The organism is Streptomyces sp. NPDC087300 (genome assembly GCF_044744425.1).
Taxonomy (GTDB): domain Bacteria; phylum Actinomycetota; class Actinomycetes; order Streptomycetales; family Streptomycetaceae; genus Streptomyces.
The window spans coordinates 54,509-109,949 of sequence record NZ_JBIUYI010000012.1 but is presented as its reverse complement, the minus strand read 5'-3'; the positions used below and the strand labels follow the sequence as shown (position 1 = coordinate 109,949).

Genomic DNA, 55,441 nt, shown 5'->3' with positions numbered 1-55,441 from the left:
CGACGTTCGTCATGTGCTCGACTTCGTCGTCGACGTCCTTGGGGGACCCGGGCACCGGGTCGCTGTCGGCGAGCGGATGCCAGTCCGTGGGGCGCACCATGATGTTCCCTACTTCCCCTTGGCCTTCTCGCGCTTCGCCTTCTGAGCCGATTCCGCCAGGTCCTTGTCCGCCTTCTCGAAGGTCTTCCTGGTCGTCTCGACCCAGCCGCCGATCTTGTCGATCTCCTCGACGAGGCCCTTGCGGTGCCGGTCCCAGTTGTCGACGAACGTCGACATCGCCTTGGCCATGCGCGGCGCCCCCACCACGGCCCTGAGCTCCTTCTTCCAGTCGTCGATACCCTCGAACTCGCCCTTGATGCCGTGGAGTTGCTTCTCCGTGGTCTTGAGCAGCGTGATGTCGACCGACAGGTCCGGTGTGCCCACCCGCGTTCCCCCTTCTCGCTTCGTTCTCGTTCTTAGCCGGACGCGGGGCGGTCGAGCCGGAATCGCCCGCACAATTGATGGATCACGTACGGAGTCGCTTGCAGGAGCGCCGCGAGAACGCCCATGAGCACCGCCGTCCACGCGGCGGCGGGGTGGTCGTCCAGGAGCCGGACCCCGTACACGACGGAGAAGCAGGAGCCGACGGCCATGACCGCCGTGGACGAGACGCCCACGAGGGTGCCGGGGAAGCGGGACACCGCCCGCGCCTCCTTCCCGGACGCGGGGAGCATGCGCAGGCCGAGCGCCGGACCCTTGGGCCAGCCGCCGCCCCGCCCCGTGAGCGCACGTTCGCTCGCCGAGAGGGCGAGGGCGCTTTGCAGCGACGCCCATCCCTCGCCGCCGCCTTCGCCGCCGAACCACTGGAGCCAGGGCAGTACGGCCCTGATCTGACGGTCACGGCCGCGCAGTTCCACCCCCACGGGCGCACCGGACCGGTCGCGTACGAGAACCAGCGCGGTCACGGCGTGCGGCCCCCGGCGGGCGAACCGGTGCTCCTGCCCGGAGATGTCCTTGAGGACCAGGTCGTGACGCTCGACGCGGATCTCGGTGTCGCGGCGGAACCTGACCGTGGCGCCCGCGTCCGGGGCCGGTCGCGGGGTGATCGTGGTCGCCGGGCCGCCGGGGGCGGAGCGCCGCAGCCGCAGGCGGGTCCAGGCGCGCAGCGCGAGGCGGGCCGTCGGGGCGGTCAGGGCCGCGCCCGCCGACACCAGGGCGAGCCACGGCGCGGTGTCGTCGGAGAACAGGAGCACGGTGAAGGTGCCGAGCCAGAGGAACGCGGCGCCGCCGCGCGTCAGCCAGTACCAGGCGGGGAAGACGCTGCCCGGCGCCAGGGAAACGGCGTGGCGGCGGGTCCCCCGGTCGACGAGCGGGTCGTCCGCGTCCCGCACGGTGTGCAGGGGGATGCCCGCGGCCGCCAGCAGGCCCGCCACGCCGGTACGGCTCAGGAGCTGCTCCCCTTGTACGTAGCGCCGCGGCAGTTGATCGGCCTCGGGCAGCCAGTCGTCGAGACGCAGGCGGGCGAGCAACAGGCCCGCACTGTCCTGGAGTTGGAGCTCGCCCCAGGTGCCGGGGAGCGGCGGTCCCATGCGCTCCGCGTCCGGTCCCGCCACGTCGACGAACACGGCCCTGCTGATGCCGTCGTCCCCGACCGGGAGCCGCCGCTCGCCGGAGCGGGTGCGCAGCACCAGCTCGCCGCCGTCGGCGTAGAGCCGTGCGCGACGGCTCAGTTCGACGCCGGGGCCCGGCTGGGCGCGGGGTCTGAGGGCGGGCTCGGGCGGGGCGTCGGTGGTGGTGCCGTCCGGCGCGGGACGCGGCACGGCGCGGGGCGCGGCTCGCCTCACGGCATCGGCCGTGTCGTCGTCCATACCGGCCCCCGCGTTCATACCGGCCCCCGCCCGTAGTTCTACTACACCTATGTAGAGCGAAGCTATCATCGCGAGCGCGAACGGCTCGGGCGGCGAGGTCCGCCCGGCATCGGCCACATCCGTCACGCCCGTCGCGTCACGACACGATGACAGTCCGTCGAGATGGCACGACATATCCCGTTATCAATCCTGGCGGAACTGTCAACCCCCCGGTTAACGTCACTCCGTTGGAGACACCCCTCGCCCCATCGGGAGCCGACCGTGAATCGCCGCACCACGCGCACCATGCCTGTCGCCACCGCGCTCGCCGCGACCGCAGCCCTGCTCCTGACGGCCTGCGGCGGCTCGGACGGTGACAAGTCCAAGGACAGCGACAAGATCGCCGGGGCCGAACAGGGCGCGGACAAGCCGAAGAAGTCCGCGGCCCCGTCGTCCAACGACGAGAAGCCGGACGGCGTGGACCTCTCCCTGCCCGCGGATCTGAAGCTCGTCTTCGACTGGGACAAGCCGAAGGACAAGGAAGAAGCCGCGGCGCTGGACGACGCGCGGCACTACGTGCGGTCCATCTACAAGGGCGTCGCCGAGCAGTCGGCGAAGGACCCGGCCGTGGCCGCGTACGCGACCGACGAGGGCCTCAGCTACGCCCGCACCCAGATCCAGAGCCGGGTCGACGCGGGGCTCACCTCGACGGGCACCCGGCGCCACTACCAGGAGCAGACGCGCAAGGCGCCCAACGGCAACGCCGTCGAGGTGTCGTTCTGTGTGGACTCCAGCAAGTTCTTTTCGAAGGAAGTGAAGACCGGGAAGATCCGCAAGGGGAACTCCTCGGGACCGGCTTCGTACGACCACTTCAAGATCGTGATGAACAAGTTCCCGGGGAAGGACGACCTGTGGCGCGCATCGCTCGTGTTCGTGACAGAGAAGGCAAAGCAGTGCGCGTGAGACCACGGGCCGGCGCTGTCTGCCTCACGCTCGCGATAGCCGTCGGCGCCCTCATGACCGGCGGGACCGCCCACGCCGACGAGGACATCGGCAACGGCAAGGGCTCGGCGAAGACGGACGGCGGCAAGGACGGCGGCAACGGCATCTACGCCACAGCCAAGATCCAGTACTCCGGCGCCGTCGCCAAGGGCGGCAGTAAGGGAAACGTCACCTCGGCCGACGTCACCTGGAACCCGCCGCCCTGCTGGTACGCCCCGTACCTCGGCGCCAAGGACTTCAAGAAGAAGATGTCCGGGGAGCTCAAGGACGCCATGGGCAAGCCGGGCATGACCGGGCACGCCGGTTCCGCGCTCGCCCAGACGCGGCAGCACTACGAGGACGACTACGGCTGGGCGAACACCCCGGGCTACAAGGACTACAACGTCGACAAGGACGGCAAGGGGATGTTCTGGGCCGGGGTGGAGAACCCGGACGAGCCCGACTACCTCAAGCGGACCTCGTGCAGCGACCTGCCCTTCTGGGTCGACAACGGCGAGCCCGCGCCGGCGCAGTACGAAGAGGCCATCACGCCGAAGATGCTCTCCAAACTCGCCTACCAGCACATGCAGTTGCCCGACACGAAGGTGTCACTCGCGCCCGACGGCACCACCAAGGTGAACCTGCCCACGTGGGCCTGGCTGGACAAGGCCGCCTTCGACGACGTCAAGGCGACGGCCGCGGTCGACGTGCCCGGGTTCCACATCGAGGCGACGACGACCGCGACGCCCAAGTCCCTCACGCTCGAACCGGGCACCGGTGACGCGACCCTGATCCCCGCGAGCGGCGAGTGCCCCATCGTCGACGGCAAGATCGGCGAGCCGTACGCCAAGGGCAAGTCCAAGGAGACACCGCCCTGCGGCATCGTCTACAACCGCTCCTCCAAGGGCGGCACGTTCCCCCTCAAGGCCGCTCTCACCTGGGAGATCAGCTGGACGGGCACCAACCAGAACGCGGCCCAGCCCATGCCCGACGGGACCATCGAGGTCACGCAGGACATCGCGGTGGAGGAAGTGCAGTCGATCAACCGGTAGTGGGGCAGGGCTGGTTCGGATACCGGCCCTGGGCGCGCCCAGGCGTACGACGGGTTCCGCGGGAGCACCGCGGGAACCTGTCGAAAGTAAGGGCGCACCCACCACTATCGTCACTAGTGGGCCCCCACGCCCCATGGATATTTTCGTCCGGATTCCAGTCGAGGCGGGGGGCCGAGATAGTGGGTGACAGACTCAGAGCGGATCTGGACCTCATCAAGGACTGCTCGGATGCGTTGTACGGCATCCATCGCGAGTTCAAGGAGCACGGAGACCCTTCCGACGGATACGAGAAGGCCCTCGGCAGCGAGAAACTCCGCGACATCTTCGACGACTTCTCCGGCACGTGGAAGAAGACGCGCAAGAAGCTGATGAAGGACATCGAGAACCTCGCCACGTACACGGCCGAGGCCGCCAAGACGTACGACGAGGTGGACCACGCCCTCGCCGAAGCCCTCAGGGACGCCAAGAAGAGCGCCAAGAAGGGGAAGAAGTGAGCGCGCGGCCGGCCGACTGGACCCCGCTGTTCGACTCGGACCCGATACCGGGCGATCCACACGAAGTGGCCGCGCTCGGCAAGAAGTTGCGCCGGATGGCCGACGAGATCGACAAGCAGGCCAGGAACATCGAGGCGCTCGCCTCCGTCGAGAACTGGGACAGCGAGGCGGGGCGCGCCTTCCACGAGACGGCGGGCGACACCTCCAAGCGGCTGCGCGACGCGTACGACCGCTACGACGAGGCGGCCGTCGCGATCGGCACCAAGGTCGACGAGGGCGGCGGCGCGTCCAAGGAGTACGCCAGCGAGCTGAACCGCGCGCAGCGCATGGCCGACAAGGCCCTGGAGGAGTTCCGGGCCATGGAGCCCGAACACAAAGCCACCCAGGCGGCGTTGGCGAAGACCGACGGGACCGTGCCGTCCTCGGCGGAGGACAGCGTCGAGCGTTCGAAGCAGCGCAAGAAGCTCGACGACAGTACGCGGGTGATGTCCGGACACCGCCAGAAGATCATGCAGGCCCAGGAAATCCGCGACGACGCGGCGAGCGCCGCCGCCAAGAAGATCAAGCGGATCATCCATCACGACGGGGTCCGCGACCCCGGCGGATTCATGAACTGGCTCGCGGACCACGCCGACTGGTTCACCGCGGCGGCCACGGTCCTCGCGGTGGTGGCCCTGGTGGCGGCGGTGGTCCTGACGGGCGGCATCGCCGCGATCATCGTGGGCCTGGCCGCCGCGCTGAGCGCCACGGCGCTGACGGGCCGGCTGTACGACGTCTTCGCCAGGGGCGGGAAGTTCGACTGGGTGAAGATCACCGTCGACGTCCTCGGCATCATCCCCGGCGTCGGCCTGCTCAAGGGCCTCGCGGTGGGCGCCAAGGGCGTCACCCGGCTCGCCGCGGCCAAGGAGGTCGCCTGGGGCATGTTCACCAACGGCATCGCGGTGAAGAGCATCAACAAGGGCGTGGGCCTGGCGTCGAAGCTGCTGAGCGGGAAACTGGCGTCGAAGGTGCCGGGCCTGAGCAACATCGGTTCCAAGCTCCCGGGCGCGGGCTTCCTGCCGGAGAACGTGACGCGCTTCATCAAGGGCGCCGCGCTGGCGAACCTCGGCGTGCAGTCGGCGGTCAAGCTGAACCGGACGCTGCCCGACCAGAGCGACCAGGCGCCCAAGCACGTCACCCCCGACCCCGGTCCGGGGCCGAGCCCGAAACCGAGTCCGAGTACGCCACCGTCCACTCCGGACCGCCCGTCGCCCTCCCCGCGGCCGAGTCCGACGTCCGCGCCGTTCCACGGCGCGCTCGCACCCGCAGGGTAAGGAGGAGCCATGCCAGGCCCCACGTCGCGCCGTGACTTCGAGGCGCTCCAGAACGGTCAGTTCGTCGACGACGGCGGCCAGGCACACGACCTGGTCCCCGGCTCCGTCATCGCCTCCGTCCCGGCCGCGAGGGAGGCCGCCGAGAGGTACGGGCGGGAGGTGCGGTTCGACTTCCTCGACGACCGTGCCGTACTCGCGATGCTGTACCGCCGCAGTGAGGACACGGGGAAGGCGGGCGTGCTCGGCTGTCTCTTCGCCCTGCCGCTGTTCGTCTTCGGGGCGGGCGCTTGGCCGTTCTGGGACCTGGTCGCCGTCGAGAAGCCGCGCTCGTTCCAGATCGCGTTCCTGGTCGCGGACGCCGTGATCGTCGTCGGTCTGCTCGTCGCGCTCTACCTGCTGCGGCGGCGCAGCCTGCTGGACGTGACCAACCGCAACATGCGGTGCCGTGCGCGGCTCTACCGCAAGATCGCCGTGATCGCGCGCAACGGCGGGGCCGACGTCCCGTCGCTCTACCCGCACTACGGCATGTACATCACCTCGCGGAAGTTCTTCCCCGAGGCGCCCGAACACCCCGTCCCGGCCCTCCCGGAAGGCAACAGCCTCACGTGACCGCCCCCACCGAACTGCCGGACCGCCTCGAATTCGTCCCCACCGGGCCCGCGCCCGGCGCGAACACGGCCACGGTCCGCTCCGACACCATCCACGTCCGCTGGGTGATGCCGGAGATCTTCCACGACATCCCGCTGCACGAGGAGGACGAGGACGAGGTGGTGCGGCTCCTGGAGGAGCTGGCCGAGAAGGCACTGCCCGGGGCCGAGCCCGAGGACTGCCTCAAACTGGCGGTCGTCATCGCGCTCGGCATGGACGATCTCCTCGCCGACGGGGCCGAGTTCGCGGCCGTCTGCGTGGCGGCGATCGGCGAGGACCCGTGCAGCGCCACCGTCTTCGCCTCCCTCACCGACAGCCCCGAGACGCAGGACGGCGACACCATCGCGGCGATCGCCTCCGGCCTGCGCAGGCTGGGTGGCGCAGAGGTCACCGAGATCCAGCTCCCGTGCGGACCCGCCGTCTCCTGCATCGGCACCCGTGAGGACCGGATCAGCGGCCAACTGACGGAATCGGGAGCCGACTTGCCGGTCCCCACGTCGTACGTCCGCGTCTACCTGCCGCTGCCGAACATGAGCACCGTCGTGATGGAGATGAGCACGCCCACACCGGTCGGCTGGGACACGTTCTGCACGGTCTTCGGGAACGTGGTGAGCAGCATCCGCCTGTTCCACGCGGACGGCAGCCCGCTGATCATCGAGCCGGAGTGACCGGAGGGAAACGGGTGGGCGACCGCCGGGGAGTCACTGAGGTTCCGCCGGGGCTCCCGTGGCCAACCCCACACGCCGCGCCCGGCGTACCGCCTCACGCACCGCGATAGCGCCTGCAACGCGCAATGCACCACCAGGATTCCGCGCTTTTCCAGGTACATGGGCCATTGACCGTTGCACTCTTCGCCGAACGATACCGCGACAGTACGTCTGGATAAGGCGACTTGCACCGCTTTGGGCGGTGGCGCGGGCGTCAATCCCGCGGATACCGTCGGTCCGTTGCAGACCCTCTTTCCCCCTACCGGGAGTCGACCGTGAAACGCCACACCCTGCCCACCGCTGCCGCATTCGCCGCGGCCGCCGCTCTCTTCCTGACCGGTTGCGGCAGCGGATCCGACTCGGACGACAAGATCGCGGGGGCGGAGCAGGGGGAGTCCTCGGGCCAGGAGAGCCCGGAGGCGTCGCCCAGTTCGTCGGCCGAGGTGTCCGATTTCGGGCTGCCCGACGACCTCAAGGTCGAGATCTCTCCGGACAAGACGGGGAACAAGGGAAAGGACGCGGTCCTGGCCGCCCAGGCCGACGTACTGATGGCGCGTCAGCGGCTCTTCGTGGACCTGGACCCCGGGTCCAGGTACCTCGACGTCTATTTCTCCGGCGAGGCCCAGGCGTTCTACAAGGCGCAGATCGCAGCCGCCAAGAAGCGCGGAAAGACCATTTCCGGTACGTACCGCTATTACGACCGGAAGGTGACGCGGCACACCTCCGACATCGCGCTCGTCTCGTACTGCGAGGACCAGACCAAGGCCGTCCCCAAGGACGTCAAGACGAAGAAGGTCCGGCCCGCGCATCCCACGCCGGAGGACTACACGCGCTACGAGACGGTCCTCAAGAAGTCGCCGGGTGGCGTCTGGCAGTTGGACAGGCTCAGCGGCCGTTCCAACGCGTCGGAGTGCAAGTGATGCCGTCCCTGACGCGCGCTGCCGCTGTTTCCTGCGCCGCTGCCCTGCTGTGCGTCCTCTCGGCCCGGTCGGCGTTCGCCGGTGACGGTCTCGGCAAGCTCCCCGGCGGCAGTGCCGAGCAGGGCGGCGGGGCCGGCAACGGCGCGGTCTCCGCCCAGGTCCAGTACTCCACCAACTTCAAGGAGCCGAAGAGGGGCGGGTCGAGCTACATCGAGCCCACCGACGCCTCCTGGACGCCCCCGCTGTGCTGGACGCAGCCGAAGTTCAGCGCCGAGCAGTACAAGAAGGACAAGCAGAAGACCTCCCCCATCGACCCCGAGTCGGGGAAGCCCCTGCCCGGCTGGGACAAGGGGGTCGACTTCCACGAGGGCGACGAGGGTGCCTGGTGGTACCGCACGTACGCCGTCGACCAGTTGACCTCCGGGAAGGTGAAGCCGGGCGACCTCGACCACTGCGCCACCATCCCGGGCATCAAGTGGGTGGACAAGGAGGACCCGCGGCCCCCGGACGCCATCTCGCCGGAGGCCCTGGCCGGCCTCGCGTACGCCCAGACGAAGCTGCCCGCTCCCCCGGTCACGCTCCGCCCCGCCGCCGACCACCAGATCGTGAACCTGGCCACGCACGTGAAGTTCGACGCGCCACTCGAACCGGTGTGGGTCACCGCGCGGTTCAACCACCTCGGCGTCGACCTCGCCGCCACCACCGTCGCCCGCCCCGTCGCCCTCCGCGTCGACGCGGGTACCGGGTTCGCCGACCCCCAGACCTGCACGTACGACCTGACGAATGCCAAGTCCGGGTACCAGCTGGACACGTCGAAGGACCGCTGCAACATCACGTACCGGAAGTCGTCCGGTGACGGCGCCTACCAGCTCCAGGCGCGCGTCACCTGGAAGGTGACCTGGACGGACTCCGCGGACCCCGAAGGGCCCGCGCGGCAGCCCGCGCTCCCCGACGGCCTGTCCACGTTCGAACAGGACGTCGCCGTCAAGGAGATCCAGTCCATCAACCGGTGAGACACCGGACGACAGGTGAGACAACGGGACGACAGGTGAGACACCCGGGCCGGCCGGCACGCATCGCGCAGGCGTACCGCCGGCCGGCCCGGAGCCTCAGTCCACCCAGCCCAGCGACCCCGCCATCGCCTCGCAGAGCCGTTCCATCGGCCCCACCATCCCGGTGAGCGGCGCCGCGAAGGCCAGCATCAAGTAGCCCGTGCCGCCCGGCATATGGACGTGGAAGTCCAGACTCGCGGGCCCCAGGACACGTACGGCGGGGCCCGCGGGGAGGTCCACCACCGTGATCTCGCGCCGCGAAGGGCCCTCCTCCGGCTGCCTCAGTTCGAGCAGTTCCGCGTACGCCGAAGGGTCCGCGGGGGTCCTGCCCAGCGGCACCAGCGAGACCAGGAGCGAGGCGGGCATGCCGCCGTCGTCCGAGGTCGTCAGGAGGTAGAACTCCATGGCGCCGCGGGTGCGCCCCGTCTCCGCGGTGTTGCGCAGGGTCGACCAGACCTTGCGCGTGAGGTCCGCGGAGACGCCGCGCCCCGCCGCCTGCCGGTCCACGAAGGTCTTGAGCTGGCCGCGCCACCGGTCCTGGGTGAGATCGATGCGGAACCAGTCCCGGGGGACGAGCAGGCGGTAGTCCCTGGGGACCGCCGCCCGGGGCTGCGGCTCGGGCGGCGGTGCGTGCTGCGGCGCGGGCTGCGGTGCCTCGTCGGTGCTCGGCATGTCCGTCACCCCGGCATCACCACGGAAGCCCCCTCGTCGTCGAAGAAGCGCACGCTCTTGACGATGCCCGCGAACATCGCGGAGAAGGTGTCCCAGCCCTCGCTGGTCGGGGTGCCCATCTCCAGGACCACGGCCGTGCCGTTCTTCACCGGGATCCGCACCTGGATGAAGGACGTCGTGATGGGCTCCGCCCGCCCGGTCTGGGTGAGCGCGGCGTCCACCGTGGCCTGCCTGCTGCCGACGCACGTCACCGCGGGGCCGCACGGCAGCATGACCTCGGTGACCTCGCCGATGTCCAGGTGCCGCATGGCCGTGGCGATGAACCCGGCGGGGTTGCGCCCCGCCCGCTCGTCCAGATCCGTCATGCTGACGTTGACCGTGGCGGTGCAGCGCACCCCCTCCACTTCGGTCGTGACGAACCCGGCGTACTGGACGCCCGCCTCGATGAAGTCGTCGTAGTTCAGCGCGCACATGACAGCCCATTGCACGCGCACTTCCTCATCCGCGCCGGGCAGCGTGGTCTCGGCGAACGCGAGCAGCTGTCCCGCGAGGTCGTCCAGGTCCTCGGCCTCGAAGGGCAGCTCCAGGAAGCCCTCGGGCATCACCCAGCGGACCTCGATGCCGTCGCCCCCCGCGAGGCTGCGACTGCCCTCGTCCGCTGCGTCGGCCTCGTTCGCCTCTCCGGCCCCCGCCACCTCTCCGGTCTCTTTCGCGGCTTCCACTTCTTCCACTTCGGTACGGTCAGTGGCCATCCGAACCTTCATTCTCAGGCCGCCAGAGCCGCGTTGAACGGCTTCGGCGAGGGACGGGGCGAGGGGGAGGGAGTGGGGCCCGGCGCCGGCTTCTTCGGCGGCGCCTGGTATCCGGTCTTCTCGCCGTTCTCGCCGTGGAACATCCGGTTCAGGGCACTGGCGAGACCGCCGCCCTTGATGACCGCGGTGATCTTCTTGCCGTCGAGGAGCTCGTTGCGCGCCGTCCGGCCGAGGATCTTGTTGGCCGTCTTGACCGCGACACCGTTCAGGAAGTTGTGCCCGACGCCGTCCAGGGCGCGCAGGCCGCTGAAGCGGAGCGCCTTCAGCTTGGACAGTCCCTTGAGGCCCTTGACCAGCTTGAAGCCCTTCAGCGCGCCGAGGCCGGGCAGCACGCCGAGCAGGTCGGCGCCCAGCTTCATGAAGTCGAGCTTCCCGCCGCGCGCGATCATGTCGTACGCGTGACCGGCGAGCGCGGCCGCGCTGGTGATCACGGCCAGCGTCGCGAAGATCGGTACGAGGAACTGCAACGGCGGCACGAAGGCACAGATCACCGCGAGCACGGAGAGTACGGCGGATATGTTCGACAGCGCGTCCGCCCAGTCCGCGAGGAAGTTCATGAAACCGCCGGGGTCGCGCACATCGTCGTGGTGCACGACGTTCTTGATGTGTTTGGCGGCCTTGTCCCCCGCGTCGTCGTAGATCTCCCTGGCCTCCTTCACCAGTTTCCGGGACGCCCCGATCGCCAGCAGGGCCTCGGACTTCTTCTTGACCCAGCGGTCGTACTCGTCCTTGTCCTTCGCGGGAATGTTGTTCATGGGGTACTTGTCGGTGAACTTCTTGACCTCGCGCTCGGCGACGTCATGGTCACCCTTCGCCAAGTGATAGTCACTCAGGGCCTTGTCGGCCTTGCGCTGCGCCCTGCGCATCTCGCCAGCGAACTCGTCCGAGCTTCCCTCGCGCACCTGCTCGCCGACGGCCTTGGCCGCCTCGTCGTAGCGCTCGAACGACTTCTTGAGCTTGTCCGCTGTGCCGCCCGCCATTTCGTGGAAGCCCTTGCCGGCCTCGCTGTCCCAGCCCTCCACCGAGGCGAGGGCCTTGATGACCCGGGACTGCTCGTCGATCATGTCGGCCATCTTGCGCAATTTGCGCCCGAGTTCGGCCACTTCCTCCGGGTCGCCCGGCGTCGGATCGTCGTGCCACAGCGGTGGCCAGTCGCTGTCCGTCCTGCTCATTTCTTCCCCTTGCTCTGCGCCTTGGCTTCCCTGATCGCCTTGGCCAGCTCTTCATCGATCTTGTCGTACGTCTTCGCGGCGGTCGAAGTGAACTCGGCCAGCTTTTCGAGCTCCTTCATGAGCTTCTTCCTGGTTTTCTTCCAGGTGTCCCCGAATTCCGAAAAGGCATCCTTCAGACCGCCGTGTCCCACCGCGTCGCCGTACTCGTCGGCGGGATTCCCGTTGCGGTCGAACTCGTCGTGGATCTTTCCCAGATCCCGTGAGCATTTCTTGATGGCGGCCAGATCCGCCTTGATGTGGTCCCCCACGGGGACCACCCCCCTTCTGACTGCTTCCTGCTGTGCACGGGACAACAGCGGTCCCGTGAGCCGAATTCTTCCTGCCGCATGTCACCGGGCACCCGATACGCTCTCGATCGCAGCAAGTGTGTTCCGTGCCGATTCATTCAGTGCCGACGAGGAGAGTCTTGACGTGACTTCCAGGGGCGAACAGCGCATGATTTCCGATCGCCTCGGCGTCCGGGCCGAGGCGGCGGGATGGTGCGCGATCGACAAGATCCCGGACCCGCCGGGCGAGGTTCTTCAGGCGGCCGGTAACCCACGGCTGCGCCCGGGGACGATGCCCCCGCTGGGCATGCTCGGTACGGCGGTGGGAGTGCTCCTGATGCCGTTGGTCATGCTGTTGTCCCTACTGGACAGTGCCCGAGAGGCACTTGACCGGTTGTTCGAGAGCAAGAAGGACGAGAAGCGGCGCGCCCGCGATGACGAACGGCGGCGCAAGGCCCTCGTCGCCGAGCAGGGGCTCGACCGCGTCTTCGACGGCAACTGGAGTGCCGCGGCGGGGCAGTTCCTGCTCCGCTGGTACGGCCACTCCCCGCACCATCAGCGTTTCGTCGTCGCGACCGAGGACGGGATCGTCCTCGCGGCGCCGCCCAAGCGCGTGTCGGTGGGACGCGACAAGCGCATGGAGGTCGTCGCACGGCTGGCCGCCGGGGAAGCCGCTCTCACCGACCCGTTCCTCGGTGAGTTCAGGACCCAGTTGCTGCTGCTGACGTTCCACGACGGTTCGTGGTTGCGGCTCACGACCGAGGAGTTCCGCAGCGAGCTCCACATGTACGTGCTGCGGCAGCCGTCGTCCGGCAACTGACCCCGGGATCAGGCCGGTTGACGGCCCCGGGGATCACCCGGGGCCGGGTACGGCCGGGTCCGAGAGCTTCCGCCGCCCCGGGTCCGCGACCGGATCCGGGGCGCCGCCGCCGCGCCGCCCCGGATCCGTCCGCCTGCCGACGGGGAGTGGGACGACGGAGGCGTCCCCCGTCGCCCCACTCCCCGTCGGCGTACGTCCGCTGCTACTTCTTGGCGGCCTTGCCCAGCTCGTCGTCGATCTGCTCGAACTTGTCGGCGGCGTTGGTGAGGTAGTCACCCATGCCGTCCAGACCGTCGATGGTGTCCTTCGCGCCCTTGACGAACTCGTCGAAGCTCTCGTCGAACGCCTTCGAGGCGCTCTTGGTCACGAAGCCCGACTCGACCAGGTTCGCGATGTACTTCCGCAGACCGTCCAGCTTCTCCTTGAGCTTGTCCTTCTCCTTGACGACATGCTTGGCCGCATCCCGCATGTCCTGATATGTGACATCAAGGTCCTTGGACATTGACCCTCCTCATCAACTCGCCGCAGGGCCAACCCCCGTGGCTCCCGACAGAACGGACGATGTGATCGTCCGCTCCTGCGGCAGCAGCTTACGGGTGAGGCGGAGGGGAACACATCCCGGTTGAGTTGCAGCTCTGCTATAACCGGCGGGCCCCCGGGCGGGCGCGGCGCGCGAGCGCGCCGATAGCAACCGCAACCACGCAATTCACCCTCACCGCCCTGGTGACAGAAGGCGGTACGGGCGGGCACCCATTGCACTCTTCGCGTCACGACACCGTGACAGTTCGCCGGGATGCGGCGACTTGTCCCGCTACCTTCCCTGGCGGGCCCGCGGCCCCACGGTTAACGTCGGCGCACCGAAGGCGTCCCTCGCCCCGTCGGGTGCCGCCCACGCACCGCCGCCCCCTGCCCGTCGCAAGGAGACAACCGTGACCGATTCCGATCTCGGTGTGGACTACGACTACCTCTACACGGTCAAGAAGGACCTCGGCACGGTGCGCAGGGAGTTCAAGGAGTGCACCGGGCACCAGGAGGACATGCGGGACGAGTACGGCTCCTCCTATGTCCATGGCGCCATGGACGATTTCACCACCAACTGGGACGACCACCGCAAAGAGCTCATCGACAACATCGAGAAGGTCGGGAAGCTCGTGGAACAGGCCATCGAGAACTTCGAGAAGCTCGACAAGGAGCTGGCCGAAGCCACCAAGGGCAAGAAGAAGAACAAGTAAGGGAGTGCGCACGTGACTGGCCGTCCGGTCGACTGGTCCCCCCTCGCCGAAGCAGACCCGACGCCGGGCGACCCGGTCGCCGTACGCACGGAGGCGAAGCGGCTCTCGGACATCGCAGAGACCCTGTCCCGGCAGGTGAAGAAGCTCCGTCAGCTCGGCGACGACGACAACATCAAGGGCAAGTACGCCAAGAGCCTGAAGGAGGAGTCCGACGACCTCGCCGGGCGCTTCGACAAGACCAAGGGCCGGTACGAGAAGGTGTCGGGCCATCTGAACACCTGGGCCGACGAGTTGGAACACGCCCAGGACCTCGCCAAGAAGGCGCGCGACAAGGCGCAGGCCGACGAGAAGGACGAGGACGCGGTCAAGGAGGCGAAGAAGGACCTCATCAAGGCCACCTCGCACTACAACAGCCACGCCCTGACGACGCGCAGGAACATCCTCGACGCGATCGACGACGCCGTGGAGGACAGCACCTGGGACGACCTGGTCGGCTGGGCCAAGGAACACGCGGACGGCTTCAAGCTCTTCCTCGACATCCTCAGCTGGATCGGCACGGCCCTGGCCATCGTCGCGATCTTCGTACCCGGGCTCAATCTCCTCGTCATCGGCATCGGCATCGCGGTCGTCCTGGGCCGCATGCTGCTCGTCGCCGCGGGCAAGGCCACCTGGATGGACGTCGCCTTCGACGCCTTCGGGCTGCTCACCATGGGCATCGGCCGGGGCGCCATGGCCGGGCTCAAGGTCGCGAGCAAGTCGACGCGGGCCGCCTCCACCGTGCAGCGGGTCGCCAAGCTCAAGAACGGCCTCGCGGCCACCAAGTCCATGCGCAACCAGCTGGCCAACCGCCTCGCGGGCGCCACCGACGACACGGCCAAGGCCGGCATCCGCGCGGAGATGAACGCCCTGCGCAAGGGCATCGCGGGACGCGCGGGCAAGGTCGCCGACGAACTGCCGCCGCCCGGCAAGTGGTCCACGGCCGCGCACCTGGGCGACAGCGAGCTCGCGGCCCTGCGCAAGGGCATCACCAGCAACAAGAAGCTCTTCGGCGAGGGCATCTCGCACGGCACCAAGGCGGGCGGCAACGTGGCCTACGGCGCCGCCATGGGATCCGCGTACGCGGGCACGGCCGTCGACTGGGGCGACAAGCTGCTCGGCGACAATGACACCCTGAACGCCGCGAGCGACGGACTCGACCTGCCGCACAAGCCCAGCTGGGAGGCGTACAACGACTTCAAGGGCAGCCACGGCGTGACGCAGGCCCAGTCCGCCTGGTGAGCGGCCGTGGCGCGGGCCGCGGGCCGGGACACACAGAACCAGGAGCCGCCCGGATGACCGACGACAGCACGGCGGGAACCGGCGCGGCCGCCGTCCTCTCCCCCGCGGACAAGAAGGTGATCAGGAACGCGCGGATCGTCCTCGTGACGCCGCTCGCCTTCCTGATCGTCGCCCTCGTCGGCGGGGTGCTCATCGACTCCGGCGCGCTCCCCGACTCGCTCAGCGGCGCCTTCCGGGTGCCGGGGCAGGCGTTGCCGCTGCTGGCGGTCGCCGCGCTGTCCTTCGGCGTGCTCGTGCTGCGCCGCCGGGGCCGGTGGCGCGGCGAGTTCCTCCTCTACTTCGCGGGCGGCGGGCTCGCCCAGCTCGCGCCCCTCCTGCTGCTCATGCACCACCACCCCGTGGTCCTCATCGGCGCGCTGCTGCCCGGCGCGCTCACCCTCGCGTACGGAACGCTCGACCGAAGGAGCCGCCGCGATGCCGCCGGCTGACACCAGGAACGCTTTCGGCTACACCCTCGTGATCCCGCCCGGGTGGTCGAGAATCCCGCTGAAGGCGGGGACCCAGGACGCCGTCAAGAAGATCGTCGACGACGCCGCGGCGCGGCTCTCGCCCGACCTGCCCAGGGACAAGGTCGCCGACGCGCGCCTCGAGCTGTACCGAAGGCTGAACGCCTCGGTGAAGGAGGCGCGCCAGCGGGACGGCGTGGACCTCTACCTTCCGGTGGAGCCCATGCACGGCCTCCTCATCGCCGCCTCGATCATCGTCGCCAAGCCAGGGACGGCGCGGCGGGACGGGGTCACCGGGCAGGACGTGCTGGCCCAGCTGCTCGCCGGTTCCGCGGGCTCCGAGCCCGCGGAGGTGGACGGCTCGGCGGCGGTGCGCAAGGAGCGGACGCTGCCCGCCGACCCGGCGAAGGGCGCGGACGCGCCGTCGAGGCACGTCGACTACGTCGTGCGGGTACCGTCGGACGGCGCCGACTCCGGCTGGCTCGTCGTCAGCTTCAGCACTCTCGGCGACGGCGATCCCGAGGGCGATTTCACCGAGATCCTCGTCGAGCTCTTCGACGCCGTCATGACCACGTTCCGCTGGAGGACCGAGTGAACGTCACCTTCTCCCTCGACACGGACAGCGACGCCACCGTCTGGCCCGCGATGCCCCTCCTCGGGGAGGGCAGGGGCGCGGCGCGCGACCGCAAGAAGTGGGCCGTGCGCACCGCGGAGCTGCTGTGGGCCCTCGTCGACGACGAGCCCGACAAGAAGCAGGTCAAGAAGCAGACCAAGATGCTGGCCTTCGAGCTGGACGCCGTCGCGGAACAGCTCCCCAGGACCGTCCCGGCCCACCAGGTCTTCCTCTACGTCCCCGACCCGCGCCGCGAGTTCCTGACCTTCCTCGTGCACGCGGGCCCCAGCGAGGGCGACGTCGACGCGACCCTGGACGAACTCGTCCAGAAGAACGAGCCCGGCGCCGCCCAGGACCCCGAGGTCATCGACTTCGACACCGACCGCCTGGGCCGCGGCAAACGCTCCATCCGCTACTTCGTCGCCGCCAAGGCCGAGGCCATGTGCGTCTCGGTGAACTACGCCTGGCGCATCGAGTCCCTGGGCATCGACGTGATCGTCCGGACGGTCGGCGAGGACATCGGCTGGATCACGGCGAACATCGACGAGTTCGACGCGTTCGCCCGGAGCTTGTTCGTGAATCTGGAGACCTGAGGGGGCCGCGGCGCTACTCCCAGTGAAGCGTCCCTGCCACGGTGTCGAAGAGCTCCACCATCTGTGCCGCGAGGCCCTCCATGGGCGTGGAGAAGGTGAGGGTCAGCCACTGCTCGCTCGCGGGGACGGGCACGTGGTACGTCACGGTCGTCGTGGCCAGCGTGTTGCCCATCTGCCGCTCGGGGTCGGGCGCTTCGGTCTTCTCCGTCCGCACGGCGTCGCCCGCGGCGGCCAGCCTCCGGACCTCCGCGGGGCGTCCCACTTCCCCCAGCCGGCGCGCCAGGTCGTGCGGCGTACGGCAGCCGGGCCAGCCGTCAGGGAGCAGGCTCACCAGCAAGGACGACGCCAGCGGCAGCCCTTCGACCGTCAGCAGCGAGACGTACAGCTCGACACCGCCCTCCCGGTGCGCCGCCTTCGCCTGCTTCTGCAGGTCCCGCATCAGGTTTTCCTTGAGTACGGGCGCGTTGTCGATGCCCGCGAACTGCCGGTCGGCCAGTGCGAGGATGCCGCGGTCGCGTTCGTCGGGGTCCAGATGCAGCTGGAACCAGCCCGCGGGGACGAAGATCGTGTAGTCGCTGGGAGGGGTGTCCCCTTCGGCGCGGAGGGGCATGTCAGTTGCCGCCGGGCTCGGCGGGGGCGGGCAGGAGGCGCATGGTGGGCATGAGACGGTCCACGAGGTCCGTCAGTTCGTCCGTGCGCTCGAAGTTGAGCCACCTTGCCTCGGCCAGGAGGATCTCCTCATGTCCGGTGGGCCAGACCCAGTACCTGAGGCACTCGCTGAGCTTCTTCCCCCAGCCAAAGCGCCGCTTCTCCGCCAGGACCGCCTGCACGCGGACCGCAGGGCCGATCGGCAACTCGACATCGGTGATCTGTGGTGCGCCCTTCACGTCAGCGTAGGACCACCGCACCAACATCTGCCGATACTCCTCGGGCGAGGGCCGTGGGACACCCTCTTCCCCGTAGGCGAGAACCGAAAGGTCCGCCAAGAAGATGCCGCCCTCCGTGTATGCGACGGCCGTCAAGAGGGGACCGGACTCGAAGGCCGTCAGGGCATGTTCCTCCAGCTCTTGCTGAAGTGCCGCCTTGCTGACGCCGAGTCGCAGCGGATCGAACTGCGCCACAAGGTTCACGGCCATCTGTCGGGCTTCCACGCGAGTGCCCTCGTGGAGCGTAAGCCCGAGCCAGCCGTCGTCGAATTCGAGGTCGACGAGGAAGTCATCGTCCGGGCCCGGCGCACTCCCGGATGAAACAGAGTTCTCTTGCACCATCACGACACCTCATCGAGAAATAGACCACCGGCAGTGACGCCGCTTCCGGCCACACTCAGCTGAGTCGCCCTGCGCGACATCTTGTTGACCGCATACCCGTCACCCAGGCTCTTGCCCAAGTGCTTCGCTTCGTTGAGTGCTGAAGCCGCAGCCGGATCCGCCAAGGTCAGAGACTTTCCGATTCCCTTGACATAGCTGCCATTCCCTCGGCACTTCAGTACGTGTACTGCTTCACGGTAACCACCCTTGAAGCCGTCCCTCCAAGGGGCAGATGTGAAGATCTCGGTGACGGGCTCTCGAATGGAGCTCGAGATATCGCCTTCCTGAAGCCCCTTTACGACTCCCGCTTCACGGTTGAGTTTGTGGCGGTTGCGTTTGAGTTGCCGCGGGGTCGCCCTGCCCCCCTTGGCAAGCCGCATCCGCTCCACCATGCCCTGGGCATACCGCCCACTGACCTTGGACATCGCCTTGCCCGCGCCCATCATCAACAGTCCCACCGCAGCCGTCGCCAGCGCTGTCCAGGACTCGTCGCCCATCCCGACCTGGATCGCCGTACAGGCGATGTTGATGAGCGTGGAGGCCATGGAGACGGCGCCCAGAAGTCCTGCGAGCCCCTGGCCGATGACGGGAATCCAGCCGACGGCGAGGGCCGCGATTCCGGCCCACTTGGAGAGCTCTTCGGTAAAGTTGGCGGCCCACTCCACAAAGTCCGCGAAGCCGTCCCGAAATCCGTCCTTGAGCGCATCCCCGGAGATGACGTCATCAATGGCTTCACGCGCCCTCTTCGCGGCCGCGTCACGGATTCCCTGCGCCTTCAGCAGCTTGCCCCGGGCCGCCTCCAAGGACTTACCGGCGGCCTCCGCCTGATCCTCCAGTTTCTCCTTGCGCGCCTTGCCGGAATCGCCGGGCAGGCCGTCAAGTCCTTTCCGGGCGGCGCTCTTTTCGGCCTCGGCTTCCTGGGCCTCCCGCCGGGCGATCTCGGCGATTTGCTGGGCCCTGTGGAGTTCGGTGGCGTAACTGCCGGGCCGGGCCGATGCGTTCGACTCGTAGTCGGATCCGTGGTCCACGACCCGGTCGCCGATCGCGTCGGCCACCGTCTCGTAGCGCTTGTGCGCGGCCTCCAGGCGACCGCGGCACCGCTTGGCCTTCTCGCGGAACTCCTTGCCCGCGTCGCTGTCCCAGGAATCCAGTTCGGCGGCGGCCTTGAGGTGTCGTACCTGCCGGTCGAGCTCCTCGGCCGTCCTGCGGAGCCTGCGGCCCAGCTGTTCCAGGCGGTCGGGGTCGCCGGGGACGGGGTCGTGGTCGGCGAGCGGCTGCCAGTCCCGGGGCCGCGCGCCGGCCTTCACAGCTTCCTCTTCGCGAGCCTGTGCTTCCTGTCGGACTCGCGCAGCGCCCTGGCCAGTTCCCCGTCGACACTCTCGTACGTCTTCACCGCGGCCTTCGCGATCGCGGCCAGCCGCTCGATCTCGTCGCCGAGTTCCTCGCGACGGCTCTCCCAGTTCTGTACGAAGTCGCCGAACTGCCACGCCAGATCGTGCTCGCCGAAGTCGTCCTCGTACTTCCCCTTCAGCTTCCCCAGCCCGTCGAAGGCGTCCTTGATCCTGCCCAGACCGGCACCCATCTCCCGGATCGCGTCCAGATCGTCGATCCTCGTGCGCTCACCCACGGAGCGCCTCCCCTCCCACGCCGCGGCCCCAGCCATCGCGGAGAACAACGACGCTCGGGGAGGCGGGACACCGTTGTCCGGTTCCGCTTACGGGCGACCGAGCGCCCGGCGGGACCAAGTGCTCGCGCCGCGGCAAAGTTGGCCCTAGCGAACGCGTCGACTGCTTCAGTACCTTCGGATGGCTTGTCGAACTGTCGCCCCTTGGGAGTCATACGTGAACCGCAGCCACATCCGTCCCATCGCCGTCTCGCTCACGGCTGCCGCGGCCCTCTTGCTGACGGCGTGCGGAGGCGGGGACGGCGACGAGGGCTCCGGGAAGGACAAGATCGCCGGGGCCGAGAACGGGAACGCCGAGAAGAGCCCGTCGCCGAGCGACAAGGCCAGCAAGGGGGCCGACGTCGACCGGCCGGAGATGAAGTTCCCCTCCGATGTGGAACTCGTCTTCGACAAGGCGGCCGTGTCGGACCCGGACCAGACCGCCGCGCTGAACGACGCACAGAACTACGCGCGTGCCATCGAGCACGGGATCGTGAAGCAGGACGCTGACGACGCCGCGTACAAGTTCTACTCGGAGTACGGCAGCCCGGCGCAGACGTACGCGAAGGACCAGGTCAAGAAGCACATCGAGGCCGGCTACACCGTCACGGGCGAGCGCCGCTACACCAAGACGAAGGTGCAGACCGTCGACAAGAAGAAGACGATCGCCGTCACCTTCTGCACCAACGACAACAAGCTCTTCGGCAAGGAAGTCAAGAGCGGGAAGGTCCTCCGGACCGAGCCGAGCATCAAGGACTACTCGTTCTGGCAGATCTCGATGGCGGCTTCGAAGAACACCAAGGGACTTTGGCGCGCCGACCTGGTCAAGGTCGAGAGCGAAGCCCAGCAGTGCCAGGGGTGACCAAGAATTCCAGGACGGCCGCAGCGGCCAGGAGGGTCGCGGCAGTCCGATAGCGGACACATCGGGAATAACGGGGTAGGGGAATGCGCAAGCCACTCACAATGTCGGCCGTCTGCGGCTCACTGATCCTGCTGTCGGGGGCATCGGCGATGGCCGCGGACCCCATCTCGACGGACAGCCACGGCACGAAGGGGCCGGAGCGCACCGTGGGCGCCGTCGCCAAGGTCAGCTACAAGTCCTCGGGCAATTCCTCGAGCGGCGGCCCGGTCGCCTCCGTGGATCCGAACTGGACGCCTCCGCCCTGCTGGTACGCGCCGGAGTGGAAAGCGGGCGAGTTCCAGAAGTTCCGTGACCGGCTGTACTTCGGGGCCCGGCACGATCCCGACGCGCCGAGGGACGCCCTGAAGGAGATGTCGGACGAGAACAAGGGCTACGCCAAGGACAACTACAACGTCGACAAGGAGAAGGAGGGGATGTGGTGGGGCGCCCAGTTCAGCGCCGACGCCACCGTCGCCGAACAGGCGAAGTGCAACAAGGCGCCCTTCTGGGTCAAGAACGGCGAAACCCCGGACGTTCCGAACGTCATCAGCCCTGAGATCCTCGCGGGGCTCGCCTACAACCAGATCAAGGTCCCCGGCACCAAGGTCTCCCTCGCTCCCGACGGCCCTTCCAAGGTGAACCTCCCCACCTGGGCCTGGCTCGACAAGGGTGAGTTCAAGCCGGTGTCCGTCACCGCCTCCCTGGACGCCCCAGGACTCCACATCGAGGCCACCACGACCGCGAAGCCCGTCTCGCTGACCCTCAAACCCGGTACCGAGGACGCCAAGCTGCTGCCCGCGTCGGGCGCGTGCGCGATCAATGACGACGGGTCGATCGGCGAGCCGTACGTGAAGGGCGAGGCCGGTCGGACTCCGCCGTGCGGAGTCGTCTACCAGCGCTCATCGGGCAACGGTACGTACAACCTCCAGGCCACCGCGACCTGGGAGATCACCTGGACGGGAACCGGCGGCGCCAAGGGCACACTGCCCAACGGCGAGTACGGCAACGACCAGGCCGTGAAGGTCGAGGAGATCCAGTCGATCAACCGGTGAGGACTCTGGGAGCCTCCCGAGGGGCGGTGTGAGGGTCCGGCACAGGGCGGGCCCACCCGTTGCCCCCGAAAAGGACCGAGCGGATATCGTCTCAGCCATTGTTCAGTTACGGGGAGGACGATCGTGCGCCTGACTCTGACCGTCGTCGATCCGTTCGGCGGTGGCACCGCCGACGTGGTCCTCGACGCCGATCCCGAGTCCACCGTGCAGGACATAGCGGTGGAACTGGCCCGGCAGGTCGGGCACAGCGGGGCGCAGATCATTCCGATCGGGCAGCATCAGGCTCCGGCGGCCGGCGCCCCGATGGTCTACGTGGACGGGTACGCCGTCGATCCCTCGGCCACCGTCGTGACCTCGCCGCTGCGCGAGGGCGCCGTCGTGAGTCTGAACGATCCGGCCGGGTGTCTGCCCGGTGAGCCGTCGGGGCTCGTCGAGCTGCGGGTGGCGAGCGGGGCGGCCGCGGGGGCCGTGCACCGGCTCGGGATCGGGCGGTACGACATCGGCAGCGGGCCCGCCTCGTACATCCGTGTCGACGATCCGGAGATGCCCGCCCGCGCCCTCACGTTGTCAGTTGCAACCGATGGCACCTGCCAGGCCACCGTGCACGGGAGCGACGAGGACAAGAAGGGCGTGACCCTCGACGGGCGGCCCTTCGGCGAGGAGAAGGAGGAGGCCGAGCCGCTCACGGTCACCCCGCCCGAGGACGAGTCCAAGAAGGACAGGAAGGCCCGGGAGCAGCGCGAGAAGCAGGAGCGCAAGGAGTGGAAGGAGCGGAAGGAGGCTGCGGCCAAGGCGCGGGCCGCCGGGCCGCGCAACACCGTCGCCTGGCCCCTCGGCGCTCAGATCGCCCTCGGAAACACGCTGCTCGAACTCGTCAGGTACGTCCCCCCGAACGCCGCGCTCAAGTGGTCCGAGGACGGCGCGGGGCTCGACTACAACCGGCCGCCGCGGCTGCGTCCGCCCGAGCGGCAGACGACGTTCCGGCTGCCCACCCCGCCACGGGAGTTCGAGGCGCGGCCGCTGCCCTGGCTGATGGCGCTCTTCCCGCTGGTCGGTGCCGTCGTCGCCGCGATGATCTTCAATCGCTGGTACTACCTGATCATGGCGGGCCTCAGTCCGATCATGCTCTTCGGCAACTACTTCATGGACAAGAAGCACGGGCGCAAGTCCCATGCGAAGCAGGTCAAGGAGTACAAGGAGACCAAGGCGCGGATCGAGAAGGACGCGCAGGACGCGCTCGTCGCCGAGCGGCTCGACCGGCGCAACGCCGTGCCCGATCCGGCGACCGTGCTCGCGTTGAGTACCGGGCCCCGCACGCGGCTCTGGGAGCGGCGGCGCACCGACGCCGACCACCTGCTCCTGCGCTTCGGCACCGGGCAGCTGCCCTCCGAGGTCGTCCTCGACGACCCGGAGAAGGACGAGCACCGGCGCCAGGTGACGTGGCGGATCGAGGACGCGCCCGTCGCGCTGCCGCTGAAGGGGCTCGGTGTCATCGGCATCGCGGGCCCCGGCGACTCGGCGACCGCCCTGGGGCGCTGGGCCGTCGCGCAGACCGCGACGCTGCACAGCCCGATGGACGTCCAGTTCTACGTGCTGACCGAGAACACCTCGCAGGAGTCCTGGGACTGGGTGCGCTGGCTGCCGCACGCGCGGCCCTCGGGCGGCCAGGACATCAACGTACTGATCGGCACGGACGCCGAGACGGTCGGCTCCCGCATCGGTGAGCTCACCCAGATCCTGGACGCGCGCCTGAAGATCCTGGAGGAGAACAAGAGCCAGGGCGCCAACTTCAGCGACCCGGACATCGTCGTCGTCTGGGACGGTTCGCGGCGGCTCAGGTCGCTGCCCGGCGTCGTGCGACTGCTGCGCGAAGGTCCCGCCGTCCGCATGTACGCGCTCTGCCTGGACACCGAAGAACGGTTCCTGCCCGGCGAGTGCCAGGCGTTCGTCGTCGCCGAGCCCAAGCCCCGCGAGTACGAGAACGCGCCGGGCTCCGCCGCCCAGCCCATGCCCGCGCAGCCCCAGCAGGCGCCCGGCGGCTTCCCCTCCTTCCAGGCCTGGCACACCGCAGCGCCCGACACCCGGCAGACCAGCGCCCCGCGCGAGCTGCGGCTGCGCGTGGAGATGACCGGCGCCGAGCGCCTCAAGGACGTCCGCCCCGACTTCGTCACCCCGGCCTGGTGCCTGCGCCTGGCCCGGTCCGTGTCGCCGCTGCGCGACATCAGCGGCGAGACCGAGGACTCCGCCCTTCCGGGGTCGAGCCGGCTGCTCGACGTGCTCCAGCTGGAGCCGCCGACGTCCGGTGCGATCACGGCCCGCTGGCAGGCCGGCGGGCAGTCGACGATGGCCGTCATCGGTGAGTCCTACGACGGTCCCTTCGGCCTCGACATGCGCAAGGACGGGCCGCACGGCCTGATCGCCGGTACCACCGGTTCCGGTAAGTCCGAGCTGCTTCAGACCATCGTGGCCGCGCTCGCGGTGGCCAATACGCCCGAGAACATGACGTTCGTCCTCGTCGACTACAAGGGCGGCTCGGCGTTCAAGGACTGTGTGAAGCTGCCGCACACCGTCGGCATGGTCACCGACCTCGACGCGCACCTCGTGGAACGCGCCCTGGAATCCCTCGGCGCCGAGCTCAAGCGGCGCGAGCACATCCTCGCCGACGCCGACGCCAAGGACATCGAGGACTACCAGGACCTGGTGCGGCGCGACCCCTCGCACCCGCCGGTGCCCCGACTCCTCATCGTCATCGACGAGTTCGCCTCCATGGTCCGTGACCTGCCCGACTTCGTGACGGGTCTGGTCAACATCGCCCAGCGAGGCCGTTCGCTCGGCATCCACCTGCTGCTCGCCACCCAGCGGCCCTCCGGCGTCGTCTCCCCCGAGATCCGCGCCAACACCAACCTCCGCATCGCCCTGCGCGTCACCGACGGCGGCGAGTCCAGCGACGTCATCGACGCCCCCGACGCCGGGCACATCTCCAAGAACACCCCCGGCCGCGCCTACGTCAGGCTCGGCCACGCCTCCCTCGTGCCCTTCCAGTCGGGCCGCGTCGGTGGCCGCCGCCCCGGCGCCGCCGACCCGACGGTCCTCGCGCCCTGGGTCGACCCCCTGGACTGGACCGCGCTCGGCCGCCCCGCGGCGGCCAAGCCCAAGGCCGAGGCCCGCGAGGAGGAGGAGATCACCGACCTGAAGGTCCTGGTCGACACGATCATCGAGGCCAACCAGGTCATGGGCATCCCCGCCCAGCACAGCCCCTGGCTGCCCGCGCTCGGCGAGATGCTGCTGCTCGACGAGATCCCGGTGCCCGCGCCCCGCACGGCCCCCGGCGCGCTCGCGCCCGCCGCGTTCGGCGTCGAGGACCTGCCCGCCGACCAGGCGCGCCGCCCGGTCGTCGTGGACTTCGCGCACTTCGGCCACCTGATGATCGGCGGCGCCCCGCGCTCGGGCCGCTCCCAGGTGCTCCGTACGATCGCGGGCTCGCTGGCCCGCACCCACTCGTGCGCCGACGTCCACCTGTACGGCATCGACTGCGGCAACGGCGCGCTCAACGCCCTGACCCGCCTTCCGCACTGCGGCGCCGTCGTCAGCCGCAACCAGACCGAGCGCGTGGTGCGCCTCGTCAACCGCCTCAAGGGCGAACTCACGCGCCGCCAGGACCTGTTGGCCGACAAGGGCTACGCGGACATCGGCGAGCAGCGGGCCGACGTCGCCGCGGACCAGCGACTGCCGCACATCGTCATCCTGCTCGACCGCTGGGAGGGCTGGCTGCCCACGCTCGGCGAGATCGACCACGGCTCGCTGACCGACGAGGTCTCCACGATGATGCGCGAGGGCGCGAGCGTCGGCATCCACCTGGTGATGACGGGTGACCGCCAGCTCCTGGTGGGCCGCATCTCCTCGCTCACCGAGGACAAGTACGGGCTGCGCCTCGCGGACCGCTCCGACTTCTCCATGCTCGGCATCCCGGCCCGCAAGGTCCCCGAGGAGATCGCGCCGGGCCGCGCGTTCAAGAACGAGAGCGGCACGGAGACGCAGTTCGCGCTGCTCTCCGAGGACGTCACGGGCCAGGGCCAGGCCGCCGCGATCAGCGCGATCGGCGAGGCGGCGACCGCCCGCGACGCCGAAGTGCCGCGCGCCAGGCGCCCGTTCCGCGTCGACACGCTGCCGAGCCGCATCACCTTCGACGAGGCGTGGGAGCTGCGCGATCCGGAGGCCTCCCGCTCCAAGCTGTGGGCCCTGGTGGGCATCGGCGGCGACGAGGTCATGGGCCACGGCCCCGACCTCGCCGACGGCGTGCCCGCGTTCGTCATCGCCGGCCCGGCCAAGTCGGGCCGCTCCACGGTCCTGTTGAACATGGCCCGCTCCTTCCACGCCCAGGGCGTACGCATGGTGATCGCGGCCCCGCGCCAGTCGCCGCTGCGCCAACTGGAGGGCACCGAGGGCGTGTTGAAGGTGTACACCGAGGACGACATCGACGAGGACGAGTTCGAGGAGCTCATCGACGGGGCCGACGCGTCGCCGGAGAACCCGGTCGTCGTCCTGATCGACGACGCGGAGATCCTGGAGGACGCGGACGCCGCGAGCCAGTTCAAGCGGATCATCCAGCGCGGCGCCGACCAGGGCCTCGCCCTGGTCCTCGCCGGTGACGAGGAAGACGTATGCAGCGGCTTCTCGGGCTGGCAGGTGGACGCGAAGAAGGGCCGCCGGGGCATTCTCCTTTCCCCGCAGGACAGTTCGAGCGGCGACCTCATCGGCCTGCGCATCTCCCGCAGCATGGTCGGCGGCCCGGTCGCACCCGGCAAGGGCATGCTGCACCTGGGCACGGGCGAGGTCGCGACGCTGACGACGCCGTTGTAGGCGCGGCGCGATGGGGGGGGATCGACGAGGAGGGCCCGGGGGCTCGGCCCCCGGGCCGCCGGCCAGGTAGGGAGAGATCGCCCCGGCCTGGCCCGGCGGCGGCTACGGCTTCGCGATCACCATCGGGCTGCTGGTGCCGCCCGCCCTGGCTGCGATCATCGTCCCGCTGAAGCAGGCCAACTGGCAGGCGAAGCGCGTCCGTTCGCCGGGCTGGACAGCGGCATCCCTGCCCCGCGTGACACTGACCTGCCTGCTCCTGCTCCTGCTCCTCTGCTTCGGCGCGACCCGCCCCAAGCGCCACCGCCCGGCGGCCCGGACCGCTTCGGCATCGGACAGCCCTGCTGAGCGCGGCGCTCGGCGGCTGGCTCGCCCACCTGTACCTCAAGCGCCGCCGGGATCCGCTCGGCCCACCGGCGAAAGACGCGCCGTAGGATTCCCCGCCGCCGGATCGTCCGACGTGTACACGAGGGCCTTGCCGGACGGGCGCAGGTAGACCGTGTGGGGGGTCTGCGCGCACTGGCCGCCGTTGCCCTCCGCGCCCTTGCCCGTCGCCACGAGTTCCTTCTCCGACGCGGACTTCAGGGTGAGTACGTCGGTGCAGGTGTTGCCGATCGGGTCGTCCTGGACGACGGTGCCGACGCGGTCGCCCGGCTTCGCCTGGCGCAGGGTGACCGTGAACGTGCCGAGCGGAACGCTGCCGTCGTTCGCCTCCGCCTTGCCGCGCCACGTACCGACGTACGAAGAGGGCACCCGCTCGGCGCCGGACGAGGCGGTCGCCGCCGGGGGCCGCTCGCCGGTACTGCCCGCGTCGTGGCTGCCGCTCCCCGGCAGCATCCGGAAGACGAACACCGACCCCACCGTGACCGCGGCGAGCGCCCCGGCCACCGCGAGCACGACCGTACAACTGACCCTGCGCCCGCGCCCGTTCACGCCCTCCGGCGCGGAGGTGGCGGCCACGGAGACGGAGAGTTTCCCGGGCGTCCTCGCGTCCTGGGGCGCGGGCGAGGGCATGGGCGAGGGCATGGGCGTGGGCGTGGGCATGGACGTGGGCGGCGTCTCCGGCCTGCGCGGGACGGGGACCACCGCGTCCTCCGCGTACGAAGGGTCCGCGGGGCCGAACATGCCTGGCGCGGAGCCGGAGTTGGCGGATTTGGCGGAGTTGGCGGTGCTGACGGAGTTGGCCGAGTCGAAGGCCACCGGGCCCGAGCGCACCGACTCCGCGCCCGCCCCCGCCCCCGTGTCCATGTCGAGGATCCGCACCGCGCTGCGGCTCACCCGCTCCACCACGGGACCCGGCAGCCAGCCCGCGGCCACCAGCGGGGCCGCGCCCTCGGGGGCGAGCCACCCGGCGACCTGTGCGGGAGTGGGCCTGACGCCCGGCTCCTTGGCGAGGCAGGCGGCGGCGATCTCCCGTACGTCGCCGCTCAGCGAGCCCAGTTCGGGCTGCTCGTGCACGACCTTGTAGAGCAGCGCGGCCGACGAGTCGCCGGGGAAGGGCGACTCGCCCGTCGCCGCGTAGACCAGGACGGCACCCAGCGAGAAGACGTCCGCCGCGCCCGTGACGCCCTTGCCGAGGATCTGCTCGGGGGACATGTAGCCGGGCGAGCCGATGGAGACACCGGTGGAGGTGAGCGAGGCCGTGCCGTCCGTGGCGCGCGCGATGCCGAAGTCGATCAGGCGCGGGCCGTCGAGGGTGAGCAGCACGTTCGACGGCTTCACGTCGCGGTGGACGAGGCCGAGCCCGTGGACGTGCGTCAGCGCCTCGGCGAGTCCTGCGCCGAGGACGCGTACGGAGTGTTCGGGCAGCGCGGCGGTCTCCCGCACCGCCTCCGTGAGGGAGGGCCCGGCCGCGTACCCGGTGGCGACCCAGGGCACGGACGCGTCCGGGTCGGCGTCGAGGACCGGCGCCGTCCAGTCGCCGCCGACCCGCCGCGCCGCGTCGACCTCGCGGCGGAAGCGGGCCCGGAACTCCTCGTCGAGCGCGAAGTGCGGATGGACGACCTTGACCGCGACGGTGCGGCCGCCCGCGCTGCGGCCCAGATAGACGCGGCCCATCCCGCCCGAACCGAGCCGGCCGAGCAGCCGGTAGGGCCCGATCACGGTGGGTTCGTCGGCTTCGAGCGGTCGCATGACGTTGGCCTCCCCCAGGCACGCCGCCGGACACCTCGCGCGCCTTACCACTGCCGGTCAGCGTAGTGCGGGCGTCGGCAATGAAAGCGGAAAGGAGCGCGCGCACCGGGCCGCCGAGGGAACGCCGGGTCTCCCATTTCCCTCTACAGGGGAGTAAATGCCCACATTGGCGCCGATGCCCGCCCTGTGCCCGCGTCCCTCCCCGCGCCCGTCCCCGCCCCGAGGTCCCCATGAACCGACGCCGCCCCTCCCGCACCGCTCTCGCCGCGACCGCCGCCGCCCTGACCTCGGCGCTGCTGCTCTCGGCCTGCTCGTCCGGCCAGGGCGACCCGGTCACCTTCGACCAGCCGGCACCCGAGGGCGGCGCGCACCAGGCGAAGGGCCCCGCGGCCGACAAGACGCGGCTGCCCACCGGACCCCGGTCGCACTTCACGAACGAGAGCACCCTGGAGGACGGCACGAAGATCGCCGTGACGACACTCAAGGGAAAGAAGTCCGGGTTCACCGGGAAGGTATGGGTCTGGGCACCGAAGCAGTACTTCGACCCGAAGTACGCACACAGCGGCTTCCCCGTACTGATAGCCCTGCCCGGCGGCAACGGCTACCCGAACAATTACTGGATGGGCACCGACCTCAAGCTGGAGAGCTCCATCGCCAAGTGGTCGCAGGAAGGCAAGAGCCTTCCGTTCATCGTGGTGATGCCCGTGCTCAATCCGGACGCAAAGAACTATTACGACGGCAGCGATATTCCGGGCCAGCCGAAAATGGGCACGTGGATGACGGACGACGTCCCCGATTTCGTCAAGGCCAATTTCCGCACCTTCAAGTCGCGGGACGGCTGGGCCTTCATGGGTTCCTCCTCCGGCGGCTTCGTCGGCCTGAAGTCGGTCCTCCAGCGCCCGGAGAAGTTCCGGGCCGTCATCGCGAGCGGCCCGGACACCGTGCCCGACTCCCCCCTGTGGGCCGGGCACGAGAAGGAGCGGCAGGCCAACGACCCCGAGCGGCTGGCCCGGCGCCTCGTCGACCGCAAGGGCCCCGAGGTCGACATCGCCTTCCAGATCGGCACCAAGGAGTCGGGCCAGGCCAACCTGCGGTCCTTCATGAAGAAGTACGGGAAGGGGCCCGTCAAGACGCGCCTCAACGTGATCCAGGGCGGCGGCCACAACGCGCGCAGCTACGTGCCCGCCATGGCCGACGGCCCCATCCAGTGGATCAGCGAGCACATGCAGGCGCCGATCCCGAGCAGCTGAGCCCCGGGGTCAGGACCCCAGCAGCGCCACCCGTACGTCCGCAGGGAAGCCCGTCGTCGGCCCGACCCGGCGGGCGAACTCGGTCACGCCCTCCAGCTGCGCCCCGCCGAAGCGGAAGTCGAGCGTCGTGAAGTACCGCTCCAGGACGCCGGCGTCGAAGGACTCCCAGCGCGCGGCCTGCTCGGCGACCTTGCCGACCTCCTCCAGGGAGAGGTCGCGGGAGGACAGGAACGCCTTGTGCACCTCGCGCACCACCTCGGGCTCGCGCTCCGCGTACTCGCGCCGGGCCGCCCAGACGGCGAAGACGAACGGCAGCCCCGTCCACTCCTTCCACATCTCGCCCAGGTCGTAGACGTCCAGGCCGAGCTTGGGGGCGTCGATCAGGTTGGCGCGCAGCGCCGCGTCGCCGATGAGTACGGCGGCGTCCGCCTCGCGCATCATCAGGCCCAGGTCGGGCGGGCACGTGTAGTAGTCCGGCCGCACGCCGTGGCGCTCGGCGAGCAGGAGCTGCGCGAGGCGTACGGAGGTGCGGGAGGTCGAGCCGAGTGCGACCCGGGCGCCGTCCAGCTGGTCGAGCGGCACCTGCGAGACGATCACGCAGGACATCACCGGGCCGTCGCAGCCGACCGCGAGGTCGGGGAAGGCGACGAGGTCGTCGGCGTTCTTGAGGAACTCGACCAGCGTGACGGGGGCGATGTCGAGCTCGCCCCGCACCAGCTGCTCGCTGAGCTTCTCCGGGGTGTCCTTCGTCAGCTCGAAGTCGAGGAGCGTTCCGGTCCGCGCGAGGCCCCAGTACAGGGGCAGGCAGTTCAGGAACTGGATGTGGCCGACGCGCGGCCGAGGGGTGCGAGGGGGCCTTGGCAGCGGTTCGGCGCCTGCCCCCGCGAGGTCGTCCAGGGGAGAATTGTCCACATCGGCGAGGCTAGCCCCCGTGCGGTACGGTGCGGGCGCCGGGCCCCTCGTGCGTCCCGCCGGGTTCCCCGGGAGCCGTGTGCGGGCCCTCTCCGGGGGTGTCACACGGAGCCTTCCGGGGCCGCTGTGTCAACTCTGTCGGGAGCCACATCAAACCTCCGGGTGACGTGATCTTGCCCCCTATTGCATTCGGCTGTCTGCGTGCTAAGCTCGCCGCAAGTTGCAGTTTGGTTTCCCTTGCAGTACAGAGCCTGCGGAGCATGTGACCCCGCGGGCTCTCGTCGTTTTCAGACTTATGCAGTTGTTTAAACAATCGCTGGTTCTGGAGCAGGGCAACCCTTTGGCCCAAGGAGGGCTTATGGCTACCGGAACCGTGAAGTGGTTCAACGCTGAAAAGGGCTTTGGCTTCATTGCCCAGGAAGGCGGCGGCCCGGACGTCTTCGTCCACTACTCCGCGATCAACGCGAACGGCTTCCGCTCCCTTGAGGAGAACCAGGCCGTTTCCTTCGACGTGACGCAGGGTCCGAAGGGCCCGCAGGCGGAGAACGTCACCCCGATGTAATCGGACGCCCCATGTGAGTGGGGCGTGTGATTCCTCCGGTGACTTGATCCGGACATGGATGCAGTACCCAAGGAGCCCTGCTCCTCCGCGGTTGCGGGGGAAGCGGGGCTCCTGCCTTTTTCTGGCCCCTGGGCCTTGGGGGGTGCCCCTGGCCTGGGCGGGGGCTGGTCCCTCTCCCTGGGCGGGGGCTGGTCTCTGGCCCCGGGCGGGGGGCGGGTCCCTGGATGGAGGCCTGGGCACTCGGCACTGGGCTGGAGGCCACGGGATCTGGGGCATGGGCGGGGCCCGGATCCCTGGACCTCGGGCCTAGACGGGAGCCCCAGCCCCTGGAGCATGGGCGGGGGCGCGGACCTCGGCGCCTTGGGCGGGAGCCCCGAGCCCTCACCCCTGAGCGAAGACCCGGATTCCTGAGCCTTGGGCAAGGAGTCTGAACCCTTGAGCCATGGACGACAGCACTGGCCCCCGGCCCTGAGCGCCAGCCCCGCTCTCTGGGCCTTGTGCGAGAACCCCGGGCCCTCGGCCCTGAACTCGATCCCAGACCCTGCGCTTCGGGCAGGAGCCCGGCCCCCCTGGGCCTTGGGATGGCGGCCCGCCTTCTGCTCCATGGGTGGGAGGCCCGCCTTCTGCTCCATGGGTGGGAGGCCCGCCTTCTGCTCCATGGGTGGGAGGCCCGCCTTCTGCTCCTTGGGGGGAGGTCCGAGTCCCCGCCCCTGCGCGAACGCCCGGAGCCGTGGGCCCTGGGCCGGAGCCCGGGCTCCCGCCCAAGTCCCGGAGGTCGAGGCCCCCGGGCGACGGGCCTTAACCGATTGCCTCTCTCGCTCGGGTCGCCTTCTCCGGGTCCCAGTTCTTCGTCGGGACCGAGGTCAGGAGTAGGTGCGTGTAGGGGTGTTGGGGGGACGTCAGGACCCTTGATGTGGGGCCCTGTTCCACCACCTCGCCCTGGCGCATCACCAGGACCTCCTCCGTGACGTGTTGCACCACCGCCAAGTCGTGGCTGACGAAGACCAGGGCCACGCCCGTTTCGGCGCGGATCTCGGTCAGCAGGCGCAGGATCTGGGCCTGGATCGAGACGTCCAGTGCCGCTACCGCCTCGTCCAGGACCAGGACCTTGGGGTCCACGGCCAGTGAGCGCGCGATGGCCAGACGTTGGCGCTGGCCGCCGGAGAGTTCCCTCGGGCGGGCGCCCGCCTCTCTCGTGCCGAGGCCCACCTGGTCGAGGAGTGTCTCGGCGTGGCTGTCCTCGCGGCCGTGCAGGCGCAGGGCCGTCCGTACGCACTGGGCGGCCGTGAGCCTCGGGTCCAGGGAGATGTACGGGTCCTGGAAGACCATCTGGATCTCGCGGGCCCTGGCCAGACGGGCGGTTCTGCCCCGCGGCGTACGGGGTGCGCGCGGGCGGCCCTCGATGTGGATCCCGCCCTCGTCCGGGCGGATCAGGCCCACGAGCATCCTCGCCACCGTCGTCTTGCCCGAGCCGGACTCCCCCACGATGCCCAGGGATCCTCCCCGGGGGACGGTGAAGGTGACGTCCCGCGCGGCCGTGTGGCGCGCCCCTCCGGGGAGGGGGTACGTCTTGGTGAGCCCCTCCGTCTTGAGCAGGTCTGTCGTCATCCGTGGCTCGCCTCCTTGGTGGGCGTGCTCCGCGACGTAAGGGCCACGGCGCACTCCGCCGTCCCGCCGTCGTCGAGTTCCGTGCGCCGCGGGGTCCACGTCTCGCAGGCCGCCTCCGCCTCCCCGCACCGGCTCACGAACGGGCAGCCGGTGAACGTGTCCGAGAGGGACGGCGGGCGGCCGGGGATCGGGGTGAGGGGGTGGGATTCGCCCAGGGTCGGGGAGCAGGACAGGAGGCCCCGGGTGTAGGGGTGGGCCGGCGTGGTGAACAGGGCGTCGGCCGAGCGGGATTCGACCACTCGGCCCGCGTACATCACGTACACGCGGTCGCAGTACGCCGCCGCCAGGTGCAGGTCGTGGGTGATGAGGAGCAGGCCGAGGTCGCGGTCGGCGCGCAGGGTGCGCAGGAGCGCGAGGATCTCCGCCTGGGTCGTCACGTCGAGCGCGCTGGTCGCCTCGTCGGCGAGGAGCAGGCGGGGTTCGGCGGCCAGCGCGCCCGCGATGACGACGCGTTGCAGCATGCCGCCGGAGAGTTCGTGGGGGCGCTGGCGCAGGCGGCGTTCGGGGGACGAGAGGCCGACCGCCTCCAGGAGTTCGGCCGCGCGGGCCCGCGTCGCGCCGCGCTCGGTGAGGAAGTCGCCGATGCGGCGCACCGGGTTGAGGGCGGCGCGCGGGTCCTGGTGGACCATGGCGACAGGACCGGACCGGTGGGCGCGCAGGCGTTCGCCGGTGAGGGCGAGTACGTCGGTGCCCGCGAAGCCGACCGTGCCGGTGGCCTCGGCACCGGCGGGCAGCAGGCCGATCGCGGCCTTCGCCGTGGTCGACTTGCCGGAGCCCGACTCGCCGACCAGGCCCACGACTTCGCCGGGCGCGACGTGCAGGGAGACCGAGTCGAGGACGGGGCGCGCGGCGCCGGGGATACGGACGGTGAGGTCCTGGATGTCGAGCAGTGTCATGGTCACTGCCTCCCTAGCCGGTCGGCGGCCCAGACCCCGACCACGTTGAAGGACACGACGACGAGGGCGATGGCCGTGCCGGGCACCATCGCGGGCAGCAGGGCGCCCTGGACGACGGCGGCCTGGCCCTCCTGCACCATCAAGCCCCAGTCGGAGGACGGGGGTTGGGCTCCGAAGCCCAGGTAGGAGAGCGTGGCCAGGGACATCAGGGCCTCGCCGAACAACACCACCAGGTAGCCGAGGACCGCGCGGGCCAGGTTCGGTACGACGTGGGCGGCGCAGATGCGGGCGCCGCCCATGCCGAGGACGCGGTAGGCGTCGACGTAGGGCTTGCGGGCCTCCGAAAGGGCAAGCGAGCGCGTGTACTTGGCGATGGTCGGGGTGAAGGCGAGGCCGAGCGCGAGGACGGACGTCGTCATGCCCGCGCCGAAGACGGCGATGATCAGGACGGTGAAGAGGAGGCCCGGGAAGGCGTACATCACGTCGGTGAGCCGGGAGACGAGGGCGTCGACCCAGCCGCCGCGCCAGGCCGCGAGGACACCGAGCGTGACGCCGAGCGCGGCGGCGACCGCGAGCAGCAGGACCGGCGCGAGCAGGCTGGTGCGGGCCCCGTACAGGGCGCGCGACAGCAGGTCCTGGCCGGAGGAGTCGGTGCCGAGGAGGTGGTCGCCGCCGGTGCCGACCAGAGAGGCGGACAGGTCGATGGCGTCGGGGGCGTACGGCGCGAGCAGCGGTGCGCAGACGGCGGCGACGACCACGAGGACGAGGAAGGTTCCGGCGACGAGGACGCCGAGGGGGCGTCGGCGGCGTACGGCGAGGGGGGCGAGGGCGACGGCGGGCGCGGTCATGACGCGGCTCCCTTCACGCGGGGGTCGAGGAGCGGATGGACGACGTCGACCAGCGTCGTGACCACGATGTAGCCGGTGACCATGAGGAGCAGGACGGCCTGGGCGACGGGGAAGTCGTGGGTGTTGATGGCGCCGACGAGCAGCGAGCCGATGCCGCTGATGCCGAAGGCCGTCTCGACGACGACGGTGCCGGCGAGCATGCCCGCGGTGACCAGACCGCACATGGTGACGATCGGGCCGAGGGCGTTGCGCAGCACGTGGCGGCGGATGATGTCGCGCTCGGGGACGCCGGAGGCGCGGGCCACCTCGACGTGGTCGGAGGCCGCCGCGTCGGCCATGGCCTGGCGGGTGACGCGGCTGATGATCGCGAGGGCGCCGAGCGCCAACGACAGGGCGGGCAGGGTCAGATGGTGCAGGGTGCCGGTGAATCCCTCGCCGCCGCCGGTGACGGGGAACCAGCCGAGCTGGACGCCGAAGAGCGAGACGAGCGCGATGGCGGCGACGAAGGACGGCACGGAGGCGGCGAGCGTCGTGCCGCCCACCACCGCGGAGTCGACCCAGGTGGACCGCTTGACGGCGGCGAGGACGCCCGCGCCGACGCCGAGGACGACGAACAGGACCGTGGCGTACGCGACGAGTTGGAGCGTGGTCGGGAAGCGGGCGGCGACCAGGTCGGACACCTGGTCGCTGTACTTGAAGGAGCGGCCGAGGTCGAGGTGGACACAGTCCCACAGCCAGCGCCCGTACTGGACGACGAGGGGTTCGTCCAGGTGGTACTGGGCGCGGACGGTGGCGAGCCGCTCGGGGGTCAGCTTGTCGCGGCCGCCCGCGAGGAAGACGGCGGGGTCGCCGGGCGCCGCGTAGACGGCGGCGAAGATGACGAACGAAGCGGCGAAGAGCGTGGCGAGCAGGCCCGCGACGCGCCGCAGGAGACGGGGAAGCAGGGAGGCCACGGCGGTCACCTAGCCCTTCTTCAGGCCGAGTTCGGCGGCCCACGGGTAGTAGAGGTAGGACTGGGAGGCCGGCGGGCCCGTCATGCGGTCGTCGATGACGAGGGCGGAGGGCACCTGGGCGAGCGGGATCCAGACGGCCGCGTCGGAGAAGCGGCGCTGCACGTCGAGGGCGAGTGCGGCGCGGGCCTTGTCGTCGAGGGTGCCGAGCGCGCGGTGGACGAGCGCGTCGTACGTCTTGTCCTTGAAGCCGACCCAGTTGTTGGAGGAGTCGGAGAGGCCGTTGTCGTAGAAGCCCATGGGGTCGGCCTTGGAGATGTACCAGTCGCCGACCAGGACGTCGATGTCGGCGCGGGCCCCCGGATCGCTGTAGAACTCCTCGAACTGGGCGGTGGGGACGGTCTTGATCTGGCCCTTCAGGCCGATGCGCTGGAGGGCGGCGCGTACGGCGTTGGCGACGACGGTGCGGCCCTGGCTGCTGTCGGTGCCGATGACGACCGGGTCCGTCGGGGCGCCCGCGGACTTCACCAGGCGTTTGGCCTCGGCGAGGTCGTCGGCGGTGGGCGAGGCGGGCGCGACGTCGTCCAACTCGCGCTGTGCGGCGGCGAACCGCTCCTTCTCGTAGCCCCAGGCGCCGGAGCCGACGGGGGTGGCCCAGGGCTGGACGAGCCCGCCGAAGCCGGACCGGGCGATGCCCGTGCGGTCGATGGCGAGGGACAGGGCGCGGCGGATCCGCGCGTCCTTGAGGCCGCCGCGCGCGGTGGGGATGAGGACGAGGGAGGCCGTGGAGGGTCCGTAGTGCTGGTCGAGGCCCTTGGCGCCGCGCAGCGCGGACGCGGTGTTGGGCGATTCGGCGTAGGCGCCGTCGGCCGCGCCGGTCTTGAGCGCGTTGACCAGGGCGCTGTCGGAGGCCCAGCGGAAGGTGACGCGGTCGGTGAGCGGCTTGTCGCCCCAGTACTCGTCGTACGCCTCGATGGTGAGGGAGTCGCCGGACTTCCAGTTGCCCAGGGTGTAGGGGCCCGAGCAGGCGTCGGGCTGACCAGGAGTGCCGAACTCCTTTCCCGCGGCGGTGACTTGCTTCTTGTTCCAGACGATGCCCGCGTCGCCCGCGAGCGCCTTGGTGAACAGGGCGTCGGGGGCCTTGAAGCGGATGGTGATCTCGCGGTCGCCGGTCTTCCTCATCGAGCGGACGTTGCCGAACTCGTCGGCCTGTTCCATGTCGGGGTCGGCGTGCCGCTTCAGGCTCCACAGCACGTCGTCGGCGGTGAGCTTCGAGCCGTCGTGGAAGGTGACGCCGTCGCGGACGGTCAGGACGAGGGTCCTGTCGTCGGGCGTGCGGGCCTTCTCGGCGAGGAAGGGCCTGACGGTCATGTCGGGCTGGAGCTGGTAGAGCCGCTCGCAGACGTTGGTGAGGACGACGCGGCCCGCGCTGGAGCCCTGGGTGTCGAGGTCGAGCGAGTCGGGCTCGTCCTCCAGGAGCCAATTGGCCTTGTCCTGACGGCCCTTGGCGGCCGGGGTCTCGGCGGTCAGTTTCAGCTTGGCGGCGTCGGCGGGGGCGCCGCCGGTGGCGGCCGTGTCGGCGCCGCTGCACGAGGCGGTGGCGAGCAGGGCGGTGGCGGCGAGGCCCGCGGCGACCGCGTGCCGCCCGCGCTGGGACGTTCTCATGAGGGGTCTCCGTACGGTCCTTCGTAGAGGTTCCAGGGCAGGTGCTGGTAGTCGCGGTCGCACGGAGTGCCCGCGGTGACGTGGTAGTCGCCGCTGGTCAGGTCCACGCACGAGGAGACGAGGGTGGTCCAGTGCCGGACGGGCTCCTGGCGCGGGTCGGGGTGGGTGCAGAGCGACTCGGGGTGGCCGAGGTGGTCGGACAGGGCCTGCTTGACGATCTTGCGGGACTCGTCGGGCCCGGTGGCGGCGCGCAGGGCCCGCAGCCCCTGCTCGGCGCGCGGGACGCGGACCAGGGAGTCGGACGACAGGGGGCGGTAGCCCTCGGCGAGGGCGGCGGGGATGCCCGCCTGGTAGTGGTTGCCGTGTACGAGGAGGCCGTCGGTCGGGTACATCCAGCCGTGCCCGGCGGGCGTCGTCTCCAGGTCGATGGCGAAGCCCTCGCGGCAGGTGAGCAGGGCGTTGCTGGCGATGTGGGCGCGGGTGCGGCAGAGCACGTCGAGGGCGTCGGTGATGGCGGGCTGGTCCAGGACGCTGCGGCGTACGACGGTCTGGGGCAGGCCCACCGCGTCGCTGAAGCGGCCGCCGAGGCCGTTGGCGTTGAGCGCGATCCCGGCGGAGTTGGCGCCCTGGCGGCCGATCTGGCCCGCCTCGACCTGCATGATCAGGGTGGGCTTCGGGGGCTGCACGATCCGCAGCATCACCACGGTGTCGGCGACTCCGGCGCGCCAGTCCCAGTTCTGGCCGGCCCAGACGTGGCCGTCGCCGCTGGCCTCGCCGTAGGCGGCGAAGGAGGTGCAGCCCTCGGCGGGCTCCTCGTCGGCGCCCGCGCGGTCCCCGTCGGCGGTCATCTCCGCGAACGACTTGTCGTAGATGACCTCGCCGCGGGCGTTGAGCGCGAGGATGTCGAGCAGGCCCACCCCGGCGCCGTCGGCTATCCCCCGCATCTCCTCGACGAGGTGCGGGGCGTAGGCGCGGACGGGCTCCAGCCAGCGGGCGGCCCGCGCGGTGACGCGGTCCCAGGTCAGCCCGGCGGAGTGGCCGAAGGCCTCTTCGTAGTAGCCGAGCGCGGAGTGGATCAGGGGGCGGACGGCCTCGCCGTACTGGCGGCCGCGTTCGGTGGGACCACCGGAGATCTCGATCACGGGGAGCGTGCGGGGTGCCATGGTTCTCCTAGCGACGGAGAGCCTGTAACGTCAATTACGAGAAACTCTCCTCTTGGAATGCATTGCCCAGGAGAGTAACCGTCATCACACGAGAGTCAAGAGCCGTAATGGAAATTTCAGAGGGTGTGGAACGGCTCCGCACGGCGGTGCGCGACCAGTGGGAGGCGCTGTCCGCCTCCGAGCGCGCGGTCGCCCAGTACCTGGCGAGCGCGCCGCCCGAGTCGCTGCTCTTCGCCAGCGCGCAGGAGCTCGGCACGGCGAGCGGCACGAGCAACGCCACGGTGGTGCGCGCCCTGCAACGGCTCGGCTATGCCGGACTCCCCGCCCTCAAGCGGGAACTGGCGTCGGACTTCACCTCGGCGGTCGCCCCCGAGGTGCGCCTCAAGCAGCGCATCGCGCATGTCGGCAGGGACCTCGGGGACATCTGGGGCGACGTCTTCGACGAGGCGCAGGAACGCATCGAGCACGCGCGGCGCCTCACGCCGGACGAGGCGCTGCGGGACGCGGTGGGCGTACTCGCCGACGCCGCCGAGATCCACTGCTACGGGGTGGCCGCGTCCGAACTCGCCGCGCGGCACATGGCGTTGGCACTCGGCCGGATCGGGCGCCGTGCCCGGTACGTGGGCGCGACCGGGTTCGCGCTCGCCGACCATCTGCTCGGCATCCGCCAGGGCGACGCGGTGGTGATCTTCCAGCCCGGACGGGCGCTCGCGGAGATCTCCGTCCTGGTCGACCGGGCGCGGGCGGTGGGGGCGCGGGTGGTTCTGGTGACGGATGAACTTGCCGAGTTGTACGGGGGGCGGGTGGATGCGGTGCTGACTGCGCCGCATACGCCGACAGGGATCACCACGGAGGCACTCACGGCGTTGGTCGTCGCTGACGCGGTGTTGCTGGCGCTGACGACGGTGGATGAGGCGCGCGCCGTGGACACGTCGCATCAACTGACTGCTCTGCGCGAGCAGTTGCTGGCCTCTAGGCCTCGGAAGGGGTGAGGTCCGGGCGGCTGGGGTTTCGTCTCCTCCGCGGGCCGGTGGGGGCGGGCCGCGCAGTTCCTCGCGCCCCCAAAGCCAAAGACTGCGCCGTTCCTCGCACCCCTAGAAGATTGCGCCGTTCCCCGCGCCCCCAAAAAGATTGCGCCGTTCCTCGCACCCCTAAAAGATCGCGCAGTTCCCCGCGCCCCTAGACGCCCCCTCCGCTCCCCGCGCCCCTAGAGGACCGCGCGCCGCGCCCCGCACCCTTCGGCGGGCGGCGGGCGGCGGGCGGCGGGCGGCGGGCGAGGAAGGGTGGGGGGCGGTTTGGGGGCCCGGGGAGGTGGGGGGGCGGTTTGGGGGCCCGGGGAGGCGGGGGGGCGGTTTGGGAGCCCGGGGAGGCGGGGGGGCGGTTTGGGAGCCCGGGGAGGCGGGGGGGCGGTTTGGGAGCCCGGGGAGGCGGGGGGGCGGTTTGGGGGCGCGGGGAGGTGGGGGGGGTGGTTTGGGGGCGCGGGGAGGTGGGGGGTGGTTTGGGGGCCCGGGGAGGTGGGGGGGTGGTTTGGGGGCGCGGGGAACTGCGCAGTCTTTTGGCTTTTAGGGGCGCGAGGAACTGCGCGGCCAGCCCCCACCGGCCCGCGCGAAGAGCTACACGTGCTGCATGATCAAGATGAACGTCGTGCCCCGCTCCAGCGCCTCGTAGGCGTGGGGGACATCACCCCGGTAAGACATGTAGTCCCCCGCGGCCAGCTCCACCGACTCGCCCCGCGGCCCCGCGAGCAACCGCCCCGTACTGATGACGAGGTGCTCCACGGAGCCGGGGATGTGCGGGTCCGACTCGCGGGCCGGACCCGGCTCCATCGCCCCGTGGTAGATGTCCCGACGGACCCCGGAAGGCCCGCCGGAGAGCAACGTGCCGACGTACGAGGAGTTCTCGGCCCGCATGGAGGGCCCCTCGCCCGCGCGGATCACCGTGACCGCGGGGGCCGGTGACTCCACGAGGACACTGAAGGGGACGCCGAGCGCCACCGCGAGGGCCCAGAGCGTCTCGATGCCGGGATTGCCCGTGGCGGCCTCCAGCTGGGACAGCGTGGACTTGGCGATGCCCGCGCGTTTGGCCAGCTCGGAGAGGGAGATTCCGGCCTTGGCCCGCTCGCGGCGCAACGCCGCCGCGACCCATTCGCGGGGCATGCGGGACCCGTCAGTCGTCACGTCGTTCGCTCCTGATTCTCCCCGTGGCCCTGGCCCGTTCGCTACAGGGGACCGATCGTTCGGCTTGACGAACGCGGCTCCCTCCGCCCATCCTACGACGCATGCGTTCGCCACACCGAACAGACGGCCCGACAGGACGAACGGGCGAGGGCCCCGACTCCGGTCTCGTCCGCCTCGCCCACCTGCCCCCCGGCGTCCTGCGCGACATCGCGCTGGTCTGGCTCGCCGACGCCGTCGTCGGCATCTCCTTCGGCGCCATCGCCGTCGCGGGCGGGCTGCCCGTCTGGGTCCCCGTGCTCATGTCCCTGCTCGTGTACGCGGGCTCCGCCCAGTTCAGCGCGGTCGGCATCCTCACCGCGGGCGGCGGCCCGGTGGCCGCTGCCGCGACCGGACTGCTCCTCAACTCCCGTACGGCGGCGTTCAGTCTGGCCCTCGCCGACGACCTGGGCCGCTCCTGGACCGCGCGGCTCATCGGCGCGCACCTCATCACGGACGAGACGGCCGCGTTCGTGCTCGCCCAGCGCGGCGCGAAGCAGCGCAGGGCCGCCTTCTGGATATCCGGCGTCGGTCTGTTCGCCGCGTGGAACCTCAGCGTGCTCGCGGGCGCGCTCGCCGGGACCGCGCTCGGCGACACGAACCGCTTCGGGCTCGACGCGGCGTTCCCCGCGGTGCTGCTCGCCCTGGTGCTGCCCGCGCTGCGCGCCGACAGCGCGGCCCGCAGGGCGTCGGCGGCCGGTGCGGTGATCGCGGTCGTCGCGGCACCGCTGCTGCCCGCGGGCGTGCCCGTGCTGCTCGCCCTGCTCGGACTGCTCGCCGCCCGCAGGGGGCCGCGCCGCCCCCGCCTCCCCCGTAACGCCACCTCCGGGAGTGCCTCGTGAACGCCACGCTCGCCTGTGTCCTCGTGCTCGCCGCGGGCACCTACGCCTTCCGGCTCGCCGGGCCCGTGCTGCACGGCAGGGTCGAACTCCCGGCGCGCGTGCAGGAGTTGCTGACCGTGGGCGCCACCGTGCTGCTCGTCGCGCTGCTCGCCACCGGGGCACTCACCGAGGGGCAGGGGTTCGCCGGGTGGGCCAGGCCCGCCGGGGTGCTGGTGGGCGGGGTGCTCGCCTGGCGCAGGGCCCCGTTCGCGGTGGTCGTGGTCGGCGCGGCCGCGGCTACGGCGCTGCTGCGTCTCGCCGGGGTCCAGTAGCGGGCTCCTGGCCCGCCCCGCGCGCGTACAGCTCGTCCACCACCTGTGCGTACCGCTCCGTCACGGCCTTCCTGCGTACCTTGAGGCTGGGCGTGAGCAGCCCGTCCGCCACCGTGAAGTCCTCGTCGAGTACGGCGAATTCGCGGATGCGGGCGGGGCGGGACACGGTGGCGTTGGCCGCGTCCACGGCCTCCTGGACCAGGGCCCGCACGCGCGGATCGCGGGACGGCGGCCCGGCGTCGAGGCGCACACCCGCCCGCGCGGCCCACCCGGTGACCTCCTCCTCGTCCAGCGTGATCAGCGCCACCGGATAGGGGCGCCGGTCCCCCACCATCACCGCGCGCGAGACGAACCGCGAGTTCTGCAGGGCGAGTTCGCTCAGCGACGGCGTGAGGTTCTTGCCCGCGGACGTGATGATGAGGTCCTTCTTGCGGCCGGTGATGGTGAGGAACCCGTCCGCGTCGAGCTCCCCCAGGTCACCGGTGTGCAGCCAGCCCTCGGCGTCGACGGCCTCGCGGGTCGCCACGGGGTCGTTGTGGTAGCCGGGGAAGACCATGGCGCCCCTGGCGAGCACCTCGCCGTCGTCCCCGACGCGCAGCTCGACGCCGTCCAGGGCCCGCCCGACGGTCCCGTACCGCACGGCGCCCGCGTGGTTGAGCGTGAGCACCCCGGCCGACTCCGTCATGCCGTACCCCTCGTAGACCGCGATGCCGCAGGCCCGCAGGAAGTCCAGGGTGTCGGGCGCGATCGGCGCGCCGCCGGTCAGCGCCCACCGGACGCGGCCGCCGAGCGCCTGCCTGACCAGGCCGTACAGGGCCTTGTCGGCGGCCTCGTGGGCGTCCCTCAGCTCGGGCGGCAGGACGCCGTCGGCGGCGAGGACCCCGATGCGCACCGCCTCCTCGAACCGCTCGCGGCCGCCTTCGCGCGCCTCGGCGAGGGACAGCACCACGGACCGCACCTTCTCGAAGAGCCGGGGCACGGACGGCAGATGGGTGGGCCGCGCCTCGGCCAGCTCGGCGACGACGTCCTCGATCCGCCCGCCGTAGAACGTGAGCGCCCCGCCCTCGATCAGCGTGGTGAACTCGATGAGCTGGGCGAGGAGATGGGCCAGCGGAAGGTAGAGGTACGTCGAGTCGCCGGGGCCGCCGTCGATCAGCGCCAGCGTGGCGCCCTGCACGGCGAGCAGGTTCCCGTGGGTGAGCAGACATCCCTTGGGCAGCCCCGTGGTGCCCGAGGTGTAGATGATGGTGGCCAGGTCGCCGGGCAGACGCGCCTCGGCCCGCGCCAACAGCTCCTTCTCCGGGGGGAGTTCGACGGGCTCCTCGCCCATGAGGACCACGTGCCGCAGGCCGGGGAGGCGGTCCCGCAGCCGCTCCACCTTCGCCCTCTGCGCGGCGTCCTCGCAGATCACCACCGTCGCGCCGGAGTCGGACAGGACCCAGACGGCCTCCTCGTCGCCCGCCGTCGGATAGACCGGGACGACGACGGCGCCCGCCGCGAGGACGCCGAAGTGCGCGTGGGTCCACTCCGGGCGGGTCTCGGCGAGGATCGCCACGCGGTCGTCGGGCCGTACGCCGAGCGCGAGCAGGGCACGGCCCACCCGGCGTACGGCATCGCGCAGCCCGCCGTACGAGAGCTCACCCCACACACCCTCGCCCGAGCCCGAGCCCGAGCCCGCGTCCGAGCCCGAGCGACGGAACCGCAGGGCGGGCAGCTCGCCGTGACGGTCAGCCGCCCACTCGGTCAACAGGGCCAGGGTCCCGGGCAGTTCGGACGGTGTCGGCCGTGCGGGCGGGTCCTTCCGCGTCTGCTGCATGCCTACGACGCTAGGGAGCGGGCCCGGCCGTCGGGATGACCGGAAACGTCAGCACCACTGACCCGCGCGCTCAGCGACGCGGTGTGTCGGGTCACACCTCCCGGCGCTAACGTCGTGCCATGGCCAGGCGGACGATCACCGTGCACCATGTGCGGGCCGTGCTGCGCGGCGCCGAGCGGCGCGGGGTGGACACCGTGCCGCTGCTGCGGGGCGCGGAGATCCCCCCGCTGCTCCTCGGCGACGACAGGGCCCGCGTCACCGCACCCCAATTCACCCGCCTGTTCCGGGAGTTGTACCGCGCCACGCAGGACGAGTTCCTCGGCCTCGGCTCCGCGGTGAGCAGGCCGGGGACGTTCGCGATGATGTGCCAGGCCTCCCTCGGCTGCCGCGATCTGGACGCCGCGGTGCGCCGGGGCGTCACCTTCTACGGCCTCTTCCCCGGCGGCCCCGACCTCGTCCTGGAACGCCGCGCCGACGAGGCCGTCTTCGGCGTCCGCAACGACCTCGAACAGGACTACTTCCTCGCGGAGTGCCTGGTCATCATCTGGCACCGGCTGTGCAGCTGGCTGATCGGCCGCCGCATCCCGCTGCGCTGGGCCGAGTTCGGGCATCCGCCGCCCCCGCACAAGGACGAGTACGAGCTGCTCTTCGGCTGCCCCGTGCGGTTCGGCGCCGGACGGACCGGCGCCGGGTTCGACCCGCACTGGCTGGACGCGCCGCTGATCAGGGACGAGGCGGCGCTCGACGAGATGCTGCGCCGCGCGCCCTTCGAACTCCTCACCCGGCGCGAGTACGGCACGACGGTCGCCGAGCAGGTCGGCCGGCTGCTCGCCCGCGCCCTGCGCTCCTCGCCCCGCCTCCCCTCGCTCGGCGAGATCGCGGGGCGCCTGGCCGTGAGCCCCGCGACGCTGCGCCGCCGCCTGGCCCAGGAGGCCACGTCGTACCAGCGGCTGAAGGACGCGGTGCGGCGCGACGCGGCCATCGCGGGCCTGGTGGAGGGCAATGAGCCGATCGCGGTGCTCGCGGCGCGGCTCGGCTTCTCCGAGGACACGGCCTTCCACCGGGCGTTCCGCCGGTGGACGGGCACGACACCGGGGGCGTACCGGACCGAGCGGCCGCCTCCGGGGGCGGCCGCCGAGGACCCGCTTCCCCCTTACGGTTCCTCGCCCGGGGGCGGGGAGTCGGGGCGGGGCGGGATGCCGTCCGGTGGCGGCGGCGCGTCCGCCTGAGCCCGCCCGCCCGGCCGGTCCGAGGGCGGCAGCGCGTCGACCGGGTCCACGGGTTCCGCCGGGTCCGCCGCTTCGGCCCTTGCCGACGCGTCCTCGACCACCGTGCCGTTGACCACCGGCGGCCCGCCGCCGGGCACGGCCGCGCCGCCGTTCACCGCCAGCTCGTCCTCCAGCCTGCCGAGCCGCCTGCTGACCCTGCCGAGCGCGATCAGGACGGTGATCAGGGACGCGGACGTCCCCTCGATGCGCCGCGTGTACCGCACGGCGTCCTCGTACGAGGCGTGCGCCTGCTCCAGGAGGTCCTGCGCCTCGTAGGCGTCGCCGATGTCCTTGAGGACGGTGGCGTACCAGCCGGGGTCGCCGTCGCCGTCGATCAGGACGAGCGCCGCGCGGTAGGTGGCGATGCCGTCGTCGTAGGCGCCCGCCACGCCGAGGTTGCCCAACTCCTCATAGGTGAGGCCCACGTTGTGCAGGACGGCGGCCTGCCGCTCGGCGTCCCCGATCTTCGGCGCCTCGGCGAGCAGCCGCTCCAGGACGTCGCGCGCCTCGGTGTGTTCGCCGATCGAGACCAGGGTGTTGGCGAGCGCGGTCATGGTGGTGGCGAGATCGCTCGGGTTGTCGGCGCGCTGTTTGTACGCGACGGCCTGCCGGAAGTGCTCGACGGCCTCCTTGAGGTCGCGGGCGTCGCGGTAGGTGTCCGCGATGTCGTGCAGGATGACGCCGTAGACGCCCGGCGACTCCTCGGGGTCGGTCAGGTCGCGCGCCTCGTGGAAACAGGCGAGCGCCTGTTCGAACCTGGCGGGCCGCGGCTGGGTGGTCTCTTCCGGCATGAGGGTTCTCCGTTCGGCGTCGGGTGTCGGTGTCCTGCGACCGCCGTCCGGCCGCGGTGCGGCCCGGCCGGCCGGTCCCTGTCCACGAGGAGCTGTTCGAGGGCGGCGAGCCCGCCACCGTGGTCACCCGACTCCTGCCGCCAGTGCTGTCATGGCGTCGTCGAGCACCGCCACCACCCCCACTCGTTCCAGAGTCCGCGGCTCTCCCTGTGTGAACGTAGCGCCGGGCCGCCCGCCTGGATACCTGCGTGCCGGGGTCAACGAAGGTGAGCGTCCCGGTCAGCCCGTTACTTACTCATGAGTCACTACGTTCTTCGACGGAACAGCACGGATCAGCACGGATCAGCACCGCCACTGACAACAGACGGATCAGCACTGCCACTGACAACAGTTGGGAGAGCCGCATGCACACCCGCACCGGCTGGAGAGCCCTGGCCGTGGCCGCCGCGCTCGGCCTGTCGGCCGTCACCCCGCTCGCCGCAGCCCACGCCGAACCGGGCACGGGCGCGGGGGCCGCGGAGACCCGGTCCCCCGGCGACATCGTGAGCTCCGAGCCGAGCAGCTTCCACCCGCTGCCCGGCCAGCCGACGAACACCAAGGCGTGGAAGATCAACTATCGGTCGACCACCGCGAAGGGCGAGCCGAACACCGTCTCCGGCACGGTCATCGTGCCGCAGGACGGCAGGAAGGGCCCGCGCCCGCTCATCACGTACGCCGTGGGGACCGTCGGCGTCGGCGACCGCTGCGCGCCCAGCGCGGGCTTCCCCAGGGGCACCACCCTGGAGGCCAACCTCATCCAGCAGCTGACCCTGCGCGGCTGGGCCGTGGCCGTCACCGACTACGAGGGGCTCGGCACGCCGGGCGACCACACCTACACGGTGGGCCGCGCCGAGGGCCAGGCCATGCTGGACGCGGCCCGCGCCGCGATCCGGCTGCCCGAGGCCGGACTCGGCAAGGACACGCCGGTCGGCATCATGGGCTACTCGCAGGGCGGCCAGGCCTCGTCGTGGGCGGCGGAACTGCACGACTCGTACGCGCCCGACCTCGACGTCAAGGGCACGGCGACCGGCGGGGTCCCCGGCGACCTGGAGAAGGTCGCCGCGTTCAACGACGGTTCGTACGGCTCGGGCCTGATCTTCATGGCGGCCATCGGCCAGAACGCGGCCTTCCCCGAGCTGAAGCTGGACTCGTATCTGAACCCGGCGGGCAAGGCGCTCGTCGGCGCCCTGCGGAACAGCTGCGTGGCGGACGGCGCGGTGCTCGGCTCGTTCAAGACGATCGCGTCGATGACGACGAAGAACCCCCTCGAACAGCCCGACTGGCAGCAGCGCCTGAGGGAGTCCAGGATCGGCACGCACAAGCCGGACGCGCCGGTCTACCTCTACCACGCGCTCGCCGACGAGCTCATTCCGTACGGCGTGGGCAAGCAGGTCCGCGAGGACTGGTGCGCGAAGGGCGCGAACGTGGAGTGGCACACGGTGCCGCTCGGCGAGCACGTCAGCGGGGTCATCACACAGTCTCCGTTCGCGGCCCAGTGGCTGGCGGACCGCTTCGCGGGCAAGCGGGTACGCGGCAACTGCTGACCCCGCCGCGCGACCGCCCCTGACGGGGGCGCCCCTGTCCGGGGGCGCCCCCGTCTCACTGCGCGCGGCGGGCGGTGACCTTCCCGCCCTCGGCACGCCACGCCGCCGAGCCGCCCCGCCCCTTGTTGAAGTGCGGCCTGCCGTCCAGGGCCCAGTCATCGACCCGGCCGTCGAAGGCGTACCCGGCGCCCGGACAGACCCGCACGACCACCCGGGCCGTCGTCCCGGTCTGGTAGGGGCCCCGGACGACGGCCCGGGTGGTGCCGCCCGTTGCCGGGGAGGAGTCGGGGTGAGGCGGGGCGGGGGGCTGCGTGGTCCGGTCGCCGGCACGGTGCGGGCGGTCCCCGGGCGGGCCGGGCCTGCCGCACGCACGGCGCAGGCCGGTCACCAAGCCCCGCCGGACGGCGCACGCGCGCGGCGCCGGGAAAAGGACTGGGCGGCTCCGGCCCCTTCTTCATAGGATCTTGAGGTACGCAGGACTGGGAGACCGGGGGGAACTACTCGTCATGCTCATCGCGCCGACCGCACTGTCCCTGGGCATGATCGCCCTGTTCGTCCTGGCGATGAAGGCGTCCGACGCGATGCCCCAGCGGCGCGCGGCGGACCCGGCGCCGGAACCGGAGGGACCCGGAAGGGGAACCACCCGATGACCGCACGATCCGCGCAGTCCGGGGCGTCCGCACCGGCCACGCCGCCCACACCGTCCGCACCGTTCACGCCGCCCGCGGCGTCCTCGCCGCTCGTCCCGCCGCCCGAGGACCCCTCGACGGCCGACCCCGCGCCGGGGCCCGACTTCGTGACGCCGGTGGACAACGTCTTCGTACGCGCTCACCTGGGCCTGCCCGAGATCGACGCGAGCACCTGGACCCTGTCGGTGGAGGGCCTGGTCGAGCGGCCGCTGCTCCTCGATCTGGCCGCCGTCCGCGCGCTGCCCGCCGAGCAGCTCACGGCCGTGCACGAGTGCTTCGGCAGCCCGTTCCGCCCCGACACCCCGACCCGCGCGGTGGCGAACGTCGAGTGGACGGGCCTGCCGCTCGCCGCCCTCCTGGACCGCGCGGTGCCGCTGGTCACGGCCCGGCACGTGCGGTTCGAGGGCGCGGACACCGGCTCGTTCCAGGGCGAGGAAGGGCTCTCGTACGTGAAGGACCTGCCCCTGGAGGCGGCGTACCGCGACGTGTTCCTGGCCCACGGCATGAACGGCGCGCCGCTGCGGCCCCGGCACGGGTATCCGCTGCGCGCCGTCGTACCGCGGATGTTCGGCACCAACTCCGTGAAGTGGCTGACCCGGATCGTCCTCACGGACACCCGCCCCGAGCACATGTTCACCACGCGGTTCTACACGCGCGCGGTGGAGGGCCACGACACCCCGCAGCCGGTGCGCGCGCTCGACGTCAGCAGCAAGCTGCTCTCCCCCGCGCCGGACGCCGAACTCGCCCCGGGCGACGTGACGTTCAGGGGCCGGGCGTGGAGCACCACGGAGGTCGTCGCGGTGGACCTGTCCTTCGACGGCGGCCGGTGGGAACCGGCCCGCCTCGACGTGCCGGGCTCCGAACCCGCCTGGCAGGGCTTCTCACTGCGGCGCTCCCTGCCGCCGGGCCCGCACACGGTCCGCTCGCGGGCGAGGGACCGCGCGGGCCGCGTCCAGCCGCCGCCGGGCGCGCGCAACTCGGTGCACGAGGTGGCGTTCACGGTGGCGGCCCGGGGCGCGCAGGCGCGACGCGGCTAGCCGCGACCGGCCTCTACTAGAAGGGCTTGGTCGGCAGGTACTTGCCGTCCAGCGTGATGACCGCGCGCTCGCCGCCCTCGGGGTCGGCGACCTTCTTCACGTCCAGCTTGAAGTTGATGGCGCTGATGATGCCGTCGCCGAACTCCTCGTGGACCAGGGCCTTCAGGGTGGTGCCGTACACCTGGAGCATCTCGTAGAAGCGGTAGATCGTCGGGTCGGTCGGGACGGTCCCGTCGAGCGAACCGCGCGTCGGGATGGTGCGCAGGAGCATCGCCGCGTCCGCGTCCAGGCCGAGCAGCTCGGCGACGGCGTCGGCCGCGTGGTCCGGCAGGGCGTGCTGGCCGAGTACGGCGGCGGTGACGAAGGCGACCGAGAGGCCACCGGTCACATCGGCGATCTGCTGCCAGGACAGGTCCTTGCGGGTCTTGGCGTCGACGGCGGCGACGGCGAGGGCCTGACGGGCGGTGGGGTCGAACTGGGCGTGCGGCATGGGGTGTTCTCTTTTCTGTGGATGTTCGGGGGGGGGAGGAGGAGGTGGTGGTGGATGTGCGTGTGTACGCGTATGCGTATGCGTATGCGTATCCGTATGCGCAGAGGTACGGCCGCTCTAGCTGTGAACCGGCGTACCCGCCACGGGACTTGAGACGTCGACCTGCTCCACCGTTCCGGTGGGGATGTCGAAGACCCAGCCCCGCAGGGTGAGCGTCCGCGCCGCGAGGGCGCGGGCCACCGAGGGGTGGGTGGCCAGGTTGGCCAGCTGGGCGGCGACGTTGGCGCGCACCAGGGCGGGCACGTCGCGCGTCACCGGCACGGCACCCACGTGCCGCAGCCAGTCGGCGACGGCGGGCAGCGCCGCCAGGTCGTGCCCCTCGGCGAGCGCGGTCATCGCGCCGCAGCCGGAGTGGCCGCAGACCACGATGTCGTCGACACCGAGCACCGCGACGGCGTACTCGACGCTCGCGGCGACGCCGTCGGCGCCGGGGGCGTGCGGAGGCACGAGGTTCCCCGCGGTGCGGATGACGAACAGCTCGCCCGGCTCGCGCTGGGTGATCAGCTCCGGTACGACGCGGGCGTCGGAGCAGCCGACGAACAGCGTGCCGGGCCGGTGCGTGGTCGCCAGGCGGGCGAACAGGTCCGCCTTGCCGGGGAAGACGTCGCGGTGGAAACGGGCGACGCCCTCACTGAGGTCGTGCATGGTCACTCCCTTCGGTGGCGGCCGGTCCCGCCGGGGGCGCCGCGCGGAACAGGGGTTTCCGTACGGAACGGGGGCACCACGCGGAACAGGGACTGCCGTGCGGAACCGTGTTTCCCGTGCGGGACCGGCCTGAGATCCACCATGCATGACCTGCACCTATAGCGTCCAAGACGTATCGCCGATGACCCCTATCGACCCCATCTATAGTTGCTGCATGGCCCCGGAACTCCGTCATCTGCGCTATCTGCTCGCCGTCGCCGAACACGCGAGCTTCACGTACGCCGCCGAGGAGCTGCGCGTCTCGCAGCCGACCCTGTCGCAGCAGATCAAGCAGCTCGAACGGGCCGTCGGCGCCCAGCTCCTCGACCGCACGGGCCGCACCGTCAGGCTCACCGACGCGGGCACCGCCTACGCCCACTACGCGCGCCGCGCGCTCCAGGACCTGGCCGCCGCCGAGCGCGCCCTGGGCGAGGTGGCCGACCTGTCGCGCGGCACGCTCCGGCTGGCCACCACACCGACGTTCACGGCCTATCTGGTCGGCCCGCTCGCCGCCCGGCTGTACGAGCGGCACCCGGGCATCGCCCTGCACGTCAGGGAGGAGTCGCAGGACGGCATCGAAGCCGCGCTGCTCGCCGACGAACTGGACCTGGGCATCGCCTTCGACGGGCCGCGCCCGCACCGGGCGGGCGTCACCGGCACCGATCTGTTCACCGAGACGCTGGGCCTGGTCGTCGGCGACGCCCACCCGTACGCGGGCCGCGAGCGGCCGCTGCCGGTCCGGGAGCTCGCCGGCTGCCCGCTCGCGCTGCTCAGCCCGGGGTTCGCCACCCGTGACCACATCGACGCGCACTTCGCCAGGCACCGCGTGCGGCCGAGCGTCGCCGTCCAGGCGGACTCGATCAACGCGCTGACGGAGATCGTCCGGCGCACCCCGCTCGCCACGGTGCTGCCCGACGCCCTGACCCGCGACCACCCGCACCTGCACCCCGTGCCGCTGTCCCCCGCGCTGCCCGCCCGCACGGTCACGCTGCTGCGCAGGGAGAACGCCTACGAGACGGCGGCCGCCCGCGCGTTCACCGGACTGGCCCGCGACTGGGCGCGCTGACGGTCGCGTATCCGCGCCGCCAAGTCACCACCCTCGCCCGGGTGTTCCGCTCAGCCCCGCGGCAGCAGCCACGCCGCGAGGGCCGTGGTGACGCACAGGAGGAGCCCGGTGACGAGCAGGCCCAGGTGCATGCCCGCGAGCGAGAAGCCGGAGCCGCCGCCCGCGAGGAGCGCGCCGAACAGGGCGACGGACATCGCACCGCCGGTCTGGCGCAGGGAGTTGAGCAGACCGGACGCCGTGCCCGCGCGTTCGCCGGGCACGCTGTCCATGAGCTGCGCGGTGAGCGCGGGGACCGCGAAGGCGCCGCCGAGCCCGGTCGGCACGAGCAGCAGGAGGACGAGCCAGAACGGGGTGTCCGCGCCCAGCGGCAGCAGCGCGAACATCGCGAGGGCGAGCACGGCCTGCCCGATGACGATCACCGGCCGCCGCCCGAACCTCTCGGCGACGCGCGGCGACAGGAGGTTGGTGGCGGTGATGAGCACGGCCAGCGGCACGAACATCAGCCCCGCCTCGACACCCGTCATGCCGCGCAACTGCTGGTAGTAGAGGCCGAGCAGGAACGTCACGCCGTAGAACCCGGCGTTCACGGCGAAGCCGATGGCGAGGGACACGGTGACCGTCCGCTCGCGCAGCAGGGCGAGGGGCACCATGGGCGCGCGGTGCCGCTTCTCGGCGGCGCGGAAGGCGAATCCGGCGCCGACGGCGACGGCGAACGCGGCGAGCACCGGCGCGCTCGTCCACCCCAGGTGCCCGCCCTCGATGACCGCGAACGCGAGCCCGGCCAGGGCGAGTACGGCGGTCACCTGGCCCATCAGGTCCAGCGGCGCGGGCCTGCGGGGCGAGGCGGCGGTACGGGTGAGGAGGGCCAGGATCAGCGCGCCCACCGGCAGGTTGAGCAGGAAGACGGCACGCCATCCGGCGGTCTCGGTGAGGACGCCGCCGAGCACGGGCCCGACCGCCACGGCCACCGAACCGCCCACCGTCCACAGGGCGATGGCGCGGGCCCTGCGGCGCGGGTCGTCGTAGGCCTGGCGGATCAGCGCGAGCGAGGCGGGCATCACGATCGCGGCGGCCCCGCCCTGCGCGACGCGCGCCGCGATCAGCGAGCCGATGCCGGGCGCGAGGGCGCAGGCCAGCGAGGCGGCGGTGAAGAGCCCGACCCCCCAGGCGTACGCCCGCCGCGCCCCCGCCCGGTCGGCGAGCGCGCCCGCGGAGAGCATCAGCGCCGCGAACATCAGCGTGTAGGCGTCCACGACCCACTGCAGCCCGGCCATGCCGCCGTGCAGCGAGTCCCGGATGTCGGGCAGCGCGATGTTCACCGCGGTGACGTCGATGGTGATGACGGTGAACCCGAGCAGAGCGGCGACGAGGGCGACGGAGGAGCCCCCGGACGCCGGGGAGGTCCGGGTACGGACACGGGGCGGATCAAGAACGGCGGACATGGTGCTCCTACGGACGGGTCTCGGTGCGGAGACACGGGTGGGCGAGCGGGAAAGCCCCTACAGGCGGGGCTCGGCGCGGAGAAACGGGTGGGCGGGTGGGCACCCCGTCGCGGAGCGACGAAAGAACACCAGCCACGTGCGGGCGGCACAGCCCCCAAGGCCGCGGCCCGGCAACACGTACCCCCTGGGCCCCGGGAGCCCGAGCCGCCCGCAACAGGACCAACTCTCCGCCCAAACTCCACGCAGTGGCAGGCCGCGGTTCACCGGGGTCCCCCGTTCCAGGCCCTGACACAACCCCCCACGCCACCGGCGCACCAGGGACAATGGACAGATGACCGAAAGCACAGGGAGCGCGCCCACCACCACGGCGCCGCCCACCGGCACGGAGCTGGGCCGGTACCTCCGCGCCCGGCGCGCCCGCGTCACCCCCGCGGAGGCGGGCCTGCCCGCGGGCACGGGCCTGCGCCGCACGCCCGGCCTGCGCCGCGAGGAGCTCGCGACGCTCGCCGGGGTGAGCGTCGACTACTACACGCGCCTGGAACGCGGCCGCGAGACGAACCCGTCGGCCCCCGTCATCGACGCGCTGGCCCGCGCCCTGCGCCTGACGGGCGACGCCCACGACCGCCTGCACGACCTGGCCGAGCTGGCCTCGGGCCGCCTCACGGAGCCGCACCCCACGACCGACCAAACGGTCCGCGCCTCCACCTTGCGGATGCTGGACGCGCTGACCCCGCTGCCCGCGTACGTGGTGAGCAGGCACAGCTCCATGCTGGCCGCCAACGCCCCCGGCAAGGCCCTGATGCCCGGCCTGTGGGACTGGCCCGCCGAGCAGCGCAACGTCACGCGCTACGTCTTCCTGCACCCGGTGGGCCGGGAGCTCTACCGGCCGTGGGAGGAGACCGTCGCGCAGTCCGTGGCGCATCTGCGCGCGGTCGGCGGCACCGACCCCGACTCGCCCGAGCTGACCGGTCTGGTCGGTGAACTCCTGCTCAAGTCACCGGACTTCGCCCGCCTCTGGGAGCGGTACGACGTACGGGAGCGCGGCGGCGGCAGCAAGACCTTCGCCCACCCGAAGGTCGGCTCGATGACCCTGACGTACGAGGTGATGCAGCTGGCGCGGACGGGCGGCCAGCGGATGGTGGTCTACCAGGCACCGGAGGGCACGCCCGACGAGGCGGCGATGCTGCGGCTGACCGCGCGGGACTAGGCCCGCGCGCTCACTCCGCCGGGCACGTCCCCGCCGTCGGCTTCTCGCCGTACAGCAGGAACCCGTCGACCTTGTCCTTCACGCACGTGGAGCCCAGGTAACCGGTGTGCCCGTCCCCCTTGTTGTCCAGGACGACGGCCTGCGGACCGAGGCGCTTCGCGGTCTCCTCCGTCCACCGGTAGGGGGTGGCCGGGTCGCCGCGGGTGCCGACGAGCAGCAGCTTGGGCGTCTTCACGTCCCGTACGTCCGCACGGATGTAGTCGGTGCCCGCGGGCCGCCCGAAGCAGAGCAGCACGGGCGTCAGCATCGACTTGCCGAAGACCGGCGAGGCCTCCTCGAACTCCTTCTGGAGCGTGCCGATCTCCTTCTCGATGCGGGCGGCGTCGGGCCGGTCGGGGTCGTCGGCGCAGTTCACGGCCATCAGCGCGGCGGCCATGTTGTCGGCGGGCACCTCGTCGGACGACACCGTGCCGGCGCGCCAGGAGATGCCGCCGGAACCGCCGCCGAGGCCGCCGCTCATCCGGATCAGGGCGCGCGGGTCACCGTCCGCGAGCAGCCCGCCGAGCGCCTGCGAGAGCGCGGGCCACGCCTGCCTGCTGTACAGGGCCTGGCTGAGCACGCCGACGACGTCCTGGCCGGTGAACTCCCCGCCGTCCGCGGCCTGGAGCGGCATCTCGTCCATGTCCCTGATGAGCCGGACCATGCCCTGCCTGGCCGTCCGCGCGTCCGTGCCGAAGACGCAGCCCGCGTTTCCCGTGCACCAGGCGAGGAAGTTGTCGAGGGCGGTCTGGCGGCCCTCCGCGGTGGCGAGGGACTGCTCGGCGACCGGCTCGGTCAGCGTGTCCACGCCGTCGAGCGCCATCCGCCCGACCTTCTTGGGGAATTGGGCGGCGTAGACGGCGCCGAGCCGCGTCCCGTAGGAGAAGCCGAGGTAGTTGAGCTTCTTGTCGCCGAGCGCCTGACGCATGACGTCCATGTCCCGCGAGACGTTGACCGTCCCGACGTAGGGCAGGACGGGCCCCGAATCGGCCGCGCACTTCGCGGCGACCTTGCGCAACTCGGCGAGCACGGCGGCCGCGTCGTCCGTGCCGCCGTCCC

At 71.2% G+C, this 55,441-nt stretch carries 56 protein-coding genes (2 of these 56 cut by a window edge); 28 read left to right on the top strand and 28 right to left on the bottom strand.

The annotated features are described in order from the left end of the window. The 3 genes in view from ACIO9J_RS37800 to ACIO9J_RS37790 are tightly spaced (at most 32 nt apart) and all read right to left on the bottom strand, a layout consistent with a single transcriptional unit that may run on beyond the window. On the bottom strand, nt 1–100 hold the 5' portion of the coding sequence (locus tag ACIO9J_RS37800) for a hypothetical protein (RefSeq protein ID WP_402009554.1). Its footprint begins 1,145 nt before the window's first position; 100 of the gene's 1,245 nt are visible here — the first part of the coding sequence; it begins with the start codon at nt 98–100; the stop codon falls past the left edge of the window. An 8-nt stretch (nt 101–108) separates the two neighbouring features. Further along, a complete protein-coding gene (locus ACIO9J_RS37795) occupies nt 109–423 on the bottom strand; it encodes a hypothetical protein (RefSeq protein WP_402009552.1) in 315 nt (104 codons plus the stop codon). A 32-nt stretch (nt 424–455) separates the two neighbouring features. Continuing rightward, entirely contained in the window at nt 456–1,847 is a 1,392-nt protein-coding gene (locus ACIO9J_RS37790; RefSeq protein ID WP_402009551.1) for a hypothetical protein, read from the bottom strand. A 285-nt stretch (nt 1,848–2,132) separates the two neighbouring features. Here ACIO9J_RS37790 and ACIO9J_RS37785 point away from each other — a divergent pair, with 285 nt between their 5' ends. From ACIO9J_RS37785 to ACIO9J_RS37750, 8 genes are all read left to right on the top strand, one after another. Then, nucleotides 2,133–2,789, top strand: a complete 657-nt coding sequence (locus ACIO9J_RS37785; protein WP_402009549.1) for a hypothetical protein — start codon at nt 2,133–2,135, stop codon at nt 2,787–2,789. Nucleotides 2,790–2,842: 53 nt separating this feature from the next. Continuing rightward, entirely contained in the window at nt 2,843–3,859 is a 1,017-nt protein-coding gene (locus ACIO9J_RS37780) for a hypothetical protein (protein ID WP_402009770.1), read from the top strand. A 179-nt stretch (nt 3,860–4,038) separates the two neighbouring features. Next, on the top strand, nt 4,039–4,353 hold the full coding sequence (locus ACIO9J_RS37775; RefSeq protein WP_402009548.1) for a hypothetical protein: 315 nt from the start codon (nt 4,039–4,041) through the stop codon (nt 4,351–4,353). Next, the gene (locus ACIO9J_RS37770) at nt 4,350–5,666 is read left to right on the top strand and encodes a putative T7SS-secreted protein (RefSeq protein ID WP_402009546.1); all 1,317 of its coding nucleotides are present in this window, start codon (nt 4,350–4,352) and stop codon (nt 5,664–5,666) included. Before ACIO9J_RS37775 ends, ACIO9J_RS37770 begins: the two co-directional genes overlap by 4 nt. A gap of 9 nt (nt 5,667–5,675) precedes the next feature. Then, complete coding sequence (locus ACIO9J_RS37765) at nt 5,676–6,275, top strand: hypothetical protein (RefSeq protein ID WP_402009545.1); 600 nt, start codon at nt 5,676–5,678, stop codon at nt 6,273–6,275. Then, nucleotides 6,272–6,982 carry a hypothetical protein gene (locus tag ACIO9J_RS37760; RefSeq protein ID WP_402009544.1) on the top strand — a complete coding sequence of 237 codons (711 nt, stop codon included), beginning with the start codon at nt 6,272–6,274 and terminating at the stop codon, nt 6,980–6,982. Before ACIO9J_RS37765 ends, ACIO9J_RS37760 begins: the two co-directional genes overlap by 4 nt. Before the next feature lie 314 nt (nt 6,983–7,296). Further along, nucleotides 7,297–7,941, top strand: a complete 645-nt coding sequence (locus ACIO9J_RS37755) for a hypothetical protein (protein ID WP_402009542.1) — start codon at nt 7,297–7,299, stop codon at nt 7,939–7,941. Continuing rightward, nucleotides 7,941–8,954 carry a hypothetical protein gene (locus tag ACIO9J_RS37750; protein WP_402009540.1) on the top strand — a complete coding sequence of 338 codons (1,014 nt, stop codon included), beginning with the start codon at nt 7,941–7,943 and terminating at the stop codon, nt 8,952–8,954. Before ACIO9J_RS37755 ends, ACIO9J_RS37750 begins: the two co-directional genes overlap by 1 nt. 96 nt (nt 8,955–9,050) lie before the next feature. Here the strand turns inward: ACIO9J_RS37750 and ACIO9J_RS37745 are convergent, their stop codons facing one another. The 4 genes from ACIO9J_RS37745 to ACIO9J_RS37730 are packed head-to-tail and all read right to left on the bottom strand — an operon-like array spanning nt 9,051 to nt 11,957. After that, on the bottom strand, nt 9,051–9,665 hold the full coding sequence (locus ACIO9J_RS37745; RefSeq protein ID WP_402009538.1) for a hypothetical protein: 615 nt from the start codon (nt 9,663–9,665) through the stop codon (nt 9,051–9,053). Between the two features lie 5 nt (nt 9,666–9,670). Next, on the bottom strand, nt 9,671–10,417 hold the full coding sequence (locus ACIO9J_RS37740) for a hypothetical protein (RefSeq protein WP_402009537.1): 747 nt from the start codon (nt 10,415–10,417) through the stop codon (nt 9,671–9,673). Between the two features lie 14 nt (nt 10,418–10,431). Next, nucleotides 10,432–11,649 carry a putative T7SS-secreted protein gene (locus ACIO9J_RS37735; protein ID WP_402009535.1) on the bottom strand — a complete coding sequence of 406 codons (1,218 nt, stop codon included), beginning with the start codon at nt 11,647–11,649 and terminating at the stop codon, nt 10,432–10,434. Next, a complete protein-coding gene (locus tag ACIO9J_RS37730; protein ID WP_402009534.1) occupies nt 11,646–11,957 on the bottom strand; it encodes a WXG100 family type VII secretion target in 312 nt (103 codons plus the stop codon). Before ACIO9J_RS37730 ends, ACIO9J_RS37735 begins: the two co-directional genes overlap by 4 nt. Before the next feature lie 187 nt (nt 11,958–12,144). Here ACIO9J_RS37730 and ACIO9J_RS37725 point away from each other — a divergent pair, with 187 nt between their 5' ends. Further along, nucleotides 12,145–12,795: a hypothetical protein gene (locus ACIO9J_RS37725; RefSeq protein WP_402009532.1), complete on the top strand. Its 651-nt coding sequence runs from the start codon at nt 12,145–12,147 to the stop codon at nt 12,793–12,795. A 202-nt stretch (nt 12,796–12,997) separates the two neighbouring features. On the opposite strand, the gene ACIO9J_RS37720 is transcribed toward ACIO9J_RS37725, so the two are convergent. Beyond that, on the bottom strand, nt 12,998–13,297 hold the full coding sequence (locus ACIO9J_RS37720; RefSeq protein WP_063806169.1) for a WXG100 family type VII secretion target: 300 nt from the start codon (nt 13,295–13,297) through the stop codon (nt 12,998–13,000). A gap of 427 nt (nt 13,298–13,724) precedes the next feature. On the opposite strand from ACIO9J_RS37720, the gene ACIO9J_RS37715 reads away from it, so the two are divergent. From ACIO9J_RS37715 to ACIO9J_RS37695, 5 genes are read left to right on the top strand one after another with little or no spacing between them, the layout of a single operon-like run. Continuing rightward, on the top strand, nt 13,725–14,027 hold the full coding sequence (locus ACIO9J_RS37715; protein WP_402009530.1) for a hypothetical protein: 303 nt from the start codon (nt 13,725–13,727) through the stop codon (nt 14,025–14,027). 12 nt (nt 14,028–14,039) lie between these two features. After that, nucleotides 14,040–15,305, top strand: coding sequence for a putative T7SS-secreted protein (locus ACIO9J_RS37710; protein ID WP_402009529.1), 1,266 nt, complete (start codon nt 14,040–14,042; stop codon nt 15,303–15,305). 53 nt (nt 15,306–15,358) lie between these two features. Next, nucleotides 15,359–15,793, top strand: coding sequence for a hypothetical protein (locus ACIO9J_RS37705; RefSeq protein WP_402009527.1), 435 nt, complete (start codon nt 15,359–15,361; stop codon nt 15,791–15,793). Beyond that, entirely contained in the window at nt 15,780–16,406 is a 627-nt protein-coding gene (locus ACIO9J_RS37700; RefSeq protein WP_402009526.1) for a hypothetical protein, read from the top strand. The genes ACIO9J_RS37705 and ACIO9J_RS37700 overlap by 14 nt, the downstream gene beginning before the upstream one ends. Continuing rightward, nucleotides 16,403–17,017: a hypothetical protein gene (locus ACIO9J_RS37695; protein WP_402009524.1), complete on the top strand. Its 615-nt coding sequence runs from the start codon at nt 16,403–16,405 to the stop codon at nt 17,015–17,017. Before ACIO9J_RS37700 ends, ACIO9J_RS37695 begins: the two co-directional genes overlap by 4 nt. Before the next feature lie 13 nt (nt 17,018–17,030). Here the strand turns inward: ACIO9J_RS37695 and ACIO9J_RS37690 are convergent, their stop codons facing one another. Genes ACIO9J_RS37690 through ACIO9J_RS37675 form a run of 4 tightly spaced genes read right to left on the bottom strand, consistent with a single transcriptional unit; the run spans nt 17,031 to nt 19,951 of the window. Then, nucleotides 17,031–17,627, bottom strand: coding sequence for a hypothetical protein (locus ACIO9J_RS37690; RefSeq protein WP_402009523.1), 597 nt, complete (start codon nt 17,625–17,627; stop codon nt 17,031–17,033). Nucleotide 17,628: 1 nt separating this feature from the next. After that, nucleotides 17,629–18,285: a hypothetical protein gene (locus ACIO9J_RS37685; protein ID WP_402009521.1), complete on the bottom strand. Its 657-nt coding sequence runs from the start codon at nt 18,283–18,285 to the stop codon at nt 17,629–17,631. Continuing rightward, on the bottom strand, nt 18,285–19,631 hold the full coding sequence (locus ACIO9J_RS37680; protein ID WP_402009519.1) for a hypothetical protein: 1,347 nt from the start codon (nt 19,629–19,631) through the stop codon (nt 18,285–18,287). The genes ACIO9J_RS37685 and ACIO9J_RS37680 overlap by 1 nt, the downstream gene beginning before the upstream one ends. Continuing rightward, nucleotides 19,628–19,951, bottom strand: coding sequence for a hypothetical protein (locus tag ACIO9J_RS37675; protein ID WP_402009517.1), 324 nt, complete (start codon nt 19,949–19,951; stop codon nt 19,628–19,630). Before ACIO9J_RS37675 ends, ACIO9J_RS37680 begins: the two co-directional genes overlap by 4 nt. Nucleotides 19,952–20,165: 214 nt before the next feature. Here ACIO9J_RS37675 and ACIO9J_RS37670 point away from each other — a divergent pair, with 214 nt between their 5' ends. From ACIO9J_RS37670 to ACIO9J_RS37660, 3 genes are all read left to right on the top strand, one after another. Further along, nucleotides 20,166–20,849 (top strand): hypothetical protein, encoded by a 684-nt coding sequence (locus ACIO9J_RS37670; protein WP_402009516.1) that lies wholly within the window; start codon nt 20,166–20,168, stop codon nt 20,847–20,849. Nucleotides 20,850–20,932: 83 nt separating this feature from the next. Then, entirely contained in the window at nt 20,933–21,940 is a 1,008-nt protein-coding gene (locus ACIO9J_RS37665; RefSeq protein WP_402009515.1) for a hypothetical protein, read from the top strand. A 123-nt stretch (nt 21,941–22,063) separates the two neighbouring features. After that, complete coding sequence (locus ACIO9J_RS37660) at nt 22,064–26,800, top strand: FtsK/SpoIIIE domain-containing protein (RefSeq protein ID WP_402009513.1); 4,737 nt, start codon at nt 22,064–22,066, stop codon at nt 26,798–26,800. 381 nt (nt 26,801–27,181) lie between these two features. On the opposite strand, the gene ACIO9J_RS37655 is transcribed toward ACIO9J_RS37660, so the two are convergent. Continuing rightward, nucleotides 27,182–28,930 carry a serine/threonine-protein kinase gene (locus tag ACIO9J_RS37655; RefSeq protein WP_402009511.1) on the bottom strand — a complete coding sequence of 583 codons (1,749 nt, stop codon included), beginning with the start codon at nt 28,928–28,930 and terminating at the stop codon, nt 27,182–27,184. A 230-nt stretch (nt 28,931–29,160) separates the two neighbouring features. Between ACIO9J_RS37655 and ACIO9J_RS37650 the strand changes: the two genes are divergently transcribed. Beyond that, complete coding sequence (locus tag ACIO9J_RS37650; protein ID WP_402009509.1) at nt 29,161–30,180, top strand: alpha/beta hydrolase; 1,020 nt, start codon at nt 29,161–29,163, stop codon at nt 30,178–30,180. 9 nt (nt 30,181–30,189) lie between these two features. Here the strand turns inward: ACIO9J_RS37650 and ACIO9J_RS37645 are convergent, their stop codons facing one another. Further along, nucleotides 30,190–31,044: a menaquinone biosynthetic enzyme MqnA/MqnD family protein gene (locus ACIO9J_RS37645; protein ID WP_402009768.1), complete on the bottom strand. Its 855-nt coding sequence runs from the start codon at nt 31,042–31,044 to the stop codon at nt 30,190–30,192. A 406-nt stretch (nt 31,045–31,450) separates the two neighbouring features. Here ACIO9J_RS37645 and ACIO9J_RS37640 point away from each other — a divergent pair, with 406 nt between their 5' ends. Beyond that, complete coding sequence (locus tag ACIO9J_RS37640) at nt 31,451–31,654, top strand: cold-shock protein (RefSeq protein WP_006138897.1); 204 nt, start codon at nt 31,451–31,453, stop codon at nt 31,652–31,654. Nucleotides 31,655–32,452: 798 nt separating this feature from the next. Here the strand turns inward: ACIO9J_RS37640 and ACIO9J_RS37635 are convergent. Genes ACIO9J_RS37635 through ACIO9J_RS37610 form a run of 6 tightly spaced genes read right to left on the bottom strand, consistent with a single transcriptional unit; the run spans nt 32,453 to nt 38,844 of the window. After that, nucleotides 32,453–33,262, bottom strand: a complete 810-nt coding sequence (locus tag ACIO9J_RS37635; RefSeq protein ID WP_402009507.1) for an ABC transporter ATP-binding protein — start codon at nt 33,260–33,262, stop codon at nt 32,453–32,455. Next, nucleotides 33,259–34,218, bottom strand: a complete 960-nt coding sequence (locus ACIO9J_RS37630) for an ABC transporter ATP-binding protein (RefSeq protein WP_402009505.1) — start codon at nt 34,216–34,218, stop codon at nt 33,259–33,261. The genes ACIO9J_RS37635 and ACIO9J_RS37630 overlap by 4 nt, the downstream gene beginning before the upstream one ends. Nucleotides 34,219–34,220: 2 nt before the next feature. Next, nucleotides 34,221–35,066, bottom strand: a complete 846-nt coding sequence (locus ACIO9J_RS37625) for an ABC transporter permease (protein ID WP_402009503.1) — start codon at nt 35,064–35,066, stop codon at nt 34,221–34,223. After that, nucleotides 35,063–36,010, bottom strand: coding sequence for an ABC transporter permease (locus ACIO9J_RS37620; RefSeq protein WP_402009766.1), 948 nt, complete (start codon nt 36,008–36,010; stop codon nt 35,063–35,065). The genes ACIO9J_RS37625 and ACIO9J_RS37620 overlap by 4 nt, the downstream gene beginning before the upstream one ends. An 18-nt stretch (nt 36,011–36,028) precedes the next feature. Beyond that, the gene (locus tag ACIO9J_RS37615) at nt 36,029–37,681 is read right to left on the bottom strand and encodes an ABC transporter substrate-binding protein (RefSeq protein WP_402009502.1); all 1,653 of its coding nucleotides are present in this window, start codon (nt 37,679–37,681) and stop codon (nt 36,029–36,031) included. Then, nucleotides 37,678–38,844: a C45 family autoproteolytic acyltransferase/hydolase gene (locus tag ACIO9J_RS37610; protein WP_402009500.1), complete on the bottom strand. Its 1,167-nt coding sequence runs from the start codon at nt 38,842–38,844 to the stop codon at nt 37,678–37,680. The genes ACIO9J_RS37615 and ACIO9J_RS37610 overlap by 4 nt, the downstream gene beginning before the upstream one ends. Nucleotides 38,845–38,951: 107 nt before the next feature. Here ACIO9J_RS37610 and ACIO9J_RS37605 point away from each other — a divergent pair, with 107 nt between their 5' ends. Continuing rightward, nucleotides 38,952–39,836: a MurR/RpiR family transcriptional regulator gene (locus tag ACIO9J_RS37605; protein WP_402009498.1), complete on the top strand. Its 885-nt coding sequence runs from the start codon at nt 38,952–38,954 to the stop codon at nt 39,834–39,836. Between the two features lie 621 nt (nt 39,837–40,457). Here the strand turns inward: ACIO9J_RS37605 and ACIO9J_RS37600 are convergent. Further along, nucleotides 40,458–41,000: a helix-turn-helix domain-containing protein gene (locus ACIO9J_RS37600; RefSeq protein WP_402009765.1), complete on the bottom strand. Its 543-nt coding sequence runs from the start codon at nt 40,998–41,000 to the stop codon at nt 40,458–40,460. A gap of 122 nt (nt 41,001–41,122) precedes the next feature. On the opposite strand from ACIO9J_RS37600, the gene ACIO9J_RS37595 reads away from it, so the two are divergent. Both ACIO9J_RS37595 and ACIO9J_RS37590 read left to right on the top strand, forming a co-directional pair. After that, nucleotides 41,123–41,899: an AzlC family ABC transporter permease gene (locus ACIO9J_RS37595; protein ID WP_402009497.1), complete on the top strand. Its 777-nt coding sequence runs from the start codon at nt 41,123–41,125 to the stop codon at nt 41,897–41,899. Then, complete coding sequence (locus ACIO9J_RS37590; protein ID WP_402009495.1) at nt 41,896–42,210, top strand: AzlD domain-containing protein; 315 nt, start codon at nt 41,896–41,898, stop codon at nt 42,208–42,210. Before ACIO9J_RS37595 ends, ACIO9J_RS37590 begins: the two co-directional genes overlap by 4 nt. Here ACIO9J_RS37590 and ACIO9J_RS37585 read toward each other — a convergent pair. Next, entirely contained in the window at nt 42,176–44,026 is a 1,851-nt protein-coding gene (locus tag ACIO9J_RS37585) for an AMP-dependent synthetase/ligase (RefSeq protein WP_402009493.1), read from the bottom strand. The two genes, ACIO9J_RS37590 and ACIO9J_RS37585, sit on opposite strands and share 35 nt — an antisense overlap. Nucleotides 44,027–44,145: 119 nt before the next feature. On the opposite strand from ACIO9J_RS37585, the gene ACIO9J_RS37580 reads away from it, so the two are divergent. Then, complete coding sequence (locus ACIO9J_RS37580) at nt 44,146–45,255, top strand: AraC family transcriptional regulator (RefSeq protein ID WP_402009492.1); 1,110 nt, start codon at nt 44,146–44,148, stop codon at nt 45,253–45,255. Here ACIO9J_RS37580 and ACIO9J_RS37575 read toward each other — a convergent pair. After that, complete coding sequence (locus ACIO9J_RS37575) at nt 45,180–46,085, bottom strand: tetratricopeptide repeat protein (RefSeq protein WP_402009490.1); 906 nt, start codon at nt 46,083–46,085, stop codon at nt 45,180–45,182. The two genes, ACIO9J_RS37580 and ACIO9J_RS37575, sit on opposite strands and share 76 nt — an antisense overlap. Nucleotides 46,086–46,489: 404 nt before the next feature. On the opposite strand from ACIO9J_RS37575, the gene ACIO9J_RS37570 reads away from it, so the two are divergent. Further along, nucleotides 46,490–47,668, top strand: coding sequence for a lipase family protein (locus ACIO9J_RS37570; protein ID WP_402009488.1), 1,179 nt, complete (start codon nt 46,490–46,492; stop codon nt 47,666–47,668). Nucleotides 47,669–47,723: 55 nt separating this feature from the next. Here ACIO9J_RS37570 and ACIO9J_RS37565 read toward each other — a convergent pair whose 3' ends face one another. Continuing rightward, nucleotides 47,724–48,056: a hypothetical protein gene (locus ACIO9J_RS37565; protein ID WP_402009487.1), complete on the bottom strand. Its 333-nt coding sequence runs from the start codon at nt 48,054–48,056 to the stop codon at nt 47,724–47,726. A 118-nt stretch (nt 48,057–48,174) separates the two neighbouring features. Here ACIO9J_RS37565 and ACIO9J_RS37560 point away from each other — a divergent pair, with 118 nt between their 5' ends. Then, complete coding sequence (locus tag ACIO9J_RS37560) at nt 48,175–48,318, top strand: hypothetical protein (protein ID WP_402009485.1); 144 nt, start codon at nt 48,175–48,177, stop codon at nt 48,316–48,318. Further along, the gene (locus tag ACIO9J_RS37555) at nt 48,315–49,394 is read left to right on the top strand and encodes a molybdopterin-dependent oxidoreductase (protein ID WP_402009484.1); all 1,080 of its coding nucleotides are present in this window, start codon (nt 48,315–48,317) and stop codon (nt 49,392–49,394) included. Before ACIO9J_RS37560 ends, ACIO9J_RS37555 begins: the two co-directional genes overlap by 4 nt. Before the next feature lie 16 nt (nt 49,395–49,410). Here ACIO9J_RS37555 and cynS read toward each other — a convergent pair whose 3' ends face one another. Next, entirely contained in the window at nt 49,411–49,884 is a 474-nt protein-coding gene (gene cynS / locus ACIO9J_RS37550; RefSeq protein WP_402009482.1) for a cyanase, read from the bottom strand. Between the two features lie 117 nt (nt 49,885–50,001). Further along, nucleotides 50,002–50,589 carry a carbonic anhydrase gene (locus ACIO9J_RS37545; protein ID WP_402009480.1) on the bottom strand — a complete coding sequence of 196 codons (588 nt, stop codon included), beginning with the start codon at nt 50,587–50,589 and terminating at the stop codon, nt 50,002–50,004. A 214-nt stretch (nt 50,590–50,803) separates the two neighbouring features. On the opposite strand from ACIO9J_RS37545, the gene cynR reads away from it, so the two are divergent. Further along, nucleotides 50,804–51,694, top strand: coding sequence for a transcriptional regulator CynR (gene cynR / locus ACIO9J_RS37540; RefSeq protein WP_402009478.1), 891 nt, complete (start codon nt 50,804–50,806; stop codon nt 51,692–51,694). 50 nt (nt 51,695–51,744) lie between these two features. Here cynR and ACIO9J_RS37535 read toward each other — a convergent pair whose 3' ends face one another. Next, nucleotides 51,745–53,136, bottom strand: a complete 1,392-nt coding sequence (locus ACIO9J_RS37535; protein WP_402009477.1) for an MFS transporter — start codon at nt 53,134–53,136, stop codon at nt 51,745–51,747. 331 nt (nt 53,137–53,467) lie between these two features. Here ACIO9J_RS37535 and ACIO9J_RS37530 point away from each other — a divergent pair, with 331 nt between their 5' ends. Next, the gene (locus ACIO9J_RS37530; protein ID WP_402009475.1) at nt 53,468–54,343 is read left to right on the top strand and encodes a helix-turn-helix transcriptional regulator; all 876 of its coding nucleotides are present in this window, start codon (nt 53,468–53,470) and stop codon (nt 54,341–54,343) included. Nucleotides 54,344–54,353: 10 nt separating this feature from the next. On the opposite strand, the gene ACIO9J_RS37525 is transcribed toward ACIO9J_RS37530, so the two are convergent. Beyond that, nucleotides 54,354–55,441, bottom strand: partial view of an alpha/beta hydrolase gene (locus ACIO9J_RS37525; protein WP_402009473.1) — the 3' portion only. It continues 487 nt past the right edge of the window; the window shows 1,088 of its 1,575 coding nt (coding positions 488–1,575); its start codon lies off the right edge, out of view — the gene reads right to left on this strand; it ends in the stop codon at nt 54,354–54,356.

Coding starts and splice junctions, on each gene's coding strand:
- ACIO9J_RS37615 (WP_402009502.1), bottom strand. CDS start 37,681: ATGAGAACGTCCCAGCGCGGGCGGCACGCGGTCGCCGCGGGCCTCGCC.
- ACIO9J_RS37765 (WP_402009545.1), top strand. CDS start 5,676: ATGCCAGGCCCCACGTCGCGCCGTGACTTCGAGGCGCTCCAGAACGGT.
- ACIO9J_RS37790 (WP_402009551.1), bottom strand. CDS start 1,847: ATGGACGACGACACGGCCGATGCCGTGAGGCGAGCCGCGCCCCGCGCC.
- ACIO9J_RS37585 (WP_402009493.1), bottom strand. CDS start 44,026: ATGCAGCAGACGCGGAAGGACCCGCCCGCACGGCCGACACCGTCCGAA.
- ACIO9J_RS37605 (WP_402009498.1), top strand. CDS start 38,952: ATGGAAATTTCAGAGGGTGTGGAACGGCTCCGCACGGCGGTGCGCGAC.
- ACIO9J_RS37690 (WP_402009523.1), bottom strand. CDS start 17,627: ATGCCCCTCCGCGCCGAAGGGGACACCCCTCCCAGCGACTACACGATC.
- ACIO9J_RS37740 (WP_402009537.1), bottom strand. CDS start 10,417: ATGGCCACTGACCGTACCGAAGTGGAAGAAGTGGAAGCCGCGAAAGAG.
- ACIO9J_RS37650 (WP_402009509.1), top strand. CDS start 29,161: ATGAACCGACGCCGCCCCTCCCGCACCGCTCTCGCCGCGACCGCCGCC.
- ACIO9J_RS37750 (WP_402009540.1), top strand. CDS start 7,941: ATGCCGTCCCTGACGCGCGCTGCCGCTGTTTCCTGCGCCGCTGCCCTG.
- ACIO9J_RS37745 (WP_402009538.1), bottom strand. CDS start 9,665: ATGCCGAGCACCGACGAGGCACCGCAGCCCGCGCCGCAGCACGCACCG.
- ACIO9J_RS37785 (WP_402009549.1), top strand. CDS start 2,133: ATGCCTGTCGCCACCGCGCTCGCCGCGACCGCAGCCCTGCTCCTGACG.
- ACIO9J_RS37685 (WP_402009521.1), bottom strand. CDS start 18,285: ATGGTGCAAGAGAACTCTGTTTCATCCGGGAGTGCGCCGGGCCCGGAC.
- ACIO9J_RS37655 (WP_402009511.1), bottom strand. CDS start 28,930: ATGCGACCGCTCGAAGCCGACGAACCCACCGTGATCGGGCCCTACCGG.
- ACIO9J_RS37630 (WP_402009505.1), bottom strand. CDS start 34,218: ATGACACTGCTCGACATCCAGGACCTCACCGTCCGTATCCCCGGCGCC.
- ACIO9J_RS37555 (WP_402009484.1), top strand. CDS start 48,315: ATGACCGCACGATCCGCGCAGTCCGGGGCGTCCGCACCGGCCACGCCG.
- cynR (WP_402009478.1), top strand. CDS start 50,804: ATGGCCCCGGAACTCCGTCATCTGCGCTATCTGCTCGCCGTCGCCGAA.
- ACIO9J_RS37570 (WP_402009488.1), top strand. CDS start 46,490: ATGCACACCCGCACCGGCTGGAGAGCCCTGGCCGTGGCCGCCGCGCTC.
- ACIO9J_RS37625 (WP_402009503.1), bottom strand. CDS start 35,066: ATGACCGCGCCCGCCGTCGCCCTCGCCCCCCTCGCCGTACGCCGCCGA.
- ACIO9J_RS37545 (WP_402009480.1), bottom strand. CDS start 50,589: ATGCACGACCTCAGTGAGGGCGTCGCCCGTTTCCACCGCGACGTCTTC.
- ACIO9J_RS37560 (WP_402009485.1), top strand. CDS start 48,175: ATGCTCATCGCGCCGACCGCACTGTCCCTGGGCATGATCGCCCTGTTC.
- ACIO9J_RS37780 (WP_402009770.1), top strand. CDS start 2,843: ATGACCGGCGGGACCGCCCACGCCGACGAGGACATCGGCAACGGCAAG.
- ACIO9J_RS37535 (WP_402009477.1), bottom strand. CDS start 53,136: ATGTCCGCCGTTCTTGATCCGCCCCGTGTCCGTACCCGGACCTCCCCG.
- ACIO9J_RS37530 (WP_402009475.1), top strand. CDS start 53,468: ATGACCGAAAGCACAGGGAGCGCGCCCACCACCACGGCGCCGCCCACC.
- ACIO9J_RS37700 (WP_402009526.1), top strand. CDS start 15,780: ATGCCGCCGGCTGACACCAGGAACGCTTTCGGCTACACCCTCGTGATC.
- ACIO9J_RS37575 (WP_402009490.1), bottom strand. CDS start 46,085: ATGCCGGAAGAGACCACCCAGCCGCGGCCCGCCAGGTTCGAACAGGCG.
- ACIO9J_RS37610 (WP_402009500.1), bottom strand. CDS start 38,844: ATGGCACCCCGCACGCTCCCCGTGATCGAGATCTCCGGTGGTCCCACC.
- ACIO9J_RS37725 (WP_402009532.1), top strand. CDS start 12,145: ATGATTTCCGATCGCCTCGGCGTCCGGGCCGAGGCGGCGGGATGGTGC.
- ACIO9J_RS37705 (WP_402009527.1), top strand. CDS start 15,359: ATGACCGACGACAGCACGGCGGGAACCGGCGCGGCCGCCGTCCTCTCC.
- ACIO9J_RS37580 (WP_402009492.1), top strand. CDS start 44,146: ATGGCCAGGCGGACGATCACCGTGCACCATGTGCGGGCCGTGCTGCGC.
- ACIO9J_RS37595 (WP_402009497.1), top strand. CDS start 41,123: ATGCGTTCGCCACACCGAACAGACGGCCCGACAGGACGAACGGGCGAG.
- ACIO9J_RS37600 (WP_402009765.1), bottom strand. CDS start 41,000: ATGCCCCGCGAATGGGTCGCGGCGGCGTTGCGCCGCGAGCGGGCCAAG.
- cynS (WP_402009482.1), bottom strand. CDS start 49,884: ATGCCGCACGCCCAGTTCGACCCCACCGCCCGTCAGGCCCTCGCCGTC.
- ACIO9J_RS37720 (WP_063806169.1), bottom strand. CDS start 13,297: ATGTCCAAGGACCTTGATGTCACATATCAGGACATGCGGGATGCGGCC.
- ACIO9J_RS37735 (WP_402009535.1), bottom strand. CDS start 11,649: ATGAGCAGGACGGACAGCGACTGGCCACCGCTGTGGCACGACGATCCG.
- ACIO9J_RS37635 (WP_402009507.1), bottom strand. CDS start 33,262: ATGACGACAGACCTGCTCAAGACGGAGGGGCTCACCAAGACGTACCCC.
- ACIO9J_RS37665 (WP_402009515.1), top strand. CDS start 20,933: ATGCGCAAGCCACTCACAATGTCGGCCGTCTGCGGCTCACTGATCCTG.
- ACIO9J_RS37640 (WP_006138897.1), top strand. CDS start 31,451: ATGGCTACCGGAACCGTGAAGTGGTTCAACGCTGAAAAGGGCTTTGGC.